General features: G+C 68.5%; 63 protein-coding genes and 1 pseudogene (1 of these 64 running past the window's edge). 47 read left to right on the top strand and 17 right to left on the bottom strand.

Going from position 1 to position 54,256, the window contains the following annotated elements; all coding sequences use genetic code 11:
- Positions 1–346 precede the first annotated feature (346 nt).
- Genes rpsJ through rpsQ form a run of 11 tightly spaced genes read left to right on the top strand, consistent with a single transcriptional unit; the run spans position 347 to position 5,968 of the window.
- Positions 347–655 carry a 30S ribosomal protein S10 gene (gene rpsJ / locus FHX50_RS06115; protein WP_183375641.1) on the top strand — a complete coding sequence of 103 codons (309 nt, stop codon included), beginning with the start codon at positions 347–349 and terminating at the stop codon, positions 653–655.
- A gap of 11 nt (positions 656–666) precedes the next feature.
- Positions 667–1,350, top strand: a complete 684-nt coding sequence (rplC, locus tag FHX50_RS06110; RefSeq protein WP_183375639.1) for a 50S ribosomal protein L3 — start codon at positions 667–669, stop codon at positions 1,348–1,350.
- A 5-nt stretch (positions 1,351–1,355) separates the two neighbouring features.
- Positions 1,356–2,282 carry a 50S ribosomal protein L4, sunset domain variant gene (gene rplD, locus FHX50_RS06105; protein ID WP_183375637.1) on the top strand — a complete coding sequence of 309 codons (927 nt, stop codon included), beginning with the start codon at positions 1,356–1,358 and terminating at the stop codon, positions 2,280–2,282.
- The gene (rplW, locus tag FHX50_RS06100) at positions 2,279–2,581 is read left to right on the top strand and encodes a 50S ribosomal protein L23 (protein ID WP_183375635.1); all 303 of its coding nucleotides are present in this window, start codon (positions 2,279–2,281) and stop codon (positions 2,579–2,581) included. Before rplD ends, rplW begins: the two co-directional genes overlap by 4 nt.
- Before the next feature lie 49 nt (positions 2,582–2,630).
- Positions 2,631–3,467, top strand: coding sequence for a 50S ribosomal protein L2 (rplB, locus tag FHX50_RS06095; protein WP_183375633.1), 837 nt, complete (start codon positions 2,631–2,633; stop codon positions 3,465–3,467).
- 15 nt (positions 3,468–3,482) lie between these two features.
- Positions 3,483–3,761, top strand: a complete 279-nt coding sequence (gene rpsS, locus FHX50_RS06090; RefSeq protein ID WP_183375631.1) for a 30S ribosomal protein S19 — start codon at positions 3,483–3,485, stop codon at positions 3,759–3,761.
- Positions 3,762–3,821: 60 nt separating this feature from the next.
- Positions 3,822–4,187, top strand: a complete 366-nt coding sequence (rplV, locus tag FHX50_RS06085; RefSeq protein ID WP_183375629.1) for a 50S ribosomal protein L22 — start codon at positions 3,822–3,824, stop codon at positions 4,185–4,187.
- Positions 4,187–5,011: a 30S ribosomal protein S3 gene (gene rpsC, locus FHX50_RS06080; protein WP_183375626.1), complete on the top strand. Its 825-nt coding sequence runs from the start codon at positions 4,187–4,189 to the stop codon at positions 5,009–5,011. Before rplV ends, rpsC begins: the two co-directional genes overlap by 1 nt.
- A gap of 5 nt (positions 5,012–5,016) precedes the next feature.
- Positions 5,017–5,436, top strand: a complete 420-nt coding sequence (gene rplP / locus FHX50_RS06075) for a 50S ribosomal protein L16 (RefSeq protein WP_183375625.1) — start codon at positions 5,017–5,019, stop codon at positions 5,434–5,436.
- On the top strand, positions 5,436–5,669 hold the full coding sequence (rpmC, locus tag FHX50_RS06070) for a 50S ribosomal protein L29 (protein ID WP_183375623.1): 234 nt from the start codon (positions 5,436–5,438) through the stop codon (positions 5,667–5,669). The genes rplP and rpmC overlap by 1 nt, the downstream gene beginning before the upstream one ends.
- A 20-nt stretch (positions 5,670–5,689) precedes the next feature.
- The gene (rpsQ, locus tag FHX50_RS06065) at positions 5,690–5,968 is read left to right on the top strand and encodes a 30S ribosomal protein S17 (RefSeq protein WP_183375621.1); all 279 of its coding nucleotides are present in this window, start codon (positions 5,690–5,692) and stop codon (positions 5,966–5,968) included.
- A 105-nt stretch (positions 5,969–6,073) separates the two neighbouring features.
- Here rpsQ and FHX50_RS06060 read toward each other — a convergent pair whose 3' ends face one another.
- Positions 6,074–6,361 carry an antibiotic biosynthesis monooxygenase family protein gene (locus tag FHX50_RS06060; RefSeq protein ID WP_183375619.1) on the bottom strand — a complete coding sequence of 96 codons (288 nt, stop codon included), beginning with the start codon at positions 6,359–6,361 and terminating at the stop codon, positions 6,074–6,076.
- 429 nt (positions 6,362–6,790) lie between these two features.
- Between FHX50_RS06060 and rplN the strand changes: the two genes are divergently transcribed.
- The 19 genes from rplN to rplQ all read left to right on the top strand — a co-directional run bounded on the left by rplN (position 6,791) and on the right by rplQ (position 17,137).
- Complete coding sequence (gene rplN, locus FHX50_RS06055; RefSeq protein WP_183375617.1) at positions 6,791–7,159, top strand: 50S ribosomal protein L14; 369 nt, start codon at positions 6,791–6,793, stop codon at positions 7,157–7,159.
- Between the two features lies 1 nt (position 7,160).
- Positions 7,161–7,577, top strand: a complete 417-nt coding sequence (rplX, locus tag FHX50_RS06050; protein ID WP_183375615.1) for a 50S ribosomal protein L24 — start codon at positions 7,161–7,163, stop codon at positions 7,575–7,577.
- The gene (rplE, locus tag FHX50_RS06045) at positions 7,577–8,146 is read left to right on the top strand and encodes a 50S ribosomal protein L5 (protein ID WP_183375613.1); all 570 of its coding nucleotides are present in this window, start codon (positions 7,577–7,579) and stop codon (positions 8,144–8,146) included. Before rplX ends, rplE begins: the two co-directional genes overlap by 1 nt.
- A gap of 1 nt (position 8,147) precedes the next feature.
- The gene (locus tag FHX50_RS06040) at positions 8,148–8,333 is read left to right on the top strand and encodes a type Z 30S ribosomal protein S14 (RefSeq protein ID WP_183375611.1); all 186 of its coding nucleotides are present in this window, start codon (positions 8,148–8,150) and stop codon (positions 8,331–8,333) included.
- Positions 8,334–8,390: 57 nt separating this feature from the next.
- Positions 8,391–8,792: a 30S ribosomal protein S8 gene (rpsH, locus tag FHX50_RS06035; RefSeq protein ID WP_183375602.1), complete on the top strand. Its 402-nt coding sequence runs from the start codon at positions 8,391–8,393 to the stop codon at positions 8,790–8,792.
- A 19-nt stretch (positions 8,793–8,811) separates the two neighbouring features.
- The gene (gene rplF, locus FHX50_RS06030) at positions 8,812–9,357 is read left to right on the top strand and encodes a 50S ribosomal protein L6 (RefSeq protein ID WP_183375600.1); all 546 of its coding nucleotides are present in this window, start codon (positions 8,812–8,814) and stop codon (positions 9,355–9,357) included.
- Between the two features lie 2 nt (positions 9,358–9,359).
- Positions 9,360–9,746 carry a 50S ribosomal protein L18 gene (gene rplR, locus FHX50_RS06025; protein WP_183375598.1) on the top strand — a complete coding sequence of 129 codons (387 nt, stop codon included), beginning with the start codon at positions 9,360–9,362 and terminating at the stop codon, positions 9,744–9,746.
- Positions 9,747–9,781: 35 nt separating this feature from the next.
- On the top strand, positions 9,782–10,456 hold the full coding sequence (gene rpsE / locus FHX50_RS06020) for a 30S ribosomal protein S5 (protein WP_183375596.1): 675 nt from the start codon (positions 9,782–9,784) through the stop codon (positions 10,454–10,456).
- Entirely contained in the window at positions 10,453–10,635 is a 183-nt protein-coding gene (gene rpmD / locus FHX50_RS06015; protein ID WP_183375929.1) for a 50S ribosomal protein L30, read from the top strand. The genes rpsE and rpmD overlap by 4 nt, the downstream gene beginning before the upstream one ends.
- Before the next feature lie 3 nt (positions 10,636–10,638).
- Entirely contained in the window at positions 10,639–11,091 is a 453-nt protein-coding gene (rplO, locus tag FHX50_RS06010; RefSeq protein ID WP_183375594.1) for a 50S ribosomal protein L15, read from the top strand.
- Positions 11,092–11,213: 122 nt separating this feature from the next.
- Complete coding sequence (gene secY, locus FHX50_RS06005; RefSeq protein WP_183375926.1) at positions 11,214–12,491, top strand: preprotein translocase subunit SecY; 1,278 nt, start codon at positions 11,214–11,216, stop codon at positions 12,489–12,491.
- Between the two features lies 1 nt (position 12,492).
- Positions 12,493–13,083, top strand: a complete 591-nt coding sequence (locus FHX50_RS06000) for an adenylate kinase (protein WP_183375592.1) — start codon at positions 12,493–12,495, stop codon at positions 13,081–13,083.
- A gap of 5 nt (positions 13,084–13,088) precedes the next feature.
- Complete coding sequence (map, locus tag FHX50_RS05995; RefSeq protein WP_183375590.1) at positions 13,089–13,919, top strand: type I methionyl aminopeptidase; 831 nt, start codon at positions 13,089–13,091, stop codon at positions 13,917–13,919.
- Between the two features lie 233 nt (positions 13,920–14,152).
- Positions 14,153–14,374 (top strand): translation initiation factor IF-1, encoded by a 222-nt coding sequence (infA, locus tag FHX50_RS05990; protein ID WP_183375588.1) that lies wholly within the window; start codon positions 14,153–14,155, stop codon positions 14,372–14,374.
- A 15-nt stretch (positions 14,375–14,389) separates the two neighbouring features.
- On the top strand, positions 14,390–14,503 hold the full coding sequence (gene rpmJ / locus FHX50_RS05985) for a 50S ribosomal protein L36 (RefSeq protein ID WP_183375586.1): 114 nt from the start codon (positions 14,390–14,392) through the stop codon (positions 14,501–14,503).
- A 172-nt stretch (positions 14,504–14,675) separates the two neighbouring features.
- Positions 14,676–15,050: a 30S ribosomal protein S13 gene (rpsM, locus tag FHX50_RS05980; RefSeq protein WP_183375584.1), complete on the top strand. Its 375-nt coding sequence runs from the start codon at positions 14,676–14,678 to the stop codon at positions 15,048–15,050.
- An 83-nt stretch (positions 15,051–15,133) separates the two neighbouring features.
- Positions 15,134–15,541 (top strand): 30S ribosomal protein S11, encoded by a 408-nt coding sequence (gene rpsK, locus FHX50_RS05975; protein WP_183375582.1) that lies wholly within the window; start codon positions 15,134–15,136, stop codon positions 15,539–15,541.
- A 75-nt stretch (positions 15,542–15,616) separates the two neighbouring features.
- Positions 15,617–16,618, top strand: a complete 1,002-nt coding sequence (locus FHX50_RS05970) for a DNA-directed RNA polymerase subunit alpha (protein ID WP_183375580.1) — start codon at positions 15,617–15,619, stop codon at positions 16,616–16,618.
- Positions 16,619–16,645: 27 nt separating this feature from the next.
- Positions 16,646–17,137, top strand: a complete 492-nt coding sequence (gene rplQ / locus FHX50_RS05965) for a 50S ribosomal protein L17 (RefSeq protein ID WP_183375578.1) — start codon at positions 16,646–16,648, stop codon at positions 17,135–17,137.
- A 171-nt stretch (positions 17,138–17,308) separates the two neighbouring features.
- Here rplQ and FHX50_RS05960 read toward each other — a convergent pair whose 3' ends face one another.
- The 5 genes from FHX50_RS05960 to FHX50_RS05940 form a co-directional block, all read right to left on the bottom strand.
- Entirely contained in the window at positions 17,309–19,726 is a 2,418-nt protein-coding gene (locus FHX50_RS05960; RefSeq protein WP_183375576.1) for a polysaccharide pyruvyl transferase family protein, read from the bottom strand.
- 67 nt (positions 19,727–19,793) lie between these two features.
- Positions 19,794–21,791, bottom strand: a complete 1,998-nt coding sequence (locus tag FHX50_RS05955; RefSeq protein WP_183375574.1) for an S-layer homology domain-containing protein — start codon at positions 21,789–21,791, stop codon at positions 19,794–19,796.
- A 194-nt stretch (positions 21,792–21,985) separates the two neighbouring features.
- On the bottom strand, positions 21,986–24,274 hold the full coding sequence (gene purL, locus FHX50_RS05950) for a phosphoribosylformylglycinamidine synthase subunit PurL (RefSeq protein ID WP_239373942.1): 2,289 nt from the start codon (positions 24,272–24,274) through the stop codon (positions 21,986–21,988).
- Positions 24,275–24,393: 119 nt separating this feature from the next.
- Positions 24,394–26,487: an acyl-CoA dehydrogenase family protein gene (locus FHX50_RS05945; RefSeq protein WP_183375570.1), complete on the bottom strand. Its 2,094-nt coding sequence runs from the start codon at positions 26,485–26,487 to the stop codon at positions 24,394–24,396.
- Positions 26,488–26,511: 24 nt separating this feature from the next.
- Positions 26,512–27,129, bottom strand: a complete 618-nt coding sequence (locus tag FHX50_RS05940) for a TetR family transcriptional regulator (RefSeq protein WP_183375568.1) — start codon at positions 27,127–27,129, stop codon at positions 26,512–26,514.
- Between the two features lie 47 nt (positions 27,130–27,176).
- On the opposite strand from FHX50_RS05940, the gene FHX50_RS05935 reads away from it, so the two are divergent.
- The 9 genes from FHX50_RS05935 to FHX50_RS05895 all read left to right on the top strand — a co-directional run bounded on the left by FHX50_RS05935 (position 27,177) and on the right by FHX50_RS05895 (position 36,919).
- A complete protein-coding gene (locus FHX50_RS05935) occupies positions 27,177–28,502 on the top strand; it encodes an acetyl-CoA C-acetyltransferase (RefSeq protein WP_183375566.1) in 1,326 nt (441 codons plus the stop codon).
- Positions 28,502–29,839 carry a 3-oxoacyl-ACP reductase gene (locus tag FHX50_RS05930; RefSeq protein ID WP_183375564.1) on the top strand — a complete coding sequence of 446 codons (1,338 nt, stop codon included), beginning with the start codon at positions 28,502–28,504 and terminating at the stop codon, positions 29,837–29,839. The genes FHX50_RS05935 and FHX50_RS05930 overlap by 1 nt, the downstream gene beginning before the upstream one ends.
- Positions 29,840–29,843: 4 nt before the next feature.
- Positions 29,844–30,854: a MaoC/PaaZ C-terminal domain-containing protein gene (locus tag FHX50_RS05925; protein ID WP_183375562.1), complete on the top strand. Its 1,011-nt coding sequence runs from the start codon at positions 29,844–29,846 to the stop codon at positions 30,852–30,854.
- A gap of 270 nt (positions 30,855–31,124) precedes the next feature.
- Positions 31,125–31,412 carry an FmdB family zinc ribbon protein gene (locus tag FHX50_RS05920; protein WP_183375560.1) on the top strand — a complete coding sequence of 96 codons (288 nt, stop codon included), beginning with the start codon at positions 31,125–31,127 and terminating at the stop codon, positions 31,410–31,412.
- A 67-nt stretch (positions 31,413–31,479) separates the two neighbouring features.
- Positions 31,480–32,733, top strand: a complete 1,254-nt coding sequence (fmdA, locus tag FHX50_RS05915; RefSeq protein ID WP_183375558.1) for a formamidase — start codon at positions 31,480–31,482, stop codon at positions 32,731–32,733.
- Positions 32,734–33,041: 308 nt separating this feature from the next.
- Positions 33,042–34,139: a YeeE/YedE family protein gene (locus FHX50_RS05910; RefSeq protein ID WP_183375556.1), complete on the top strand. Its 1,098-nt coding sequence runs from the start codon at positions 33,042–33,044 to the stop codon at positions 34,137–34,139.
- Between the two features lie 160 nt (positions 34,140–34,299).
- On the top strand, positions 34,300–34,503 hold the full coding sequence (locus FHX50_RS12440) for a sulfurtransferase TusA family protein (RefSeq protein ID WP_239374072.1): 204 nt from the start codon (positions 34,300–34,302) through the stop codon (positions 34,501–34,503).
- A gap of 28 nt (positions 34,504–34,531) precedes the next feature.
- Complete coding sequence (locus FHX50_RS05900) at positions 34,532–35,593, top strand: pirin family protein (protein ID WP_183375552.1); 1,062 nt, start codon at positions 34,532–34,534, stop codon at positions 35,591–35,593.
- Between the two features lie 9 nt (positions 35,594–35,602).
- A complete protein-coding gene (locus FHX50_RS05895) occupies positions 35,603–36,919 on the top strand; it encodes a class I SAM-dependent methyltransferase (protein ID WP_183375550.1) in 1,317 nt (438 codons plus the stop codon).
- Positions 36,920–37,108: 189 nt separating this feature from the next.
- Here FHX50_RS05895 and FHX50_RS05890 read toward each other — a convergent pair whose 3' ends face one another.
- The 3 genes from FHX50_RS05890 to purS form a co-directional block, all read right to left on the bottom strand.
- Positions 37,109–37,513, bottom strand: coding sequence for a DoxX family protein (locus FHX50_RS05890; RefSeq protein WP_183375548.1), 405 nt, complete (start codon positions 37,511–37,513; stop codon positions 37,109–37,111).
- Between the two features lie 205 nt (positions 37,514–37,718).
- Positions 37,719–38,453, bottom strand: coding sequence for a phosphoribosylformylglycinamidine synthase subunit PurQ (gene purQ, locus FHX50_RS05885; protein WP_183375546.1), 735 nt, complete (start codon positions 38,451–38,453; stop codon positions 37,719–37,721).
- Positions 38,453–38,710 (bottom strand): phosphoribosylformylglycinamidine synthase subunit PurS, encoded by a 258-nt coding sequence (gene purS, locus FHX50_RS05880; protein WP_183375544.1) that lies wholly within the window; start codon positions 38,708–38,710, stop codon positions 38,453–38,455. The genes purQ and purS overlap by 1 nt, the downstream gene beginning before the upstream one ends.
- Before the next feature lie 96 nt (positions 38,711–38,806).
- Here purS and FHX50_RS05875 point away from each other — a divergent pair, with 96 nt between their 5' ends.
- Both FHX50_RS05875 and FHX50_RS05870 read left to right on the top strand, forming a co-directional pair.
- Positions 38,807–39,565, top strand: a complete 759-nt coding sequence (locus FHX50_RS05875) for an MBL fold metallo-hydrolase (protein WP_183375542.1) — start codon at positions 38,807–38,809, stop codon at positions 39,563–39,565.
- Positions 39,566–39,679: 114 nt separating this feature from the next.
- Positions 39,680–41,386: a metallophosphoesterase gene (locus FHX50_RS05870; protein ID WP_183375540.1), complete on the top strand. Its 1,707-nt coding sequence runs from the start codon at positions 39,680–39,682 to the stop codon at positions 41,384–41,386.
- Positions 41,387–41,470: 84 nt separating this feature from the next.
- On the opposite strand, the gene pflA is transcribed toward FHX50_RS05870, so the two are convergent.
- The 7 genes and pseudogenes from pflA to purD all read right to left on the bottom strand — a co-directional run bounded on the left by pflA (position 41,471) and on the right by purD (position 48,220).
- Positions 41,471–42,319, bottom strand: a complete 849-nt coding sequence (pflA, locus tag FHX50_RS05865) for a pyruvate formate-lyase-activating protein (RefSeq protein ID WP_183375538.1) — start codon at positions 42,317–42,319, stop codon at positions 41,471–41,473.
- A 10-nt stretch (positions 42,320–42,329) separates the two neighbouring features.
- Positions 42,330–42,518 (bottom strand): annotated as a pseudogene (locus tag FHX50_RS12250) (glycine radical domain-containing protein); the annotation flags it as partial.
- A 115-nt stretch (positions 42,519–42,633) separates the two neighbouring features.
- Positions 42,634–44,760: a pyruvate formate lyase family protein gene (locus tag FHX50_RS05855; RefSeq protein ID WP_183375536.1), complete on the bottom strand. Its 2,127-nt coding sequence runs from the start codon at positions 44,758–44,760 to the stop codon at positions 42,634–42,636.
- A 125-nt stretch (positions 44,761–44,885) separates the two neighbouring features.
- Entirely contained in the window at positions 44,886–45,482 is a 597-nt protein-coding gene (locus FHX50_RS05850) for an HhH-GPD-type base excision DNA repair protein (protein WP_183375534.1), read from the bottom strand.
- 135 nt (positions 45,483–45,617) lie between these two features.
- Positions 45,618–45,950, bottom strand: coding sequence for a hypothetical protein (locus FHX50_RS05845; protein ID WP_183375532.1), 333 nt, complete (start codon positions 45,948–45,950; stop codon positions 45,618–45,620).
- An 81-nt stretch (positions 45,951–46,031) separates the two neighbouring features.
- On the bottom strand, positions 46,032–46,937 hold the full coding sequence (locus FHX50_RS05840) for a phosphoribosylaminoimidazolesuccinocarboxamide synthase (RefSeq protein WP_183375530.1): 906 nt from the start codon (positions 46,935–46,937) through the stop codon (positions 46,032–46,034).
- A complete protein-coding gene (gene purD, locus FHX50_RS05835; RefSeq protein WP_183375528.1) occupies positions 46,934–48,220 on the bottom strand; it encodes a phosphoribosylamine--glycine ligase in 1,287 nt (428 codons plus the stop codon). Before purD ends, FHX50_RS05840 begins: the two co-directional genes overlap by 4 nt.
- A 127-nt stretch (positions 48,221–48,347) precedes the next feature.
- Between purD and truA the strand changes: the two genes are divergently transcribed.
- The 6 genes from truA (at position 48,348) to FHX50_RS05805 (ending at position 53,974) form a co-directional block, all read left to right on the top strand.
- Complete coding sequence (truA, locus tag FHX50_RS05830; RefSeq protein WP_183375526.1) at positions 48,348–49,226, top strand: tRNA pseudouridine(38-40) synthase TruA; 879 nt, start codon at positions 48,348–48,350, stop codon at positions 49,224–49,226.
- The gene (locus tag FHX50_RS05825; RefSeq protein ID WP_183375524.1) at positions 49,223–50,779 is read left to right on the top strand and encodes an FGGY family carbohydrate kinase; all 1,557 of its coding nucleotides are present in this window, start codon (positions 49,223–49,225) and stop codon (positions 50,777–50,779) included. The genes truA and FHX50_RS05825 overlap by 4 nt, the downstream gene beginning before the upstream one ends.
- A 280-nt stretch (positions 50,780–51,059) precedes the next feature.
- Positions 51,060–51,506, top strand: a complete 447-nt coding sequence (rplM, locus tag FHX50_RS05820; protein WP_183375522.1) for a 50S ribosomal protein L13 — start codon at positions 51,060–51,062, stop codon at positions 51,504–51,506.
- 40 nt (positions 51,507–51,546) lie between these two features.
- Positions 51,547–52,038 (top strand): 30S ribosomal protein S9, encoded by a 492-nt coding sequence (gene rpsI / locus FHX50_RS05815; protein WP_183375520.1) that lies wholly within the window; start codon positions 51,547–51,549, stop codon positions 52,036–52,038.
- Positions 52,039–52,329: 291 nt separating this feature from the next.
- On the top strand, positions 52,330–53,682 hold the full coding sequence (gene glmM, locus FHX50_RS05810; protein WP_183375518.1) for a phosphoglucosamine mutase: 1,353 nt from the start codon (positions 52,330–52,332) through the stop codon (positions 53,680–53,682).
- 112 nt (positions 53,683–53,794) lie between these two features.
- On the top strand, positions 53,795–53,974 hold the full coding sequence (locus FHX50_RS05805; RefSeq protein ID WP_183375516.1) for a hypothetical protein: 180 nt from the start codon (positions 53,795–53,797) through the stop codon (positions 53,972–53,974).
- A gap of 59 nt (positions 53,975–54,033) precedes the next feature.
- Here the strand turns inward: FHX50_RS05805 and coaA are convergent, their stop codons facing one another.
- Positions 54,034–54,256 carry the 3' end of a type I pantothenate kinase gene (coaA, locus tag FHX50_RS05800; protein WP_183375514.1) on the bottom strand. 746 nt of this gene lie beyond the right edge of the window, so 223 of the gene's 969 nt are visible here — the last part of the coding sequence; its start codon lies off the right edge, out of view; its stop codon occupies positions 54,034–54,036.

Below are 54,256 nucleotides of genomic sequence, written 5' to 3'. Positions count from 1 at the left end.
GCGAGCCGACGGCGCCCGCGGTGTGATGTGACCTGCTCCTTAGGGTGAACCCCTTGGCGGGCCGTCCGCATGATGGTTGAATGGATGAGTTGCCTGCGCGAGTCGACATGCCCGGTTCCATTCCCGTCTCTGGGGAATGATCACCGGATGAGGCTCAGCCCGAGGATGCGAACAGTGCGGTCTTGACCCTGAGTGCGCATCGGTCGAGGGACCAGTCGTAGGTGCAATGGGATCTGCCCACGGCGTTTCGATGCCCGCGGCACACTCGACACACCCGACCGCGGGTGTCGGGTGGGTCCCTGACCATGTCAACGCGGTTATGAAGAGAGAGAGTCAGACCAAAGCTATGGCGGGACAGAAGATCCGCATCCGGCTCAAGTCGTATGACCACGAGGTGATTGACAGCTCGGCACGCAAGATTGTCGATACTGTCACCCGCGCTGGTGCAACGGTTGTGGGCCCGGTGCCGCTGCCGACCGAGAAGAACGTCTTTGTTGTTGTTCGGTCGCCGCACAAGTACAAGGACTCCCGTGAGCAGTTCGAGATGCGCACGCACAAGCGCCTCATCGACATCGTCGATCCCACGCCGAAGGCTGTGGACTCGCTGATGCGCCTCGACCTGCCGGCGGACGTCAACATCGAGATCAAGCTCTGAGGTATCGGAACATGAGTAACGAACTGACAGGGCAGCGCGCAGCCAACGTCTCCGGCGTGCTCGGCACCAAGCTCGGCATGACCCAGGTCTGGGATGAGAACGGCGTTCTCGTTCCCGTGACCGTCGTGCAGGCTGGTCCGTGCGTTGTCACGCAGGTGCGCTCCGTCGAGACCGACGGCTACGACGCTGTTCAGATCGCCTACGGCGCGATCGACCCCCGCAAGGTCACCAAGCCACTGAAGGGCCACTTCGAGAAGGCCGGCGTCACCCCGCGCCGTCACCTCGTCGAGCTGCGCACTTCCGACGCCGCTGACTTCTCGCTCGGCCAGGAGATCGACGCCTCGGTCTTCGAAGCCGGCCAGAAGGTCGACGTCGTCGGCACCTCCAAGGGCAAGGGCACCGCTGGCGTCATGAAGCGCCACGGCTTCGCAGGCGTGTCGGCCACCCACGGCCAGCACCGCAACCACCGCAAGCCGGGCTCCATCGGCGGCGCATCGACCCCGGGTCGTGTTTTCAAGGGCCAGAAGATGGCCGGACGCATGGGCGGCGACCGCACCAGCGTGCAGAACCTCACCGTTCACGCGGTGGATGCAGAGAAGGGCCTCGTGCTCGTCAAGGGCGCCATCCCCGGCCCCAAGGGCGGCATCGTCCTGGTCCGCTCCGCATCGAAGACTTCGGCGAAGAAGGAGGCCTGAGAACCATGGCGAACCTGACTGTCGATGTTCTCGACCCCGCAGGCAAGAAGGCTGGCACCGCTGAGCTGCCCGCCGCGATCTTCGACGTTCAGACGAACGTCGCACTGATCCACCAGGTCGTCACGGCGCAGCGCAACGCTGCACGCCAGGGCACCCACAAGGCCAAGACCCGCGGCGAGGTCGCCGGCGGCGGCCGCAAGCCGTGGAAGCAGAAGGGCACCGGTCGCGCTCGTCAGGGCTCGATCCGCGCTCCTCAGTGGACCGGCGGTGGCATCGTCCACGGCCCGACCCCGCGCGACTACAGCCAGCGCACCCCGAAGAAGATGAAGGCCGCCGCACTGCGCGGTGCCCTCTCGGATCGCGCACGCTGCGGCCGCGTCCACGTGGTCACCGCACTGCTCGAGGGCGACACCCCGTCGACCAAGGCAGTTGTGAAGACCCTGTCCGCCATCTCCGACCGCAAGCACCTCCTGCTGGTGGTGCGCCGCGGCGACACGATCGGCGCTCTGAGCAGCCGCAACCTGAAGGACTCCCACGTCCTGTTCGCGGACCAGCTCAACACCTACGATGTCATGCTCTCCGACGACGTCGTCTTCACCTCCGGTGCTCTCGAGGACTTCGTGGCCGCTGCCATGCTGACCGCCTCGAAGTCCAAGGCCGCCGCGTCGGTCTCCGCTCAGGCTGCGCCTGCTGCTGAGTCCGCCGAGGTTGCTGAGGCGCCGTTCGGTGAGGGCTCCGCTGCTGCGCTGGCCGACGGCTCCGCACCCGAGGGCTACACCATCAAGGGCAACAAGGACTCGATGAAGTACCACACCGAGAAGTCGCCGTGGTACGGCCGCACCAAGGCCGAAGTGTGGTTCGCAAGCGAGGAAGCCGCTCAGGCTGCCGGCTTCGTGAACGCCGTTCGGTCCGCTGAGGAGGACGCGAAGTGACCGCGATCAACAAGGACCCGCGCGACATTCTGCTCGCGCCCGTCGTCTCCGAGAAGAGCTACGGTCAGATGGCCGAAGGCAAGTACACCTTCCTCGTCGACCGCAACGCCAACAAGACCGAGATCAAGATCGCCGTCGAGGAGATCTTCGACGTCAAGGTCGCCTCGGTCAACACCATCAACCGTGAAGGCAAGGCGCGTCGCACGCGCTACGGCATGGGCAAGCGCAACGACACCAAGCGCGCCATCGTCACGCTGAAGGACGGATCCATCGACATCTTCGGAGGCTCGGTCGCCTGAGGCGATCGAGACGACGAAGATTCACGAGAGAATCTGAGGAAACCCCATCATGGGAATTCGTAAGCACAAGCCGACCACGCCGGGCCGTCGCGGCTCGAGCGTCGCCGACTTCGTCGAGATCACTCGTAGTGTCCCGGAGAAGTCGCTGGTTCGTCCGCTGCACAAGACCGGTGGTCGCAACAGCAACGGTCGCATCACGTCGCGCTTCCGCGGCGGCGGCCACAAGCGTGCGTACCGTGTGATCGACTTCCGTCGCGCCGACAAGGACGGCGTGAACGCGAAGGTCGCGCACATCGAGTACGACCCGAACCGCACCGCCCGCATCGCCCTGCTGCACTACGCAGACGGCGAGAAGCGCTACATCCTCGCTCCGGCGAAGCTGCGCCAGGGCGACTGGGTGGAGAACGGCCCGAAGGCCGACATCAAGCCCGGCAACAACCTCCCGCTGCGCAACATCCCCGTGGGCACCGTTGTGCACGCCATCGAACTGCGCCCCGGCGGCGGTGCGAAGATCGCCCGCTCCGCCGGCTCGTCCGTGCAGCTCGTGGCGAAGGAGGGCCGCTTCGCTCAGCTGCGCATGCCGTCCGGCGAGATCCGCAACGTTCTCGCTGACTGCCGCGCCACCATCGGCGAGGTCGGCAACGCCGAGCAGGTCAACATCAACTGGGGCAAGGCAGGCCGTATGCGCTGGAAGGGACGTCGTCCCCACGTGCGCGGTGTCGTCATGAACCCGGTGGATCACCCCCACGGCGGCGGTGAGGGCAAGACCTCCGGTGGTCGTCACCCGGTCTCGCCCTGGGGCAAGCCCGAGGGCCGCACCCGCCGTCCGAACAAGCCGAGCGACAAGCTCATCGTGCGCCGCCGCCGCACCGGCAAGAAGCGCTGATAGGGAGATCCAGATATGCCACGCAGTATCGCCAAGGGTCCTTTCATCGACGACCACCTTCAGAAGAAGGTGGACGCTCAGAACGAGAAGGGCACCAAGAACGTCATCAAGACCTGGTCGCGTCGTTCGGTCATCACGCCGGACTTCCTCGGCCACACCTTCGCTGTGCACGACGGTCGCAAGCACGTGACGGTCTTCGTCACGGAGTCGATGGTCGGCCACAAGCTCGGAGAGTTCGCTCCCACGCGCACGTTCCGCAGCCACGACAAGGATGACAGGAAGGGTCGTCGCTGAGCTCCTCAGTGATGTTCAGAATCGATGACACCCACAGTTTCGAAAGAAAGCAGGACAGCAATGGAAGCCAAGGCGCAGGTGCGGTTCATCCGTATTTCGCCCATGAAGGCCCGGCGCGTCGTTGACCTCATCCGTGGCAAGAGCACCGTCGAGGCACTGGAGATCCTGCGGTTCGCGCCGCAGGCAGCATCCAAGCCCGTACTGAAGCTCCTGCAGTCCGCGATTGCCAACGCCCGCGTGAAGGCCGACCAGGCAGGGGAGCGCTTCGATGAGCGCGAGCTCGTCGTCTCCGCTGCATACGTCGACGAAGGCCCGACCATGAAGCGGTTCCAGCCCCGCGCTCAGGGTCGTGCATTCCAGATCAAGAAGCGCACCAGCCACATCACCGTGGCGGTCGCTCCCGCGAAGAAGAAGGAGACCCGCTAGTGGGCCAGAAGGTCAATCCGAACGGGTTCCGCCTCGGCATCACGACCGATCACACCAGCCGCTGGTTCGCTGACTCCACCAAGGAAGGTCAGCGCTACAGCGACTACGTGATGGAGGACGTCCGTATTCGCGAGATGCTCACCGAGGATCTCGAGCGAGCAGGCGTCTCCAAGGTCGAGATCGAGCGCACCCGAGATCGTGTCCGCATCGACCTCCACACCGCACGTCCCGGCATCGTCATCGGTCGCCGTGGTGCAGAGGCCGAGCGTCTGCGCGGAAAGCTCGAGAAGCTGACCGGCAAGCAGATCCAGCTCAACATCCTCGAGGTCAAGAACCCCGAGGCCGACGCACAGCTCGTCGCTCAGAACATCGCTGAGCAGCTCGCGAGCCGCGTGTCCTTCCGCCGCGCAATGCGCAAGGGCATCCAGTCCGCGCAGCGCGCCGGCGCCAAGGGCATCCGCGTCGCCGTCTCCGGCCGCCTCGGCGGCGCCGAGATGAGCCGCAGCGAGTTCTACCGCGAAGGCCGTGTGCCCCTGCACACCCTCCGTGCGAACATCGACTACGGCTTCTTCGAGGCGCGCACCGCCTTCGGCCGCATCGGCGTGAAGGTCTGGATCTACAAGGGCGACCTCACCGACAAGGAGCTCGCGCAGCAGGCCGCTCAGGCGCCTCGTGCGGGTCGCGGCGGCCGTGCCGACCGTTCGCGTGGTCGTCGCAACGAGCGCAACGCCGCTCGCCGTGAGCGCGGTCAGCAGCAGGATCGGGCCCCCCAGGCCGAGAACGCTGCAGCGAGCGCTCCCAGTGACAATGGAACGGAGGCCTGAGTCCAATGCTGATTCCGCGTAGGACCAAGCACCGCAAGCAGCATCACCCGAGCCGTCGTGGTCTCGCCAAGGGCGGCTACGACCTCGCGTTCGGTGATTACGGCCTTCAGGCTCTCGAGCCGGCCTACATCACCAACCGTCAGATCGAGGCTGCTCGTATCGCAATGACCCGCTACATGAAGCGTGGCGGCAAGGTGTACATCACCATCTTCCCGGACCGTCCGCTGACCAAGAAGCCTGCCGAAGTCCGCATGGGCTCCGGTAAGGGTTCGGTGGAGTTCTGGGTCGCCAACGTCAAGCCCGGCCGCATCATGTTCGAGGTCGCCGGCGTCTCCGACGAGGTTGCTCGTGAGGCACTGCGCCTGGCGATGCACAAGCTCCCCATGAAGTGCCGAGTTCTCAGTCGAGAGGGTGACGACATCTGATGGCTGCCGCAAAGCTCACTGCCGACGAACTGAACAAGATGGACGATGCGAAGCTCCTGGAGGAGCTCGCGAAGGCCAAGGATGAACTGTTCAAGCTTCGGTTCCAGTCCGTCACGCAGCAGCTGGAGTCCCACTCCCGCCTGCGTTCGGTCAAGAAAGACATCGCACGGATCTACACGATCCTGCGCGAGCGCGAGCTTGGCATCCGCCAGGCTCCGGGCTCGGCCGAGTGATCGAAGAACGAGGAAAGACGATGAACGAAAACGCACAGGCTGCTGACGAGCGGAACGACCGCAAGCAGCTCCGTGGCCTCGTTGTCTCCGACAAGATGGACAAGACCATCGTTGTCGAGGTGGAGGAGCGCGTGAAGCACTCCCTCTACGGCAAGGTCATGAAGAAGCACAAGAAGTTCAAGGCCCACGATGAGGAGAACACCGCCGGCATCGGCGACCGTGTCCGCATCATGGAGACCCGCCCGCTGAGCGCCTCCAAGCGCTGGCGTCTGGTGGAGATCATCGAGCGCGCCAAGTGATGCGCTGATCTCTCACGGAAACGGCCGGCATTCCCTTCGGGGGATGCCGGCCGTTTCGTCGTTCGGTGGGGGAGAGGCGGCGCCGTGCGGTCGAGCTCGGCAGCGTCAGCCGTCGAGGTCGACCACTTCGAAGCTGAGGAGACCCTCCGCCTTCGACATCGTCGTGCCCTCCGCGCGCGGCTGCCTCTTCGCGGCCCACGCGTCGAAGGAGGCGTCGTCGGCCCAGCGGGTGACGACGAAGTACGGCTGGCCCTCCTCAGCGGGCCGTAGCAGCTCAAAGCCTTCGAAGCCGGGCTCGGAGTCCACGGACTTCCGGCGTGCGGCGAACTTCGCTTCGAGGTCGGCGCCGCGGTCGGCGGGAACGGACAGCTGATTGATCTTGACGACGGTCATCGGGTGAGCCTCCTGGCAGGTGGGGATCCGTCGGCCGACGGGTGCTGACGGCCGGATGAGCCCAGCGTAGGCGCCCGCCCGAAGAGGACCGTCCAGCCGACGGGGGAGCGTCCACTCGAGGCCCCCTGGAAAAGTGCTGCGCGTAACCAACCACACACGCTCAGGCGAGCCCGAGCTGTTCCCATCCGCGGCGGGTCCGCGTAGACTAGAGCAGTTGCTGTGGGCCTCGGCCCACGCTCCGCTCGCGGTACGCGAACCTCGTCGGAGACCTTGGGTTCCCCTCATTGGGAGAGCCCCTGAGTCCGACAGAGGGGTTTTTTATGCCCGCGCGGAGGCAATTGTCCGATATCCGTTCCGCAAGGCTCGACAGCTGCCGGCCCCCACGGGGGCAGACGGCAAGAGAACCGGCGAGACGCAAGGAGAACGTTAGTGATTCAGCAGGAGTCGCGACTGAAGATCGCCGACAACACTGGTGCGAAGGAGATCCTCTGCATCCGTGTTCTCGGTGGCTCCGGTCGCCGTTACGCCGGCATTGGCGACAAGATCGTGGCGACCGTCAAGGACGCCATCCCGGGCGGCAACGTCAAGAAGGGCGATGTTGTGAAGGCCGTCGTGGTTCGCACCACGAAGGAGACCCGCCGTGCCGACGGTTCGTACATCCGCTTCGACGAGAATGCAGCCGTCATCCTCAAGACCGACGGCGAGCCGCGCGGCACCCGCATCTTCGGCCCCGTGGGCCGCGAGCTGCGTGACAAGCGGTTCATGAAGATCATCTCGCTGGCACCGGAGGTGCTGTGACATGGCAAGTATGAAGATCAAGAAGGGTGACCTCGTGCAGGTCATCTCCGGGCGCACCAGCGACGCAGACCGCATCGCAGCCCGCAACAAGACCCGCGCCGACAAGGGCAAGTCCGAACTCACCCCGGGTGACAAGGGCAAGCAGGGCCGCGTCCTCGAAGTCTTCCCCGACACGCAGCGCGTGATCGTGGAGGGCGTCAACCGCATCACCCGCCACAACAAGCCCGGCATGAACGGCCAGGCCGGTGGCATCGAGCAGGTCGAGGCCCCGATCCACGTGTCCAACGTGGCCATCGTGGATCCCGAGGACAACAAGCCGACTCGCGTGGGCTTCCGCGAAGAGACGGTTGAGCTCGAGAACGGCCGCACCAAGACGATGCGCGTCCGCATCTCGAAGCGCACCGGGAAGGACATCTGATGACTGAGACGACCCAGACCGTCCCCAGCCCGCGCCTGAAGGACCAGTACCGCAACGAGGTCAAGTCCTCGATGCAGGAGCAGTTCGAGTACGCCAACCCCATGCTCATCCCCGGCCTGACCAAGGTCGTCGTGAACATGGGCGTGGGCGACGCCGCTCGTGACTCCAAGGTCATCGACGGCGCCATCAAGGACCTCACCCTCATCACCGGCCAGAAGCCGCAGGTCACCCGCGCACGCAAGTCCATCGCACAGTTCAAGCTGCGCGAGGGCATGCCGATCGGCGCTCATGTGACTCTGCGCGGCAACCGCATGTGGGAGTTCCTCGACCGCCTCATCTCCACTGCCCTGCCCCGCATCCGCGACTTCCGTGGCATGTCGCCGAAGCAGTTCGACGGTGCCGGCAACTACACCTTCGGTCTCTCGGAGCAGGTCATGTTCCACGAGATCGATCAGGACCAGATCGACCGCGTTCGCGGCATGGACATCACGATTGTGACCACCGCGAAGACCGACGAAGAGGGACGCGCGCTGCTCAAGGCGCTCGGCTTCCCGTTCAAGGAGAAGTGAGATGGCGAAGACAGCGCTCAAGAACAAGCAGCAGCGCAAGCCGAAGTTCCAGGTTCGCGCTTACACCCGGTGCCGTCGCTGCGGACGTCCGCGCTCCGTGTACCGCAAGTTCGGAATCTGCCGAGTCTGCCTGCGCGAGCTCGCCCACCGCGGTGAGCTCCCCGGCGTGACGAAGAGCAGCTGGTAAGGACTATCGCCACAGGTCCCTGAAGAGGGAAACCACGGTGAGAAAGAAGCATTCGACATGACAATGACTGATCCCATTGCGGACATGCTGACTCGTGTGCGGAACGCCTCCGGCGCGTTCCACGACGACGTCACCATGCCGTACTCGAACTTGAAGGCCCGCATCGCGGAGATCCTCAAGACCGAGGGCTACATCAACGACTGGCGCGAGGAGGAGGCGAAGGTCGGCAAGAACCTCGTCATCACCCTCAAGTACAACCACGTCGCACGCGAGCGTGCGATCTCCGGTGTGCGCCGCATCTCCAAGCCGGGCCTGCGGGTCTACGCGAAGTCCACCAACCTGCCCAAGGTCCTCGGCGGCCTGGGCGTGGCCATCCTGTCCACGTCCTCCGGCCTCCTCACCGACAAGCAGGCAGCACAGAAGGGCGTGGGTGGGGAAGTCCTCGCCTACGTCTGGTAATCGGAAAGGAGACCGGAACATGTCCCGTATTGGACTTCGTCCCATTCCCGTGCCCGCTGCTGTCACCGGTGTGACCATCGACGGCCAGCGCGTTCAGATCGCCGGCCCGAAGGGCGAGCTCGAGTACACGGTTCCCGCACCGCTGACCGTTGAGCGTCGCGACGAGGACGGCGCCATCATGGTGAGCCGTCCCGATGAGGAGCGCGAGACCCGCGCTCTGCACGGCCTGGCACGCACGCTCATCAACAACATGGTGGTCGGTGTGACCGACGGCTACGAGAAGAAGCTCGAGATCGTCGGCACCGGTTACCGCGTCATCGCCAAGGGCTCCGACCTCGAGTTCAGCCTCGGCTACTCCCACACGATCCTGGTGAAGCCGCCCAAGGGCATCACCTTCGCTGTGGAGAGCCCGAACAAGTTCTCCGTGTCGGGCTACGACAAGCAGATGGTCGGCGAGCAGGCGGCTAAGATCCGCAAGCTCCGGGCCCCCGAGCCGTACAAGGGCAAGGGCATCCGCTACGCGGATGAGACCGTCATCCGCAAGGCCGGAAAGGCTGGTAAGTGATTATGGGTTTCGCTGAGAAGCACACTCGTGGTGACCGCAAGAGCCGGGTCCGCGCACGCGGCCGCCGTCACCTGCGCCTGCGCCGCCGCATCATCGGCAGCGCCGAGCGTCCCCGCCTCGTCGTGACCCGCTCCGCGCGTCACGTGTTCGTTCAGGTCATCGACGACGCCAAGGGCCACACTCTCGCGTCCGCCTCCACCATGGAAGCTGACCTGCGCGGCGACTCCGTCACCAAGACGGAGAAGGCGAAGAAGGTCGGCCTGCTGGTCGGCGAGCGCGCCAAGGCAGCCGGCGTTGAGTCCGTGGTCTTCGACCGCGGCGGCAACAAGTACCACGGCCGAGTGGCCGCCGTCGCCGACGGCGCCCGCGAAGCCGGACTGACTCTGTGACCAACCCCCGGAACCAGGACGAGAAGAGGATTCACATGACTGCTGAGCAGCAGAACAACGGTCCCGCCGCCTCCGGCCGGAGGGACGACAAGCAGAAGGGCGGTCGCAACGACCGTCAGGGCGGGCGTCGCGACAACCGCGGCGGCCGCCAGGAGGAGAAGTCCGCATTCCTCGAGCGCGTGGTGAGCATCAACCGCGTCTCGAAGGTCGTCAAGGGCGGCCGCCGCTTCGCCTTCACCGCACTCGTTGTGGTGGGCGATGGCGACGGCACCGTCGGCGTCGGCTACGGTAAGGCCAAGGAAGTTCCCGCGGCCATCTCCAAGGGCGTTGAGGAGGCGAAGAAGAACTTCTTCCGCGTCCCGCGCATCAAGGGCACCATCGTTCACCCCGTGCAGGGTGAGGACGCGGCCGGCGTGGTCTTCCTGCGCCCGGCAGCCCCGGGTACCGGTGTGATCGCCGGCGGTCCGGTGCGTGCAGTCCTCGAGTGCGCTGGCGTGCACGACGTGCTGAGCAAGTCGCTCGGTTCCGCGAACGCCCTGAACATCGTTCGCGCCACCATCGCGGCTCTCCAGCAGCTCGAGGAGCCCGAGGCAGTGGCAGCACGCCGCGGCCTGCCCCTCGAGGACGTCGCTCCCGGCTACCTGCTCCGCGCACAGGCCGAAGGCCGTGCCGAGGCTCGTGCCGCACGTGAAGAGAAGGTCGGTGCCTGATGCAGCTCAAAGTGACTCAGATCAAGTCGACAATCGGCGGCAACCGCGCTCAGCGTGAAACCGTGCGCGGCCTCGGCCTCAAGCGCATCGGCGACGTTGTGGTGAAGGAAGACCGCCCCGAGATCCGCGGCATGGTCAATGCCGTCCGTCACCTCGTGACGGTTGAAGAGGTGGACTGATTTATGCCTGACAACAACCCGCTCAAGCTGCACGACCTTCGCCCGGCACCCGGGTCGAAGACCGCAAAGACCCGTGTGGGTCGCGGTGAGGCATCCAAGGGCAAGACCGCCGGCCGCGGCACCAAGGGCACCAAGGCCCGCTACCAGGTGCCCGCAGGCTTCGAGGGCGGTCAGACCCCGATGCACCGTCGTCTGCCGAAGCTTCGCGGCTTCAAGAACCCGTTCAAGGTGACCTACCAGGTCGTGAACCTGGACACCCTCCAGGCTCTGTTCCCTGAGGGCGGCACCGTGACGGTCGATGACCTCGTGGCGAAGAAGGCTGTTCGCAAGAACCAGCCCGTCAAGGTCCTCGGCACCGGCGACATCAGCGTCAAGCTGGACGTCACCGCGCAGAAGTTCTCGGCATCCGCCGAGGAGAAGCTCGTCGCCGCCGGCGGCAGCGCGACCGTTGCCTGATCCCGGCATCGCCGGTCAAGCATTTTGACGAGGCATCGCGGCTCACCTATTCTGAGCCGCGATGCCTCTTTTCATCTGGCACCAGAAGGAGGAACCGGGTGTCCAACCCCGTCATTCGTGCCATGCGCACGCCTGAGCTGCGCAACAAGATCCTTTTCGTCCTCGCACTGATCGCGATCTACCGGCTCGGCGTCTTCATCCCGACCCCCGGTTTCGACTACCGCAACGTGAACGCCTGCATCGACCAGTCGATGGCCGGCGGCGGGGGCGTGCTCGGCATCGTCAACATGTTCTCCGGCGGCGCACTGCTGCAGATGTCGATCTTCGCGCTCGGCGTCATGCCCTACATCACCGCCTCGATCATCGTGCAGCTGCTGCGCGTGGTGATCCCCCGGTTCGAGGAGCTGCACAAAGAGGGCCAGTCCGGTCAGGCGCAGCTGACGCAGTACACCCGCTACCTCACCGTGGGCCTCGCCGTGCTGCAGTCCACCACCATCATCACGCTCGTGCGCTCCGGCCAGTTCTTCCAGGGCTGCACCCTGCCGCTCGTGCCGGACCAGTCCGCCCTGATGCTGTCGCTGATGATCCTCACCATGACCGCCGGCACCATCGTCATCATGTGGTTCGGTGAGCTGATGACGGAGAAGGGCGTCGGCAACGGCATGTCCCTGCTCATCTTCACCTCCATCGCCGCCGGCTTCCCCGGCTCGCTGGGCCAGATCCTCAAGCTCCAGGGCTGGCTGATCTTCGGTCTCGTGTTCCTGGTGGGCCTGGTGCTGTGCGTTCTGATCATCTATGTGGAGCAGTCCCAGCGCCGCATCCCCGTGCAGTACGCGAAGCGCCAGGTGGGTCGTCGTCTCATCGGCGGCAGCTCCACCTACATTCCGATCAAGGTGAACCAGGCCGGCGTGATCCCCGTGATCTTCGCGTCGTCGCTGCTGGCGCTGCCGCAGCTGGCCACCACGTTCGGCAACCCCAACGACGGCTGGGTGCAGTGGATTCAGACGAACCTCACCCAGGGCAACGGCTTCAGCTGGGTGTACTCCGTGACGTTCTTCCTGATGGTGGTGTTCTTCGCGTTCTTCTACGTGTCCATCACCTTCAACCCGGAGGAGATCGCCGACAACATGAAGAAGTACGGCGGCTTCATTCCCGGCATCCGCGCCGGCAAGCCGACCGAACGCTACCTGCAGTACGTCATCAACCGCGTGCTCTCCGTGGGTGCCGTCTACCTGGGCGTGCTCGCGCTCATCCCGATCCTCGCCCTCGCGTTCCTCGGCGCGGATCAGAACTTCCCGTTCGGCGGCGTCTCCCTGCTGATCATCATCGGCGTCGGCCTCGACACGGTGAAGCAGATCTCCGCCAAGCTCCATCAGCACCATTACGAAGGGATCCTCTGACATGACTCAGACCCCCACCGCCACCCGCCTGCTCATCATCGGCGCCCCCGGCGCCGGCAAGGGCACGCAGGCCGCCCGCATCGCCGAGGCGCTGAACATCCCGGCGATCTCCACCGGTGACATCTTCCGCGCCAACGTCTCGCAGGAGACCGAGCTCGGCGTCCTCGCCAAGTCCTACATGGACAAGGGCGAATACGTGCCCGACGAGGTCACCAACAGCATGGTCAAGGACCGCCTCGCCCAGGACGACACCGCCACTGGCTTCCTGCTCGACGGTTACCCCCGCACCGCCGACCAGGTCACCGCCCTGGACGGCATGCTGAAGGACTCCGGTCGGGAGCTCGACGCCGTCATCCTGCTCGAGGTCGACACCGACGCCGTCGTGGACCGCCTGGTGCAGCGCGGCAAGGAGCAGGGCCGCTCCGACGACAACGAGGAGACCATCCGCCGCCGCATCGACGTGTACGGCGAGCAGACCGCCCCGCTGATCTCCGTGTACGACGAGCGCGGCCTCGTGCGCCGCATCGACGGCATGCAGCAGATCGACGAGGTCTCGGCGGACATCCTCCGGACCCTCGGTGTGAACCGCTGACGGGTATGGCCCGCAGCCGCATCGAATACAAGACGCCCGAGCAGTTCGCGCACATGCGAGCTGCCGGGCTTCTTGTCGACCGCCTCCATGACGAGATCCAGCGGTCGCTGCAGCCCGGGATGACCACCGGCGACCTCGACCGCATCGCCGCCGAGGTCATCGCCGACGGCGGCGGGACCCCCAACTTCCTCGGCTACCAGGGCTTCCCCGCCACCATCTGCGTCAGCGTCAACGAGGAGATCGTGCACGGCATCCCCGGTGACCGCGTCATCAACGACGGCGACCTCGTGTCCGTGGACGCCGGCTGCATCATCAACGGCTGGCACTCCGATGCCGCCCGCACCCACATCGCGGGTACCGCGAAGGACCCGGAGCACCGCCGGCTGATCGACGTCGCCGAAGCGGCCATGTGGGACGGCATCGCCGCCGCCGCCACTGGCCGCACGGTCGACGACATCGGCGCAGCCGTGGAGGACTCCGTGCTCGCCGCAGTGGGGGAGAGGTTCCAGCACCTGGAGGACTTCGGCGGGCACGGCATCGGGTCCGCGATGCACCAGCCGCCGGACGTCATGAACTTCCGCACCCGCGGCCGCCACCCGAAGCTGAAGCCAGGCATGGCGATGTGCGTGGAGCCGATGCTCACCATCGGCAGCGCTGACTGCGAGATCCTCGACGACGACTGGACCGTGGTCACCCTCTCCGGCGCGGTCGCCGCGCACGTGGAGCACGCGTTCGCCATCCTCGAGGACGGCATCTTCGTACTCACCGCCGCCGACGGGGGCCGCGAGCAGCTCGGCGCCCGCGGCGTGGAGATCGCCGCCGAACCCGTTCTCTGACGCCCGCCCCGCCGATGCGCCGGGACCGGCGGGGGAGGGGCCGGCATCCAGGGCGGCGGAACCCGTCGGCCGACGGGTGCGTGAGGTGAGCGACCACACGCGATCCCGCTCTTATCAGCCTTCTCCAGCCCGTGTAAGGTAGACGATTGGGTGTGTTCTGCACCCTTGAACAACCGGCGTAGACGACGCGCCTGCAATCGATGCCCGTGAACGGGTAGAGAGTACGTGAGGTTATGGCGAAGAAAGACGGAGTGATCGAGGTCGAAGGTGTTGTCACGGAGGCACTCGCGAACGCGCGTTTCCGTGTCGAGCTGGACAACGGCCACAAGGTCCTCGCCCACATCTCCGGCAAGATGCGCCAGCACTACATCCGCATCCTTCCCGAGGATCGGGTCGTGGTGGAGCTGAGCCCGTACGACCTTGAGAAGGGTCGCATCGTCTACCGCTACAAGTAAGCCAGTGAGGACAGCATGAAGGTTCACCCGAGTGTCAAGCCGATCTGTGACGACTGCAAGGTGATTCGTCGCCACTCCGTCGTCATGGTGATCTGCAAGAACCCCCGTCACAAGCAGCGCCAGGGCTGATCCGGCCCGCGGCCTGCCGCGACACCCCGCGGGATCATCCCCGCACCAACAATTGAAGAGGCATCATCGACCGCCGATCAGGCGGTGACCCGCGGTGCGGAGGCTGCGGCGCTCGAACGAGTATGGGCGAGATGATGACTCAGGCCTCCGAGAAAAATAGGAGAACTGCACAATGGCACGTCTCGTTGGCGTTGACCTCCCGCGCGAAAAGCGCCTGGAAGTCGCCTTGACGTACATTTTCGGCGTGGGTCGTTCCCGTGCCGTCGAAGCCCTCGCCGCCACCGGTGTGGACGGCGACCAGCGCGTGCGCGAGGTGTCCGATGAGGACCTCGTGAAGCTGCGCGACTACATCGAAGAGAACTTCCAGATCGAAGGTGACCTCCGCCGTGAGGTCGCAGCGGACATCCGCCGCAAGGTGGAGATCGGCTCCTACCAGGGCCTTCGTCACCGTCGTGGCCTGCCCGTCCACGGCCAGAAGACCAAGACGAACGCTCGCACCCGCAAGGGCCCGAAGCGCACCGTCGCCGGCAAGAAGAAGGCGCGCTGAGGCACTAGCCGAAGCTGCGCCGCGATCGACCGTCAGGTCCGGTCGCTCCGATCACCTTCACGAATCCCAAGGAGTTCAGCCACATGGCTACCAAGTCCCGCGCCACTGCCGCGGCCCGCAAGCCGCGTCGCAAGGCGAACAAGAACGTCGTCGCCGGCCAGGCGCACATCAAGAGCACCTTCAACAACACCATCGTGTCGATCACGGACCCCGCCGGCTCCGTGATCTCGTGGGCCTCCGCCGGCCAGGTCGGCTTCAAGGGCTCGCGCAAGTCCACCCCGTACGCCGCGCAGATGGCTGCTGAGGCCGCTGCCCGCCGCGCCCAGGAGCACGGCCTGAAGAAGGTCGACGTCTTCGTCAAGGGCCCCGGCTCCGGTCGTGAGACCGCGATCCGCTCCCTGACCGCTGTCGGCCTCGAGGTCGGCTCGATCCAGGACGTCACCCCGCAGGCGCACAACGGCGTTCGTCCGCCGAAGCGTCGCCGCAACTGATCTGTCCCCCGTCCATCTCCGTGTCATACCGCCACCTGAACGTCATATAGCGGACGTTCGCAGAAAGGACACAACGTGCTCATTGCACAGCGCCCCACGCTGACCGAGGAGACAGTCTCGGACAATCGCTCCCGGTTCGTCATCGAGCCGCTGGAGCCGGGTTTCGGCTACACCCTCGGCAACTCGCTGCGTCGCACGCTGCTGTCGTCCATCCCGGGCGCAGCGGTGACGTCGATCCGCATCGACGGCGTTCTCCACGAGTTCTCCACGGTTCCGGGTGTGAAGGAGGATGTCACCGAGCTCATCCTCAACATCAAGAACCTGGTCGTCTCCTCCGAGAACGACGAGCCTGTTGTGATGTACCTGCGCAAGGAGGGCGAGGGCACCGTCACCGCTGGTGACATCACCCCGCCGGCCGGCGTGGAGATCCACAACCCGGATCTGCACATCGCAACTCTCAACGACAAGGGTCGTCTCGAGATCGAACTGATCGTCGAGCGCGGGCGCGGCTACGTGTCCGCCCAGCAGAACAAGGGCGTCGAGGGCGAGATCGGCCGCATCCCGGTCGACTCGATCTACTCGCCGGTCCTCAAGGTGACCTACAAGGTCGAGGCGACCCGTGTCGAGCAGCGCACGGACTTCGACCGTCTGATCATCGATGTCGAGACGAAGCCGGCCATCGCCCCGCGCGATGCCATCGCTTCGGCCGGCAAGACCCTCGTGGAGCTCTTCGGCCTCGCCCAGGAGCTGAACGAGGAGGCTGAGGGCATCGAGATCGGTCCGTCCCCGACCGACCAGGCGATGGAAGCTGATCTGGCTCTGCCGATCAACGACCTCAACCTCACGGTCCGCTCCTACAACTGCCTTATGCGCGAGGGCGTGCACACCGTCGGTGAGCTCACCTCCCGCAGCGAGGCGGACCTGCTGGACATCCGCAACTTCGGTCAGAAGTCCATCGACGAGGTGAAGGCGAAGCTCGCTGAGCTCGGCCTGAGCCTGAAGGATTCGCCGGCGGGCTTCGACCCGTCGACTGTGCTCGAGTCCTACGGCGACGGCGACTTCGGCGACCAGTTCTGACACTTCACACTTCCAAGGAGAACAACAATGCCTGCACCCACGAAGGGAGCTCGTCTCGGCGGTTCCGCCGCTCACGAGAAGGCGATGCTGGCCGGCCTGGCCACCGCTCTGTTCGAGCACGGCGCCATCAAGACCACCGAGACCAAGGCGAAGCGCCTGCAGCCGGTGGCCGAGCGCCTCATCACCATCGCGAAGAAGGATGACCTTGCTGCACGCCGCCGCGTCATGCGCTCCGTGCTCGACAAGTCGGTCGTCCACGAGCTCTTCACCGAGATCGCCCCGAAGTTCGCTGAGCGTCCGGGCGGCTACACCCGCATCACCAAGATCGGTCCGCGCAAGGGCGACAACGCCCCGATGGCGCTGATCGAGCTGGTCGACGAGCCGTACTCCGCCAAGGAGTCCGTGGTGAAGGAGGCTGAGGGCGCTGCCAAGCAGTCCGCGAAGGCTGACGACGCTGCGAAGGCCGACGAGGCCCCGGAGACCACCGAGGCAGCCGCCGAGGAGAAGACCGAGGACTGATCCTCTGGATCGCGACTGAGGTCTGATCCGCTTCGGATCACGAAGGAAAGGGCCGCTGGGTTGATTCCCAGCGGCCCTTCGTCATGCCCGCACGCAGGGGCGGCGGCAGCGTTCACGGCGCGGCCCGCGCCCGCCACAGCGACAGCGGCGGCCGTGGCGGTTGCGGTTGCGTCAGCGCCCCCGGCCGGGCAGGCGCCGCAGAACACGCCGGCCGGTGCGCTTCACGAAGTTGATGGTGCCGCCGTTGAGCACCCCGTGCTCGATGACCTCGAGCTGGTGGGCCATCGCATCGACCTGGTGGCGCATGTCGGCCAGCTCACGGCGGGTGTCGGCGAGTTCGCGGTGGAGCCCGTCGGCCTCCTCCCGCAGCGCCGCGGTGATGAACATCGGCAGTCCGAGCCCGTTCTTCTCCACCCAGGTGGTGAAGTACTGGTCTCGCAGCAGTGCGTCGAAGCGGTGGTGGTCGCGCAGGCCCGCCACCATAGAGTTGCTGGAGGCGCCGGTGGAGCCGGGCCGCTGATGCCAGAACGCGAGCGGTTCGTCCAGGAATCCGACCGTCATCGACTGCAGGAGCCGCAGATGGAACTCGTAGTCGCCGATCACCGGGAGCGATTCGTTGAACAGCCCGATGGTGTCGTGGACGCTGCGGCGGTACAGCAGGGAGATCGGTACCATCCGATTGATGCGGATGAAGTGCGCGAGGGTGATGCTGTGCATCTCCGGCCAGACCGGGAACGTCTCGTAGGGGACGTACACGCCGGGCTCCTCACCGGCGAGGCGCTCCAGCACGATGTGCGTGCGCACGGAGACAGCGGCGGCGTCGGTGTCGGCGAGGAAGCGTGTGGTGCGGGCGAGGAAGCGCGGGTGCCAGACGTCGTCATCGTCGTGGACGGCGACGAATTCGCTGCGGGTGGCGGCCAGGCCCTGGTTCGTGGCGGCTTCCATGCCGCGCGACTGCTCATTGTGGAGAACGGTGATGCGCTCGCCCAGTTCGTCCCGGTAGCGGTCGACCACGGCGGTCAGGTCGTCGGTGTCGCCGCCGTCGTTGACGATGACGAGGTGCCAGTCGGTGACGGTCTGCCCGAGGATGTCCTGGATGCCGCGGTCCAGGAGCAGGGGCCGGTCCTTGGTGCGCAGAATGATCGCGGTCTGTGCCGGTTCGCCGGTGGTCCCAGCTGATTCACCGGACGCGGCGGTGGCAGGGGAGTGGGCGCGGGTACCGGCTGCGGCCGCGGTGGCGGAACGGTCGCCGGTGTCTGTTGCTGCAGGGGCGTCGCCGCTGGGGGAGGGGGCCGACGGGTCCCGGCCCTGCAGGGCGTCCGCGATGGCGTCCCAGGTGCCGGTGATCGCCTCAAGCGCGGCTGCGCCGTGCGACGGGCCGCTGGCGTCGGGCGCGTCGGCGCAGTGGGCGAGATCGGCGATCGCGGCGTCGACAGCCGCCGGATCGGCGAGCAGGTGCTCCAGGCTCAGGCTGCGCTGGTCGGCCCCGGCATTGGCGAGGGCGCCGTCCATGCGGACGCGGCCGTACCGGTCCAGGTGGATCGGCAGCACGGGTGTGGCCGAGGCCAGCGCGAAGACCAGGGGATGGAACCGGGTGGTGAGGACTGCGTCGGCCGCGCAGGTGCGGGCAGCGGACGCCGCCGCCAGTTCGATCGGGGCGAGCCGGTGCGGGGCATCCAAACGCGCCGCAACCAGCGCATTGAGTCGGCAGTCGCCGGAATCGGGGTCGTCCTGATCCGCCATGTGCGGCACGAATTCGACTGTCGCGTCCAGTGCCGTCGCGGCCCGGTCGATGATGCCGGCGAGGGCGGTGACGTACTCGTCCTCATCGAACGGAGCCGCCGACCCGAGGGTCACCGAGAGGGTGCGGCCGCGGACAGCGCCCGCCCGGCCGTCAGTGTCTGCCCGGTCGTCAGTGCCCGCCCGGGCCTCGGTGCCGGCCCCGTGCGCGTCGTCAGCGGGGCCGGTGATGCGCTGGTCGAGGATCGGCGCGGCCGCATCGTCGCTGCTGCACAGCACTGCTGACGCGGCGGAACCCGTCGGCCCCACGCAGCGGGCGAGCGCGGCGCTCGCCTCATCGCGGACCGCCACCACTCGCGCGATGGCGAAGAGATCGCGCAGGCGGGCACGGTCGGCCGCCGTGAGGTCAGGGCCGAGGGTCTGGCCCGCGACCACGACCGGCAGGCCGAGGCTGTGCGCCAGCAGACCCATCGCCCACCGCTCCAGCAGCAGCCACCCGAATCGGGAGTTCAGGTTTCCTCCGCCGCCGATGACGAGGGCGTCCACGCCGCGCAGCTGCTCGCGGATGCGGAACAGCTTGTCCTCGGCGGGCAGGGCGGCATCGCTGCCGCCGAGGACCTGCTGGATCTCCTCGGCGTACCGTTCACGGTCCTGCGGATCGTGCGGGAAGGTGAGTGCGTCGATCGCGTCCGCGGGGGCGGTGCCGCCGGGGCCGTACTTCTCGTGCCGCGACACCGGGACCACAGTGAAGCCTCGGCGCTCCAGCTGCTCCCGTTCAGCGGACGCGATCGCTTCATCGCCCACGTGGTAGACGGTCTGGTCCACATCGCACAGCAGGGCGACTCTCATGCTTCACACTCTCTTCAGCGTCGACGGCGTCGGCAGGGCACCGTCCTGACCGCGGCGGTCGACGGGATCAGAGCTTGCCCTGCCTCTTCATCAGACGATAGATGAACGCGGCCATGTCTGCTCGGTTCGTCGCGACGAGCGGGCGGAACGTACCGTCCGGCCAGCCGGTGGAGATGCCCGCGCTCTTCATCCACGTGATCTCACGGGCGAACTGCGAGGTGCGGGGCACGTCCCGGAACGGGGCGGTCTTCGCCACGGGCAGCGGATCGCCGCTGGAACGGAACAGGAACGCGGCGATCGCATCGCGGTTCACCGGCTGCAGGGGACGGAACTCGCGGCCCCGGCGGGTGGTCCAGCCGGTGGAGAGGCCTGTCGCGTACGCCCAGGAGATCTCACGGTAGAACTGCGAGTTCGTCGGGACGTCCACGAACGGGGAGCGGGCCGGCGGGGTGTAGGCGGGGGAGCCGGCGACGCGGTACATGAACGCGATGATGGCGTCGCGGTTGACCGCGACGGACGGGCGGTACGTGCCGTCCGGCCAGCCCCGCAGAATGCCCTTGTTCGCCAGCGCTTCGATCTCGGTGGAGAACATGTGCGAGCGCGGCACGTCCTTGAAGGTCTGCCCGGGGCCGCCGGCGGTGAACACGACCTTGCCGTTCACCTTGTCGGCGATACCGTTCGCGAAGCGCTGCGGCCCGCTGGTCGTCGACTCCAGCGGTTGGCCCCACGCGGAGGTCCAGGAAGCGGCGTACGGGCTCTGGTGCGCCACGGTGGACTGTCCGGCGGTGACCACGAGGCCGCGAGTGGCGCGGGTGACGTGGTAGGAGCCCTCCAGCCGCTGGGCGTGGGTGACGGTTCCGAAGCGCGTGAAGCCTCCGTTCCGGTGGAACGCGAGGTAGTGCCCGGTCGGGTGGGCGTCGCGGTAGCGCTGGGCGAGGGTGCGCAGGTTCTCGAACTTCGAGTACACGTTCTTGCCGGGGCAGGAGGTGTAGTTGACGTCGCGGTGGCCGAAGATGCGCGGCAGCGACACGGGGCTCTTGTACCGCACGGCAGACGAATCGGTGTTGCGGGGCTGGTGCACCGAGGTGCCGCGCACGTCGGCGATGAACGCGGAGCCGAGCTTCCAGCCCGCCACCCGCGCGAGGGCGTCGATGCCGGCCGACGGAGCCGACGCGACCTCGTAGTCGCCCATGATCGAGATGCCGAACGTGCTGTGGTTGAAACCGAGCGCGTGGGCGCCGCGGATGTTGCGGTGGATCCCGCCGCGGCGGCCCTCGAAGATCTGGCCGTACTTGTCGACCAGCACGTTGTAGCCGACGTCCGCCCAACCGAGCGTGCGCGTGTGGTAGCTGTAGATGCCGCGCATGATCTGCATCGAATCAGCGCGCGAATAGCTGTTGGAGCCGGCGGTGTGGTGCACCACCACGGACTTCAGTTCGCTGTCGGCGCTCGAGTTGCGCGCCCAGGACTCGTTCGCGCCCCATTCGGCGCGGGTGAACATCGCGGGCGCCGCGGTGGCGAGCACCTTGGTTGCCGGGACGGTGCCGGTGAGGCCGGTGCCGCCGCCGCTGGGCCCATTGCCCACGCGTTCGTGGTCCGACGGGTCCTCCGAGGTCTCGATCAGGTGCGCCGTCAGCTCAGCGGTGACGTCCTGACCGTCGCGCGCGGCGCGGAAGCGCACCGCTGTGGAGGGACCGAACCAGGACGGGTCGGTGGCCTTCGCCCCCATGTCGGTGAGCAGTTCGAGGCGGCGCCACGGGCACCAGGTGCCGTCGGCGGCCCGAGCGGACACCTCCACCGTGTCCGGGTCCTCCCCGGTCCAGGTGGCGGCGGCCATCGTCGCGGTGCCGGCGACGGAGCGTCCGGGAGCGTCGTCGTCAGCGGCGGAGGACGCGTTCTTCGCGGACTCCGGTGTCGCCAGGTCCTCATCGGTGATGGTGGTGCCCGAGTCGCCCTGGGTGCCATCGGCTGCGGGGAGGGCGGCGGACGCAGCGGGGACGGCGGCTGCTCCGAAGGGGAGAGCGGCACCGGTGCGGATCAGGGAGCGGCGGGGAAGGAGAGACATGATGGTCCTCGGGTGGGAAACGCGAACATTACGAACGTATATCGGATCCATCGAAAGTGCTAGGCCGGTAACTTGGGGTTCCACGCGGTGTGAGAGAAAGCCCGTACTGCACATCAGGGGCGGCAGACCGGTCGCCCGGCTGCCGCCCCTGCGGTAGTTGATCGTCGAACCCCTCGGGGTGGTGGCCGATGGGATCAGCCGAAGTGCTTCGGCAGCACCGCCTCACGCTTCTCGCGCAGCTCAGCGATCGGGAAGGACCCCACACCCTGGATGTCGAGGGCATCGCCATCGGTCACACCGATGCGCACGGCCGGGAACTTCCGCGCCGTCACCATGTCGGTGAAGCGGACCTCTTCGCTGCGCGGCAGCGCCACGATCGCGCGGGCCTGCGACTCCGACAGCAGCGCGGTCAGATCGTCGAGGCCGTAGCGCTCCTTCAGCTCGTCCAGCACGATGCGGGCACCGGTGCCGAAGCGGGAGCAGGACTCCACCAGCGCCTGGAACAGGCCGCCCTGGGAGAGGTCGTGCGCGGCGTCGATGAGGCCGTCGCGGGAGCAGGACACGAGGATCTCGGCGAGCTCGCGCTCCGCGTCGAAGTCGACCTTCGGCGGCTGGCCGCCCAGGTGGTCGTGCACGGCGCCGGCCCAGGCCGACCCGGACAGCTCCTCAGCGGTGGAGCCGAGCAGGTAGATCGCCAGGCCCTCGTCCTTCCAGCCCGACGGCGTGCGGCGCGCAACATCATCGAACACGCCGAGGATGCCGACCACCGGGGTCGGGTGGATCGCGGAGTCGATGGTGCCGGGCTCACCGGTGGAGTTGTAGAGGGACACGTTGCCGCCGGTGACGGGGACCTCCAGGGTCCGGCACCCGTCGGCCAGGCCCGTGATGGCCTCCACCAGCTGCCACATGCGGTCCGGGTCCTCCGGGGAGCCGAAGTTCAGGCAGTCCGTGACCGCCATCGGCTGCGCACCGGTGGTGGCGACGTTGCGGTACGCCTCCACCAGCGACAGCTGCGCACCGGTGTACGGGTTCAGCATGGCGTAGCGGCCGTTCGCGTCGGTCGAGAGCGCGATGCCGCGGCCCGTCTCCTCATCCACGCGCAGCACGCCGGCGTCGTCCGGCATCGCCAGGGCGGTGTTGCCGCCCACGTAGCGGTCGTACTGATCGGTGACCCAGTGGGTCGAGGCCAGATTCGGGGACGTGGTCACGGTCCACAGCTGCTCCACCAGAGCGGCGGCATCCGCCGGACGCGGCAGCTTCTCAGCGGCGTCGGCCTCCAGCGCGTCCTGCCAGGAGGGACGGGCGTACGGGCGGTCGTAGACGGGGGAGTCGTGCGCGACCGTCTTCGGGTCCACATCGACGATGCGCTGGCCGCCGTGGTCGATGGTGAGGCGGCCATCGCCGGTGACCTCACCGATGACAGCGGACTCCACACCCCACTTGTCGGCGATCTCCAGGAAGCGGTCGAGCTTCTCGGGGGAGACCACCGCCATCATCCGCTCCTGCGATTCGCTCATGAGGATCTCGCCGGCGGTGAGGGACGGATCGCGCAGCAGGACCGTGTCGAGGTCCACGTGCATGCCGGAGTCGCCGTTGGAGGCGAGTTCGCTGGTGGCGCAGGAGATGCCGGCGGCGCCGAGGTCCTGGATGCCCTCCACGACCTCCTCGCGGTACATCTCCAGGCATGCTTCGATCAGCAGCTTCTCCATGAAGGGGTCGCCCACCTGCACAGAGGGGCGCTTCGCGGGACCCTCGTCATCGAAGGACTCGGAGGCGAGGATGGAGGCGCCGCCGATGCCGTCACCGCCGGTGCGGGCACCGAACAGGACCACCTTGTTGCCCACGCCCTCTGCGTTGGCGAGGTGGATGTCCTCGTGGCGCATCACGCCGATCGCGAGCGCATTGACGAGCGGATTGTCCTGGTAGCAGGGATCGAACACGGTCTCGCCGCCGATGTTCGGCAGGCCGAGGGAGTTGCCGTAGCCGCCCACACCGGCCACCACGCCCTCCACCACGCGGGCGGTGTCCGGGTGGTCGATGGCGCCGAAGCGCAGCTGGTCCATCACCGCGACGGGGCGCGCACCCATGGAGATGATGTCGCGGACGATGCCGCCCACACCCGTTGCGGCGCCCTGGTACGGCTCCACGAAGCTCGGGTGGTTGTGGGACTCGACCTTGAAGGTGACGGCCCAGCCGTCGCCGATGTCGACCACGCCGGCGTTCTGACCGATCCCGACCAGGAGGTTCTTCTTCATCGCCTCCGTGGACTTCTCGCCGAACTGGGAGAGGTGTCTGCGGGAGGACTTGTACGAGCAGTGCTCCGACCACATGACCGAGTACATGGCGAGCTCGGCGTTCGTGGGGCGGCGGCCCAGGATCTCGCGGATCTTCTGGTACTCATCCCCCTTCAGACCGAGGTCGGCCCAGGGCTGCTGCTCATCAGGGGTGGCGGCAGCGTTCTCGACGGTGTCGATGTCAGGCATTGACGGAAGTGTCCTTTGGCTCGAGCGCATAGAAAACGGGGCTGGGTGCGGCCCGCAGCCGACCCAGCCCCATCCTACCCATGGGCGCAGCCCCGCCGAGCCCTCGGGTGCGGGGCGCTTCAGCGCGCCTGGTGCAGGGACTTCTCGCTCACCGGTGCGTTCCGGCTGGCGCGCTGCTGTCGGTAGTGCTCCTCCGCCTCATCCTGGCGCTCCCGCTCCGCGCCGAGCGCGATCGGGGCGCGCACATGCTCGGGCGCCAGATCGAACGCCGCCACGAGGTCCAGCGCCACCGGGCGCAGCTTCCACAGCAGGCGGTTGATGTACCCGCGCAGGGTGCGGCCGCGCTGCAGGGAGATATGCCCGTTCAGCAGGTACCACGACAGGTTCGCTTCGATGCGGGTGAGGGCGAACAAGTCCCGCAGGCGGAACATGACGTGCTGGGTCTGCTGGTCCTCGATGTCGTTGATGGCGGTGGTGAACGCGGTCCAGCGCACCAGGTCCGCGTGCGCCTTCGCCGCCTCCAGCATCTCCACCTGGTGGCGGTTCACCAGGGCGGCCGCCTCCTGCGGGCTCATCTTCGCGGCGGGACGCAGCGCCAGCGCCACCTCCTCCACGGTGGACTTCGCGCGGGCCGCCAGCATCGACTCCTGGAACTGGGGGTCGCGCATCGACAGGGCGGCGCGCTTCGCACTGCCGGCGTCCAGCGCGGTCTGCACCAGGCGGTTCCACGGGGTGTGGCGCTTGGAGAGGGCTTCGGCGCGACCGGCGATGAACCGGCCGATGCCGGCGCGGTCGATGCTCTTCATCTCCGAGGAGTAGTCAGCGAGCAGACGCTTCGCGACCAGCTGCAGCAGCACCGTGTTGTCGCCTTCGAAGGTGGCGTAGACGTCGAGGTCGGCGTGCAGGCCGACGAGGCGGTTCTCCGCCAGGAACCCCTGACCGCCGCACGCTTCGCGGCATTCCTGGATGGTGTCCAGAGCGAGCCGGGTCGACGTCGGCTTCAGCGTGGCGGCGAGGGTCTCGAGGTCCTCGCGGGCCTCGGGAGTGTCTCCCTCGCCGGAGAACACGTCGTCGTAGGCGCGCAGCAGCTCGTCGTGCGCGAACTGCCCGGCGTAGGTCTCCGCCAGCGCCGGCAGCAGTCGGTTGAGGTGGGACTGGTAGTCCATCAGCACCGTCTCGCGGTTGGGGTCCGCGGAGGTGAACTGGCGGCGCTGCGAGGCGTAGGTGATGGCGATGGCCAGCGCCAGCTGGGTGGCGCGCAGAGCGGAGCCGTCCAGTGACACGCGGCCCTGCACGAGGGTGCCGAGCATGGTGAAGAATCGGCGTCCGGGGGATTCGATGGGGGAGGTGTAGACCCCGTCGGCGTCCACATCGCCGTAGCGGTTCAGCAGGTTGGTGCGGGGGATGCGGACGTTCTCGAACGCAAATCGGCCGTTGTCGATGCCGTTGAGGCCGCCCTTCGGGCCATCGTCCTCGGACCGGATGCCGGGCAGCAGCTCGCCGTTCTCGTCCCGCACGGGCACGAAGAAGCAGTGCACCCCGTGGTCCACGCCGCGGGTGATGAGGCGGGCGAACACGGTGGCGGCGCGGGCGTGGCAGGCGGCGTTGCCGAGGTAGTCCTTCCACGCGGCCCGGAACGGGGTGTTGATGACGAACTCGTCGGTCTCGGGATCGAACGTGGCGGTGGTGGCGAGGGCCTGGACGTTGGAGCCGTGGCCGATCTCGGTCATGGCGAACGCGCCGGGCAGGCGCATCGCCATGGCGTCCGGCACCCAGCGGCGATGGTGCTCTTCGCTGCCGAGCTGAACGATGGCGGAGGTGAACAGGCCGAACTGCACACCGGACTTGATCTGCAGGGACGGGGAGGCGACCACGATCTCCTCGAACTGGGCGACGTTGTCCCCCTGCTTGTTGGGGCCGCCGAGGGTGGTGGGGACCATGTTGTCTGCGACCCCCATCTCCGCCATGAGGTGCAGCTGCTCAAGGACGCGCTCGCGGTGCTGGGCGACGGTCTGGTCGAGGTGGTCGTGGAGGCGCTCGTCCTTCATGCGCTCGCGGGCGAGGCGGCGCGAGTCGGCGTAGGTGCCGAGCAGGAGGTCGGTGAGCAGGGGGACGTCCACCTGCAGCGGTTCGTCGCTGTAGGGAGGGGCGACGGGGGCGGTGGTCTCGGGTTGCTCAGCGGTGAGCGCCCTGATGCTGTCGGTGATCGGCATGGCGGTCCTTTCAGTGCGTGTGTGTCACTCGGTGGGCGGGCCGGCGAGCAGCCACGTCACGAGGTGGTCGGCGATGTCATCGGGGGTCTTCTCGAACAGGGCATCGCCCTCGCGGGCGCGGATCCACTGGCTGGTGACGCCCTGGACGAAGCTGACGGCGCCGCTGGCCCACAGGGTGCGGGCCTGGGCGTCGATCGACTGGGGAAGGGAGGCGGCTACGAGGCGGCCCACAGAGGTGAGGAAGTGGTTGAGCCCGGCACTGGGCTGCACCACGAACTCGTAGAGGTTGCGGGAGGTGGCGGCGGTGTGCACGAACGAGGTGGTCATGGCGCGGATGGAGGTCTCGGCCGACGGGTGCTCATCGTTCGTGGCGCGCAGGACGCGGGTGAGCTGCTGGACCATCTCGTTGAGGATCTGCACGCCGAGGGCGCGCTGCAGTTCGGCCTTGTCCTTGAAGTAGCGGTAGACGATGGACTTCGAGGTTCCAGAGGCGACGGCGATGTCCTCCATGGTGAGGGAGGGGCCCTGGCGATGGATCTCGGTGCGGGCGACTGCCAGCAGCTCGGAGCGGCGCTGTTCGCGGTGGCGGGCCCACCGGGTGGAGCGGCCGTCGGGCTGAGGGGCTTGCGCGTTCGTGTTCACGAAACCTAGAGTATCAAGTACTGGCAGTACTATGTAAAGAGGTCATTGTGACAGCTCCTCAGAACGCCCCGCGCCGCGTGCACGTCCTCGGCGGCAACCGCATCCCCTTCGGCAAGATCGGTGGCGCCTACCGCGGCGTCTCCAACCGCGACATGATGACCGCCGCCCTCGACGGCCTCATCGCCCGGTACTCCCTCCAGAACGAACGCATCGGCGAAGTCGCCGGCGGCGCCGTCCTCAAACGAGCAGCGGACTTCAACCTCACCCGCGAAAGCGTCCTCGGCACCGCACTGGACCCCCACACCCCGGCGATCGACATGCAGAAGGCCTGCGCCACGGGCCTCGAGACCCTCAACTTCGTCACCGCGAAGATCCGTCTCGGCCAGATCGACTCCGGCATCGCCGGCGGCGTCGACTCCGCCTCCGATGCCCCCATCGAAGTGTCCGACTCCCTGCGCCGCAAGCTCCACACCCTCTCCCGCGCGAAGACGGCAGGCCAGCGCCTCAGCCTCGTGGGCTCCCTGCGCCCGTCAGACTTCGCCCCCCTCGCCCCGCGCAATAGTGAGCCGCGCACGGGCCTGTCCATGGGTGAGCACCAGGCGATCACCACCCGCGAATGGGGCATCACCCGCGAGGAGCAGGATGAGCTCGCCGCGGCCAGCCACAGGAACCTCGCCGCCGCTTACGAGGAGGGCTTCTTCGACACCCTCATGACCGGCTACCGCGGCTGCGGCCGGGACGAATTCCTCCGCCCCGACACCACCGTGGAGAAGCTCGCCGGGCTGAAGACCGTCTTCGGCAAGGAGCAGGCCACCATGACGGCCGGCAACTCCACGGGCCTGTCCGACGGCGCCTCCGCGGTCCTCGTCGGCACCGAGGAATGGGCCGCCGCCAGGGGCCTGACCCCGCTCGCGGAGGTCGTCGACTTCCGCGCCGCCGCCACCGACTACGTCCACGGCGACGAGGGCCTCCTCATGGCCCCGGTGGAGGCGATGCCGCGACTGCTCGCCGACAACGGCCTCACCATCGACGACATCGACTTCTTCGAGATCCACGAGGCGTTCGCCGGCACCGTCCTGTCCACCCTGAAGGCATGGGAGTCGCGCGAGTACATGGTGGACCGCCTCGGCTTCGACGACGTGCTCGGCACGGTCCCGCGCGAGAAGCTCAACGTGAAGGGCTCGTCGCTGGCCGCCGGGCACCCTTTCGCCGCCACAGGCGGCCGCATCGTCGCGTCGCTGGCCACCATGCTCCGCACCGCAGCGGACGACACCGGCCGCACCCAGCGCGGCGTCATCAGCGTGTGCGCCGCCTCCGGGCAGGGCGTGGTGTGCCTGCTGCAGGCCGAGCCCGTCGGACAGGAGGACAAGTGATGGCCGCCCCCAACCTGTACGGCTCGTTCGTGAAGAGCCCCGTCGGCGGTCTGCTGGCGAAGCAGCTCGGCCTGCCCAGGCCCGCCCACCTGCCCCGCCGCGCAGACCGCGACGAGCTCGTCCTCAGCCCCGCCGTCGTCCTCGGCGACTCGACCGGCGCTGACGACATCGCCGCCCGCCTGCTCGACTGGGGCGCGGATGTGCGCCGCCGCGCCGACGACACCGGCAGCGTCGGCTCCCTCCTGCTCGTCCTCGACGACCTGCGCCGCCCCGAGGACATCGCGGGCCTCATCCAGCAGGCCCGCGCCGCCGTGAAGAAGCTGCAGCCCGGCGGCCGCATCATCACCGTCTCCCGCACCCCCGACGGCGCCGATCCCGTGGTCGACTCCGCCCGGGGCGCCGTCGAGGGCCTGCTGCGCTCGCTCGGTCACGAGGTGCGCCGCGGCGCCACCGCCAACGGCATCCAGGTCGCGCCCGAGTTCCCGCTCAGCGCCGTCAGCGTGGAGCACGCCCTGCGGTTCTTCCTCTCGGCCCGCTCCGCTTTCGTGGACGGGCAGCTGCTGCGGATCGATGCCGACACCGGCACCGCCCCCGCCGACTGGAATCAGCCGCTGGCCGGCCGCACCATCGTGGTCACCGGCGCCGCCCGCGGCATCGGCGAAGCGATCGCCCGCACCCTCGCCGCCGACGGCGCCGACCTCATCCTGGTCGACATGATGAACGCCGGCACCGAGCTCTCCCGCCTCGCCACCGAACTCGGTGGTCGCCCCGTCCTCGCGGACGTCACTCAGGAGCGCACGACCGCCGCCCTCATCGCCGCGGCCGACGGGAGCCCGATCGACGGAGTGGTCCACAACGCCGGCATCACCCGCGACAAACTGTTCGCGAACATGACGCAGGACCGCTGGGAGGCCGTCATCGCCGTGAACCTCCGCTCGCAGCTGGCGATCACCCGCGCCCTGCGGGATGAGGATGCGCTCGGCGCCGACTACCGCCACGTGGGCATCGCCTCCACCTCCGGCATCGCCGGCAACCGCGGCCAGACCAACTACGCCGCCTCCAAGGCCGGTGTGATGGCGTACGTGGACGCGCTCGCCGGCGACCTCGCCGAATCCGGCGGCACGGCGAACGCGGTCGCGCCCGGGTTCATCGAAACGGAGATGACCGCGACGATGCCCGTGGTGACGCGCGAGGTGGCGCGCCTGCTGAACTCCCTCCACCAGGGCGGCCTGCCGCAGGACGTGGCCGAGGCGGTCGCGTTCCTGCTCTCGCCCGCCGCCGGTGGCATCCGCGGGGAGACGCTGCGGGTGTGCGGCCAGAACCTTGTGGGACGGTGATCCCATGAGCGTCCGTGAACTCTCCAGCGTCCCCAGCTTCCCCGCGATCTGGGCGGCCGCGCTCGGCCGCCCACCGCTGGTGCCCCGCGCCACCAGTCTGCCGAAGCGCCGCTACCGGGTCCGGGGAGTGAAAGTCGGGGCGGAGCAGTCCGCCCGGTTCGACCACCTGGTGGGCGCCGCGGCGTCCGACTACGTCCACCCGGGCCTTCTGCATGTGCTCGCGTTCCCGGTGTCGCTGTCGCTGATGGCACATCCGCGGTTCCCGTTCCCGCTGCTGGGGCTCGTGCACGTGAAGAACTCGATCCTGCAGCATCGCCCGGTGCGCGTAGGGGAGACGGTGGATGTGGAGTGCAGCGTGCGGAACATCCAGCCGCACCGCCGCGGCGCCACGTTCGAAGCGGTCTCGACCCTGTCCGCTGACGGGCAGATCGTCGCCACGGACGTCTCCACCTATCTGGCCCGCGGGGAGACCGCCCGAAAGATCGCCGCGCTGCAGGAGGAGGAGGGCGCGTCGGCCGACGGGTCCCGTTCCGAGGACCGTGCTGCGAAGCGTGAGGAGTTCCAGCCGCCGAAGCCGTCGGCCCGCTGGAAGCTCAATGGGGACACCGGCCGCCGGTACGCCGCGGTCGCCGGTGACGCCAACCCGATCCACATGTCCGCGCTGAGCGCGAAGGCGTTCGGGTTCCCGAAGGCGATCGCGCACGGAATGTACACGGCCTCGCGTGCGTTCGCGGAGGCCCGGCCGGACCTGTCGGTGCCGCTGAAGTGGGACGTGGAGTTCGCCGCTCCGGTGCTCATCCCCGGCACCGTGTGGCTCAGCTTCGAGAACGACGACAGCAGCCGAGTGTACGGCGCTCGCGGTCACGCTGGTGGGGCCGAGAGCGGGAGCGCCGCCGGGGCCGGGAGCGCTTCCGGGGGCGGCCGACGGGTCACCCGATTCACCGGGTTCAGCGCACCGAAGCCGGACCGCCCCTCGAAGCTGCACTTCACCGGAACCGTGGAGCTGTTCGGCTGAGCCCGTCGGCCAGGTCCCCGGCCCACCCCGCCACAGAATTCGACGGATGTTCCGTATTCGCCGCGAATAGCGAACATCCGTCGAATTCTGTCTGCCCGCCCCCGCGACCAGGCCAGGCAGCCGGCCCCGAGCCCCATTTCCAGCGCTGAATCTGCTCCCCCGGACACGCCCCGGGCGGGGCGACGGCCGAGTGCTGCAAACCGGCAGGAAGGGCCCAGACATCTTCGAGATAGTGGCGACACCAGTAAGGCGCGTCACAAAGGAGTATCGATGCCCCTGTACGAGTTCAGCTGCGACGGCGGCCACCTCACCGAGAAGCTGCTGCCGATCAGCTCGGAGACTCGATCGATTGCGTGTCCGGCCTGCGATGGGGAGGCGACTCGGCGCATCAGCGCCCCCGCGGTCTCCACCGCGGACCCCACCCGCATGAAGCTGATGGACTCCACGCAGGCCACCGCGCATCAGCCGCAGGTGGTCTCGAGCGTCCCCAGCGGACCGTCTCAGCGCTCCACCCCGGTCACTCGGAACCCGCAGCACCAGAAGCTGCCCCGGCCGTGACCTGGGCCGTGCCCCAGCACTGAGGCCCACCCTCCGGATTCCAACCCCTCCCCAAAGGAAGGCCACCATGCCGAAGAATCTGTTCCCCCTCGATTCGTCCAAGAAGTTCACCGAGCAGGAGAAGATCGGCCACAACCGCTGGCACCCCGACATCCCCGCGCAGGTCACCGTCAAGCCCGGCGACACCTTCCGCGTGGACTGCCGCGAGTGGTTCGACGGCCACATCAAGAACGACGACTCCGCTGAGGACATCGCCACCGCGCCGCTGCACACTGTGCACACCCTGTCCGGCCCATTCCGGATCGAGGGTGCGAAGCCGGGTGACCTCCTCATCGTCGATATCGTCGACGTGGGCCCGATCCCGCAGGAGGAGGGTCCGCTCGCCGGCCAGGGCTGGGGCTACACCGGCATCTTCGCGAAGAAGAACGGCGGCTCCTTCCTCACCGACCAGTTCCCCGACGCGTACAAGGCCGTGTGGGACTTCCAGGGCGGCACCTGCACCTCCCGCCACGTGCCGGGCGTGAAGTTCACCGGCATTGTGCACCCGGGTCTGATGGGCACCGCGCCCTCGGCCGAGCTGCTGAAGAAGTGGAACAAGCGCGAGGGCGACCTCATCGCGACCGACCCGAACCGCGTTCCGGCCCTGGCGCTCCCGCCGGAGCCGAACGGTGCCGTCCTCGGCAGCCTCGGGGGCGAGGAGTTCGACCGTGTCGCCTCCGAGGGTGCGCGCACCGCACCGCCGCGTGAGAACGGCGGCAACCAGGACATCAAGAACCTGACCAAGGGCACTCGCGTGTTCTACCCCGTGTTCGTGGACGGCGCGAACTTCTCCGTGGGCGACCTGCACTTCTCGCAGGGCGACGGTGAGATCACCTTCTGCGGCGGCATCGAGATGGGCGGCTTCATCGACCTGCACGTGGATGTGATCCCGGGCGGTATGGAGAAGTACGGCGTGAAGGAGAACGCGATCTTCATGCCGGGCAACACTCCGCCTCAGCACAGCCAGTGGCTGAGCTTCTCCGGCACGTCCGTCACCCTTGACGGCGAGCAGCGCTACCTCGACTCGCACCTGGCATACCAGCGGGCGTGCCTGCATGCGATCGAGTACCTGTCCACGTTCGGCTGGTCGAAGGAGCAGGCGTACCTGCTGCTGGGCGCGGCACCGATCGAGGGCCGCTTCTCCGGCGTGGTGGACATCCCGAACGCCTGCGCGACCGTGTACCTGCCGCTGGACATCTTCGACATCGACATCCGCCCGACCGCGGGCGACGTCCCGACGATCGATCCGGGCATCGGCGCGCCGAAGTTCGAGGTGAAGTGATCCGGTGAAGCGACCAGTCCGCGGCGTCTGAAGCGCCGGGGCTGATCGCGTGAGCTCCCCCGAGGGCGGGGTCGGCGGCGAAGGCCGCCGGCCCCGCCCTGTTCTGTGCGCCGGGAGGAGCCGGGCAGGGGAGAGCCCGTCCGCGGGGTCCCGGGATGTGACGTCGCGCTTGCTGAGTCGTCATCGGGAGCCATCTGCCGACATCTGCTTATGGGGGGCATAAGCAATCTGTGTAGTGTGTCGGCGTCCGGCCCGCGGCGGCGACCCGCCGCGGGCATCCTCATCACCGACCCCAAGGAGCCCTCCTCATGCTTCTCACCGGACTCGCCGTCGGCGTCGTCCTCGGCTTCGTCTTCCAACGCGGCCGGTTCTGCGTCACCGGCGCATTCCGCGACGTGTGGCTCAGCCGCTCGCTGCGCTGGCTCACCGCCTTCCTCGTCGCCGTCACCATCCAGGCGGTCATCGTCAACGTCCTCATCGGCGCGGACATCATCCACCCGGAGATCCCGAAGCTCGCGCTGCTCGGCGTCGCCGCCGGGTCCTTCCTCTTCGGCATCGGCATCGTCCTCGCCGGCGGGTGCGCCACCGGCACCTACTACCGCTCCGGTGAGGGCCTCATCGGCTCCTGGATCGCGCTCGGCCTCTACGCCTTCACCGCGTCCGTGATGAAGTTCGGCGCGGGTCAGCAGATCACCGACTCCCTGCGCGACACCTCCACCCAGGCCACCACCATCCACGGCACCCTCGGTGTGCCGGTGTGGGTGCCGCTGGGCCTGCTCAGCATCGTCACGATCGCGCTCGTGGCGCGTCAGCTGTCCCGCCCGGCCCCGAGCTTCGTGGGGCTGCCCGCGAAGCGGACCGGGCTTGCGCACCTGCTTCTGGAGAAGCCGTGGGCGCCGCTGGCGACCGCTGTTGTGGTGGGCCTCATCGCCGCCGCCGCGTTCCCGCTGTCGGAGGCGGCTGGCCGTCCCGGCGGCCTGGGGATCACGACCCCGTCGGCGAAGATCGTCCAGATGCTCACCGCCGGTGACGTCTCGACGCTCGACTGGGGCGTGCTGTTCGTCCTCGGGCTCATCCCCGGGTCCTACATCGCCGCGAAGGCGTCCGGTGAGTTCCGCCTGCGCGCCCCGGACGCGCGCACCGCTGTGCGCGCGGTCATCGGCGGTGTGCTGATGGGTGCAGGCGCGGCCATCGCCGGTGGCTGCACCATCGGCAACTCCCTGGTGGAGACCGCGCTGTTCTCCTGGCAGGGCTGGATCGCATTCATGTTCACCTTCCTCGGCGTCGGCGCAGCCTCCCGCCTGTTCATCGTCACGCACCGCCGCGTCGGGGCCGAGCCCGTCCGCCTGCAGGCCGACGGGGCCGCATCGGACAAGCCCGCTGTGACGCTCGAACGCATCAGCTGACCCAACGACAGAAAGGACCGAGACCATGGGTTTCATTACGCTTCCCAAGCGCCGCCCCACCGTGGAGCGGCAGGTTCCGCAGAACCCGTCGGCCGCCCACGCGGACGCCGAAGCGCAGGCGCCGCAGACCGACTCGGGCGCCACCTACCGCCTCGACACCATCGGCCAGGTGTGCCCGTTCCCGCTGGTGGAGGCCAAGCGCGCCATCGAACAGATCGACCGCGGTGACCGTCTGCAGATCGACTTCGACTGCACCCAGGCCACCGACTCCATCCCCGCCTGGGCCGCATCCGCCGGCCACGACGTCACCGAGTTCCGTCAGCTGGATGCCGCCACCTGGTCGATCACCGTCCAGAAGGGATGAATCCAGTCGGGTGGGTCACACTGTCGGCATGGACGACCTCACCTCCCGCCTGCACGTGCTGCGCGGCCGCGAGGTCCCCCTCGGAGGGCCCCGCGGCATGACCGTCATGCGCACCCTGCCCCACCGCGACTGTTCGCTGGTGGGGCCGTGGTGCTTCGTGGACCAGTTCGGCCCAGATGACGTCTCCGCAACGGGCGGCATGCAGGTGGCGCGCCATCCCCACACGGGATTGGCGACGGTCTCCTGGCTGTTCGAAGGGGCGATCACGCACCGCGACTCGATCGGCTCGCATGTTCTGGTCACCCCAGGCGCGGTCGATGTCATGACCGCCGGTCGCGGCATCACGCACTCCGAATTCACCACGAACGACACCACCACCCTGCACGGAGTGCAGCTGTGGTTCGCGCAGCCCGATGCCCAGCGCTTCGGCGACCCGGCGTTCGCGCTCGCCTCCACCGAACGGATCGAAGCCGACGCCTTCGCGCTGCGCGCCGGGTTCGGCGAGCATTCGGTGACCGGCCCGGGTGACCAGGTTGTCACGGCCCGCGGCGACCTGCAGATGGGCGTCCCGCTCGACTTCCTCGAGATCACGCTCGACCCCGACATCGAGGTCACCGCTCACCTGGATGCGGGGCACGAGTACGCGGTCGTGGTGGACCGAGGGCCCGTCACGGTCGGGGCGGGGGAGCGTCCCGTGGTGGAGGCCGACGGGTACGACCTCGTCCTGGTCCCCGAACGCTCCGAGTCGGTGCGGCTCACGGCAGGGGAGGCCGGGGCGCGCGTGCTGCTGATCGGCGGGGAACCGCTCGGTGAGGACATCGTGATGTGGTGGAACTTCGTGGGCCGCTCCCACGAGGAGATCGCCGAGTTCCGTGCCCGCTACCAGCAGGAGATGGGCTTCGAAGGCGCCGACGGCGAGGCACTCGACCCCGACTCGGACGCAGCGCGGCCGGCGACTGAGGGGGACCTGCTGTTCGGGACGTTCCCTCCGAACACGCCGCGGCCGCTGCCGGCACCGCGCCTGCCCGGTGGGCGTCTGCGGTTACGCGGGCGCCGCCCCCAGGAGCGTCGCGAGGGCCGAGGCACGTAGTCTCGGGGCATGACCGACGCTTCCCGCTCCGCCGCGCACTCGTTCATCGCCGACTCCGCTGACGCCCCGGCCTTGGCCGCCACCGCTCCTGACGCGCTCGAGCGCCTCATCCTGCACGACGCCTTCGGCGACGCCGCTGACTCCGCGGATGGCGATGCCGCCCCGGCAAGCAGCGGCGATGCCTCAGCGGGGGATGTGCTCGTGCTCGGTGACGACACCGGCGCTCTCACCCTCGGCACTCTCCAGCACGCGGCCGCGGCGCGGGTGATCGTCCGCTGCGGCGCCGTCGACGCGGCGCAGCGTGTGCGCGTCGCAGCCGACCAGGCGGGGCCGGAGGTCGCGGGCCGCGTGGTCGTGGTCGGCCTCGACACCGACCTCCCGGGTGGGGCCGAGCTGGTGCCGGCATCCGTCGGCCCCCGCATCACCACCGCCCTCGGGCGGCTCCCGAAATCGCTCGCCGAGCTCGACCTGCTCGCCCGCGGCACCGCAGCGATCGCGGCCGACGGGGCCCGGCTTGTTCTCGGCGGCAACCAGAAGCACATGGCCCGCTCCATGAACGACGTCCTCGCCGGCGCGTTCGAGAACGTCCGCGGAGGCTTCGGCAAGGGCAAGCACCGCTGCCTCATCGCGACCGGCCCCATCGCCGGTGCGGCGGCGCATGAGGCGCAGCGGCAGGAGGTGCTCGGCGTCGGCATGCTGACCGGTTTCGGCGGTGTGTTCTCCGGTGCGAAGCCCGACCGCGGCGGCTCCGCTCTCGCTGACCAGGCGATCCGCTGGCTCACGGCCCGGAGCGAGCGTGCGGCCGGCGCGGAGAACGGGGGAGGGGCCGACGGGGCCGCCCCCGCGCGGGTGCTGGACCTCGGCTGCGGCAACGGCCTGGTGTCACTGCGCCTGTTGCACGCCGCTGCGACGAAGCACGGCCCTGGTGCAGCGAAGCGCGGCGACAAGGCGAGAGATGGGGGAGCGGCTGCTCTTGACGTCACCGCTACTGATCACCAGATCGACGCGGTCCGCTCCGCTGAGTCCACGCTCGCCCGCTACCGTGACCGCGCCCGCGTCACTTGGGATGATGCCGCCTCGCAGGTCGAGGACGCCTCGATGGACCTGGTGCTGCTCAACCCGCCGTTCCATGAGGGCGCCCGCATCGATATGACGCTCGTGCAGGGCCTGCTGGATGCTGCGCAGCGTGTGCTGGTGGACAGTGGTGAACTGCTGTTCGTGCACAACTCCCACCTGCGGTATCGGCCGGCGCTGGAGGCGCGGTTCGCGTCGGTGAACGAACTGCATCGCGACCGCATGTTCACGGTGCTGCGCGCCGTGAAGTGACCGCGCTCGCGGTGCTGCGCGCGCAGAAGTGAGCCCATCGGGCGGGCTGACCCCGTCGAGCCGCCAACACAGAAGCGCCGGCCTGTTCCCCGTTGAGTGGGGAGCGGGCCGGCGCTTCGTCACGTGCGCCGCGCGGTTGCGCGAGCGCTGAGGCCAGACGGGCCTCGAGTGTCGGCGGTGCCTGGTGTATCAGCGGTGCTTCTTGCCGGTGGCGGCAACGAACAGCAGGCCGCCGGCCATCGCGAGGTTCTTCTGGAACTGCAGTCGCTGCTGGGTCTTCTCGTCCTTGTCCGTGGACTCCCAGAAGGCGTGGCCCGCGAGAGTGGTCGGGACGAGGGCGCCGAGAACAGCGAGCGACGCGAGGCGCGGGACGATGCCGAGAGCGAGGGCGGTGCCGCCCGCAACCATGGTGCCGGAGCTGGCGCGGACCATGGTGGCGGCGCCGTACTGCTGGGTCTGCTCCGGCATCCACGCCTTGAGCTTGTCCTCGACCATGGGGGCCATGGCGTCGGCGTTCTTGAACGTGTTGTAGCCGTTGTTGATGAACATGGAGGCGAGGCCGGCCCTGCCGATGGCGCGAAGGAGCTTGCTCATGGTCACGTCCTTTCAGACGGATCGTCGAAGTGTTGGACGATACCGAATCGTAATCAGGCGGTCTCCACTGTCGCTGGGTGGTAGGGGCGGAGCGGACTCCCGTTGAATGCGTTTCAGCGCCCATTCCGACGAGAATGAGCGCTGAAACGCATGGAACCGGGCTCTGCCGGTCGGGCTGGCCAGCGGGGGCCGGGCCGGGCCGTCGTCAGTTCGCGGCGACGAGCGAGGTCAGCACGGAGCTGAAGAAGCGGGCGCCGTCGGTGCCGGAGCGGGTGCCCTCACCGGGCATATCCGGGCCGAAGCCCGCCTCCACCGCGTGCTCCGGATGCGGCATGAGGCCCACCACGTTGCCCCATTCGTTGGTGATGCCCGCGATCGCGTTCACCGAGCCGTTCGGATTCTCCTCGAACCCGGCGGGGCCGTGGGTCGCGCCCTCCACGTAGCGGAACACCACGCGGTTCTCCGCCTCGAGCATGTCCAGGGTCCGCTGGTCGGCCACGTACTGGCCGTCCTGGTTCTTCAGGGGGATGCGGATGACCTCACCGTCCGTGTAGTCCGTGGTCCAGGCGGTGCGGGAGGTCTCCACGCGCAGCGGCTGGTCACGGCAGATGAAGGTACGGTGCGCGTTCTTGATCATCGAACCGGGCAGCAGGTGCGTCTCGGTGAGGATCTGGAAGCCGTTGCAGATGCCGAGGACCGGCATCCCGCCCTTCGCGGCATCGACCACGCGCTCCATCACGGGAGCGAAGCGGGAGATGGCGCCGGCGCGCAGGTAGTCGCCGTAGGAGAAGCCGCCGGGGAGGATGATCGCGTCCACGCCGTGGAGGTCGTCCTCGTTGTGCCACAGGGCCACCGGCTCAGCGCCTGCGAGCTTCACGGCGCGCAGGGCGTCGCGGTCGTCGAGCGTGCCCGGGAAGGTGACAACACCGATCTTCGGCATCAGGCGGTCTCCTCAGCCACGCGCACGGACACGACGTCCTCGATCACCGGGTTCGACAGCAGCGTCTCGGCTGCGCTGCGGACCTCGGCGAGCTTCGCCTCATCGACGGTGCCGTCGACCTCGAGCTCGAAGCGCTTGCCCTGGCGGACGGAGGAGATGCCGTCGAAGCCCAGGCGGGGCAGCGCACCGGCGACAGCCTTCCCCTGGGGGTCGAGGATCTCCGGCTTGAGCATCACGTCAACAATCACGCGTGGCATTCAGTTCTCCCTGCTCTGCGCGGCTCACAGGCGTTTCCGCGCATCATTCTCTGCGGTCTCTCCTAGTCTATTGCCAGGAAGGGAGTTGTTCGACTCATGCGTGTCACACATTTCAAGCACTCCGCGCTGCTGCTGGACTACCCCGGGACCCGCATCATCGTGGACCCCGGCAATCTCGCCGACCCAGCACTCCTGCAGACCACCGGGATCACCGCTGTGCTCGTCTCCCACCAGCACCCGGACCATGTGACCCTCGACAACCTGCAGGTGCTGGTCGACCAGAACCCGTCGGCCGATCTCTTCCTCGAAGCCGGCGCGTACGAGGAGATGCGCCAGCAGGCCGGCCCCGGCAGCCTCGGCGATTCGATGCGGCGCGTGGAACCCGGCAAGCAGTTCCAGGTCGGCACCAGCTTCGGCGGCCAGGTGACGGTCACGATCCGCGCCGTGGGCGGCGAGCACGCCACCATCCACCCCGATATCCCCAGCGTGGGCAACGTCGGGTACGTGTTCGAGGCCGACGGGTTCCCCACCGTGGGACACACCGGGGACAGCCTGGAGCCGCTGGATGACTGGCGCGGCATCGACGCCCTCAGCTTCCCGGTCTGCGCGCCGTGGTCGAAGATGCAGGAGACCATCGACTTCCTGCGCGAGGTGAAGCCCGCCATCGGCATGCCGGTCCATGACGCGATCGCCTCCCCGGCGGGGCGTGAGATCTTCATGCGGCAGGCCACGAACCTCGCACCCGAGGGCACGGAGGTGCGGGACTGGCCGGTGGACGGAGTGATCGTGCTGGGCCGCAAGGTGAGCGAGACCAGCCACAAGTGGCGCCCGTGGACGGGGGACCCGGACGACTGAGCCCGACCCCCAGTCCGGAGGTTACCTGAGGGAAACCTTCTGGTTCGGTTCTTGTCAACGCCCTTCTGTAGCGTCACGCAGGCGTTCCTGACCCCGCACAGAAGGCATCCCTCCATGCTCTCCCGTCGCACCCGCATCAGCGCGGCAGCACTGACCCTGTCAGCGGCCGCCGCCGTCGGCCTCGTCCCCGCCAGCACCGCTGCCGTGCCCTCTGCGGCCAGCTCCGTCGGCGCCGCCCCGACCGCGCCCACGCTCGGCGCCGCCGCCTCGAAGAAGACCAAGCCCGTCACCAACGCCGTCACCGGCACCATCCCCGCCGACGCGTTCGACGAGGAGAGCGGCCTGCCCGCCGACGTGCAGATCGCAGGCCGCACCGCGGTCAAGGACCCCCTCACCCCGGGCGATCACCGCAGCGCCGACACCCCCGCCGCCGCGCCCGGCGACCTGCCGGTGATCCGCGCCGACCTCGCCGCAGCCGACGGGAACGCCCTCACCTGGAGCGGCACCGTTGACCCCGCCCGCAGCGTCACCCTGCTCGCCCTCAACCACGACACCGGCCGCTACGAGGTCCTCGACACCGCTCGCGGCAGCGCCGACGGCGACACCGAACTGGCCGCCTCAGCCCCCGCGGGCACCATCTCGAACGGCCGCGCCACCGTGATGGTCGTCGGCACTGACCCGTTCGCCGACGACCTCGACGAGCCGGTCGACGACGCGTTCGAGAACACCGAGGGCTTCGACTTCTCGATCATGCACCTCACCGACACGCAGTACATCACCGAAGGCGCGACCAGCCGCCCCAGCCCGAAGGAGCGCCGCGTCTGGGAGAACGGCTACAAGGACACCTACCGCTGGCTCGCGAAGAACAAGGACAAGCACAAGATCGCCTTCGCCGCCCACACCGGTGACGTCATCGAGAACTGGCACCCCACCGACCCGTCCGGCCCGTACGGCACCCGCCGCGCCGAAGGCGAGTACCGCTTCGCCTCCGAAGCCGAGCGCATCGCCGACGACTCCGGCGTTCCCCACTCCGTCATCCCCGGCAACCACGACAACCGCGGCGGCAAGGACACCGGCCCGGACTCCATGTTCAACGAGCACTTCGGCCCGGACCGCTACAGGGCCCTCGAGCAGACCGACGGCTGGCGCGAACGCAGCGCCGAATACCACCCATGGAAGGAGGGCGACAACCAGAACAGCTACAACCTGTTCACCGCCTCCGGCCGCGACTTCATCGTCATCAACCTCGGCTACGACGTCACCGACGAAGAAGCCGACTGGGCGCACAGTGTCCTCCAGCAGTACCCCACCCGCAACGCCATCATCACCACGCACGCCAACGACAAGCCGTCGAAGCAGGCCGACGGGCGCGGCGACCACGACTCGCACGACGGTGAAGTCATCCGCAGCCGCATCGTGGAGAAGAACCCCAACGTGGCACTGGTCCTCTCCGGCCACGAGCACGGCGTGAACATCGCGGTGAACCGGAACGTGGGCCAGCCGGGCAACCACGTGGTGGAGCTGCTCGCCGACTACCAGTTCTACACGGTCGGCTCTGATGAGCTCGGCATCACCGATGTGGGCGGCTACCTGATCAACCGCCAGCTGCGCTTCGGTGCGAGCTACTTCCGCCTCCTCCAGTTCGATCTCGACCGCGGCGAGATGAGCGTGGACACCTACTCGCCGCTGCTGGACGACTTCGGCGCGAGTGAGCACGACAGCGCCAAGCGGTACAACGGCAAGGAGGACGACTTCCGCGTCCCGATCCAGTTCCAGGACCGCACCACCGCGTTCTCAGCCGACGGGTTCACCGCCGCCTGAGGCGGCGCCCCGCGCTGCCGCTCACAGAACAGCGGCCCACTGAGCATCTGCTCGGTGGGCCGCTGCGGTTCAGCGGTGCTGATATCAGTAGGTGGTGATGCCGCGGGCGCGGAAGACCTCCCGGGCGGCCTCCACCTGCTCGTTGGTGGGTGGGGGAGTGTCCTTCAGCTGGTAGGCGAGCCCCAGGTTCTCCCACTTGTCCTGCCCCATCTGGTGGAACGGCAGCACCTCCACCCGGGACACCGTGGACCAGCGGGACGCGATGTCCGCGACCTTCTCGATGTTCGCGGGATCATCGGTCAGGCCGGGTACGAGCACGAACCGCACCCAGATCTCGGTGCCGGCCTCTGCGAGGCGGTCACCGAACTCGATGGTGGGCTGCAGGTCGCGGCCCGTCACCGTCTTGTAGGTGTCCTCGTCGCCGCTCTTCACATCCAGCAGGACGAGGTCGATGCCCTCGAGCATCTGGTCACTGACATGCCGGCCGAGGAACCCGGAGGTGTCGATCGCGGTGTGCACGCCCATCTCGTGGGCAGCGTGCAGCAGGTTCGCGGCGAACGCCGGCTGCATCAGCACCTCTCCGCCGGACAGGGTGATGCCGCCGCCGGAGGCGCGGAACACCGAGCGGTACCGGCGGATCCGCTTCACCAGTTCGTCCAGGGAGATGTCCTGTCCGTCCCGCATCACCATCGTGTCCGGGTTGTGGCAGTACAGGCAGCGCAGCGGGCAGCCGGAGAAGAAGACGGTCAAGCGGGTGCCGGGGCCGTCCACCGCGGTGACCAGCTCCCACGAGTGGATGCTTGCGAGCTCACCGGCACGGATCGAGGCGAGGCGGTCAGGGCGGTCCAGGACCGTCTCCTCGAGTCCTTCGATGCCGGCGCCGAGGCGACGCTCGGCGCCGGTGAGCAGATCCACTGCGTGGGGCTGGTTCATCGGTTCCGCCTCAGGCGTTCTGGTGGAACGTGCGGTTGAGGACGTCCAGCTGCTGCTCGCGCGTGAGCTTCACGAAGTTCACGGCGTAGCCGGACACGCGAACCGTGAGGTTCGGGTAGTTCTCCGGGTTCTCCATCGCGTCCTCCAGGGTGTCCTTGTTCAGGACGTTGATGTTCGCGTGGTACAGGCCGGAATCCATGTTGTTCTCCGCGCGGTTGGCCTTCATCGAAGCCAGACGCTCCTCGAACGTGGGGACCATGTCGGTGTCTCCTGTCGTGGATGCTGCTGCTCGGTTGTTCTCGGTGGTGGTCATGTCAGTCCTCCTCCATGATGAAGCCGGCGTCCAGGATGCCGACCAGGTTTGTGATCCGCTCCTCCTCGGTGCGTCCGAGGCCCTGCGGGGTGATCGTGTTGGTCAGCGAAATGCCGTCCAGCGCGTCGTTGTAGTCGAGCTTGCCCACGCTCAGCATGGAGGCGACCATGCCGTGCGTGTCCATGCCGTTCGCGGGGTTCGCGCCCGGGGAGAACGGGGTGCCGGCGCGGTGGCCCGACGGGAAGTTGCCCGTCGCCTTGCCGTACACCACGTTGGACGTGATCGTCAGGACCGACTGGGTCGGGATCGCGTCGCGGTACATCGGAATCGCGTTGATCTTCTGCATCACGGTGTGCACGATCGTCGCCGCGATGTCGTCAGCGCGGTCATCGTCGTTGCCGTACGCGGGGAAGTCGCCCTCCGTGCGGTAGTCGACGATCAGACCGGTCTCGTCACGGATCGGGGTGACCTTCGCGTACTTGATCGCGGACAGGGAGTCCGCCACGATCGACAGGCCGGCGATACCGCAGCCCATCGTGCGGATGATCTCCGAATCGTGCAGCGCCATCTCGATCGCTTCGTACGCGTACTTGTCGTGCGCGTAGTGGATGATGTTCAGCGCCTCCACGTAGGTGCCGACCACCCAGTCGAGCATGAGCTCGTACTTCTGCCACACCTCGTCGAAGTCCAGCGGTCCGTCGCCCTCGATCGGGGTGTGCAGGCCCGGTTCGGTGACCTGCTTGCCGGTGACCTCGTCGCGGCCGCCGTTGATGGCGTACAGCAGCGCCTTGCCGGCGTTGACGCGGGCGCCGAAGAACTGCATCTGCTTGCCGACCTTCATCGGGGACACGCAGCACGCGATCGCGGCGTCATCGCCCCAGCGGCCCCGGATCTGCTGATCCGACTCGTACTGGATCGAGGACGTCTCGATCGAGATCGCCGAGCAGAACTCCTTGTAGCCGGCCGGCAGCTCCGGGTCCCAGAAGATCGTGATGTTCGGCTCCGGGGCCGGGCCGAGGTTCCTCAGCGTCTGCAGCAGGCGGAATGAGGTCTTCGTGACCTGGGCGCGCCCGTCGGAGGAGAAGCCGCCGTCGGACCAGGTCGCCCAGTAGGGGTCACCGGAGAAGATCTGGTCGTAGTCGATGGTGCGCAGGAACCGCACGATGCGCAGCTTGATCACGAACTGGTCGATGATCTCCTGCGCCTGCTCCTCGGTGAGGGTGCCGGCGGCGAGGTCGCGCTCGAAGTAGATGTCGAAGAACGGGGAGAGGCGGCCGATGGACATGGCGGCGCCGTCCTGGCTCTTCACCGCGCCGAGGTACGCCATGTACGTCCACTGCACGGCCTCGTGGGCGTTCTCCGCAGGGCGGCGCACATCGATGCCGTACAGGTCGCCGAGGGTGATCAGCTTCTTCAGCGCCTTGATCTGCTCGGAGTGCTCCTCACGGTAGCGGGCCCAGTGCTCGGAGAAGCCGAGGTCCGCCACGGCGTCCTTCGCGCGCATCTTGTCCTCGATGAGGCGGTCCACGCCGTAGAGGGCGACCCGGCGGTAGTCGCCAATGATGCGGCCGCGGCCGTAGGCGTCGGGCAGGCCGGTGATGATGTGGCTGGAGCGGGCAGCGCGGATGCGCGGGGTGTAGATGTCGAAGACGCCGTCGTTGTGGGTCTTGCGGTACTTCGTGAAGACCTTCTTGACGTCCTCGTCCACCTCCTTGCCGGCCTCCTTGATGGCGGTCTCCACCATGCGCCAACCGCCGTTGGGCATCATGGCGCGCTTGAGGGGCACATCGGTCTGCAGGCCGACCACCACGTCGTCGTCCTCGCTGATGTAGCCGGCGGGGAAGGCATCGATGTCGGCGGGGGTGTGGGTGTCGACGTCGTAGACGCGGCGCTTGCGCTCCTCGGAGAGGTACTCCTTCTCCAGGGTGTCCCACACGCGCAGGGTCTTGTCGGTCGGGCCGGAGAGGAACGAGGCGTCGCCCTCGTAGGTGCGGTAGTTGCGCTGGATGAAGTCGCGCACATCGATCTGCTCGGTCCAGTCACCGGTGGTGAAGCCGTCCCATGCCCTCGCGGTGCCCTCCGGCGCAGCCGTGCCGGGCGTGGGGGCCTTGTTGTCAGTGGCAGTCATCGCAGTCGGTTCCCTTCCTCTGCTCTCTGGTGCACCACCAGGCTATGGGGCCGGATCGAGAGGATGGTGGGACCAACGGCATGCAGGGCGGCCCCCGTCACGTGATGTGACGAGGGCCTGCGGATTCACTTCTTCTTCGCTGCCCTCTTCATCGCCTGCTTCGTCTCCCGCACGGCGATGAGCGACTCCGGCGAGGTGATGTCGGCGACGCTGAGGGTGGTGCCGTCGGCGCCGTAGTCACCGGCTGCCTCCCGCCACCCCTCACCGGTGTAGCCGTACTGCTTGCCGAGCAGGGCGAGGAAGATGCGGGACTTCTGGTCACCGAAGCCGGGCAGGGCCTTCAACCGTTTGAGGACCTCGCGGCCGTCCGGGTCGCCGTCGGTCCACAGCGCGGCGGCGTCACCGTCGTAGTCCTCGATGATCTGACGGCACAGCTTCTGCACACGCTCCGCCATCGACTTCGGGAATCGGTGCACCGCGGGGGTTTCGCGGAACGCTGCGAGGAACTGCTCGGGGTCCTGGTCGGCGATGGTGGCGGCGTCGAGGGCACCGACGCGCTGCTGCAGTTTGAGCGGGCCGGCGAACGCGGTCTCCATCGGGACCTGCTGGTCGAGCAGCATGCCGATGAGCAGGGCGAGCGGGTTCTCGGTGAGGAGGGAATCGGCGTCGCGGTCGTCTGTGATGCGCAGCGGCGCCGGGGCGGAGGAGGCCGAAGTGGTCATGCCTCCAGTGTGCACCACCGCGCGACCGCGGAGCGCTGAGGGTCTCTCGCCGGGCGGGGGGCGCCGGGGACCGGGCAGAGCGAAGGCCCCGCGGCGGATGCCAGCGGGGCCTTCAGCGTCAGTGTGCGACGGCGCTCAGTACGGGTACACGGCCTTCTCGGCGCGGCCGCGGGCGAGCCAGGCGAAGAGCAGCGGCACCAGGTACGGCGCGAACAAGGTGGCCAGCACGGCACCGGCCATCGACGGGAACTGGTGCGGCCAGTGGATGAACACGGCGAGGAACAGGAAGGTCAGCCCCATCAGCAGGGTGATGACACCGCCCACCACCAGCATCGGCGACAGAGCCAGGTTCTGCTCGCGGCGGTGCTCGGCGTGGGAATCAGCAGAGCGGCGCAGCATGATGCCTGCAGCGGCCATAATGATGCCGATCAGGGACAGGCCGAGCGTGTTGACAATCAGCGCCATCATCATTGGGGTGAGTCCTCCTCGTAACGATCTGCGGACATTGTGCCATGAACCAGCGGCCCGGGCCGCATCAGTGTGGGACGGTCAGAACCGCTCGCCCGTGAGCCGCTCCAGCGCGTCGATGTACTTCGCGCGCGTGGCCTCCACGATCCTCTCCGGCAGCACCGGCGGCTCCTCACCCGAGGCGCGGTCCCAGCCGGACTCGGCGCTCGTCAGGAAGTCGCGCACGAACTGCTTGTCGAAGCTCGGCTGCGCCTGGCCGACCCGGTACCCGTCAGCGTCCCAGAAGCGGGAGGAGTCCGGGGTGAGGACCTCATCGCCGAGGACGAGCGAGCCGTCGGCCCGCGAGGTGCCGAACTCCAGCTTCGTATCCGCGAGGATGATGCCGCGCTCGCGGGCGAAGTCAGCGGCCCGGCGGTACACCTCCAGCGACGCCTCCTCCGCCTGCGCCCCGAGGTCCTCGCCCACCAGCTCGCGTGCTTGCGCGACCGTGATGTTCTCGTCGTGTCCGCCGACCTCCGCCTTCGTGGACGGGGTGTAGATCGGCTCCGGCAGGCGGGAGCCGTCCTCGAGCCCCGCCGGGAGCGCATGCCCGCCGACGGATCCCGACGCGCGGTAGTCCGCGAGCCCCGACCCGGTCAGGTAGCCGCGCACGATGCACTCCAGCGGGAGCATATCGAGCCCCTGGCAGCGCAGGGCCCGGCCGCGCACCGGCTCCGGGACGTCCTCGGCGCTGATGACATGGTTCGGGACCACGTCCTTCAGCAGGTCGAACCACAGCACGGACATGCGGGTGAGAATGCGGCCCTTGTCGGGGATGCCGGGCTGCAGGGAGAAGTCGAATGCGCTGATGCGGTCCGTTGCCAGCACCAGCACCTCCCGCGCGGTGCTGAGCGACTCGCCGGCGGGGACGTACAGTTCGCGGACCTTGCCGCTGACCGCGTGGTCCCAGCCGTCGAGGCGCGGGGCGTCCAGCAGCGCCTCGCTCATGCCTCCACCTCACCGGCGGCTGCGCGCTGGGCGATGTCGGTGCGGAAGTGCGACCCCGGCAGGGTGATGTGGCTGATCGCCATCTGCGCGCGGGAGCGGGCGTCTTCGAGCGACTCGCCGACCGCCACGACGGACAGGACGCGGCCGCCGTCGGACACGAGCTCGCCGCGGGAGTTCCGGGCGGTGCCGGCGTGGATGATGTGGGCGCCGAACTCCTCCGCCTTCTCGATCCCGCCGATCACATCGCCCTTGCGGGCGGACTTCGGGTATCCCTCGGAGGCGAGGACCACGGTGACGGCGGCGTGGTCGTGCCAGCGCAGCGGCTCCGCCTGATCCAGTTCGCCCTTCGCGGCGGCCAGCAGCAGCGGCGCGAACGGAGAGGCGAGGCGCTCCAGCACCACCTGGGTCTCCGGGTCGCCGAAGCGCGCGTTGAACTCGATGACGCGCAGGCCCTGCTTCGTGCGGGACAGCCCGCAGTACAGGATGCCGACGAACGGCGTGCCGTCCTCCCGCATCGCATCGACCGTGGGCTGGGCGACGGTGCGGACCACCTCGTCCAGCACGGACTCGGTCTCGATCCACGGCAGCGGGGAGTAGGCGCCCATACCGCCGGTGTTGGGCCCCTGGTCGAAGTTGAAGGCGCGCTTGAAGTCCTGCGCGGGGGCGAGGGCGCGCACGGTGGTGCCGTCGGAGATGCAGAACACCGACAGTTCGGGGCCGTCGAGGAACTCCTCGATCACCACGCGGCCGCCCGGTGCGGACAGGGCCGCCTCGGCATGGTCGAGGGCGTCCTCCTTGAAGATGGAGACCACCACGCCCTTGCCGGCGGCGAGGCCGTCGTCCTTCACCACGTAGGGGACGCGGCCCGACGGGTTCATCGCATCCAGCGCCGCCTCCACATCCTGCAGCTTCGTGACGGTGACGGAGCGGGAGGTCGGGACGCCGGCGCGGTGCATGACGGACTTCGCGAAGTCCTTGGAGCCCTCCAGCTGCGCGGCGGCCTGCGACGGGCCGAACACGGTGATGCCGGCGGCGGTGAGGTCATCGGCGAGGCCGTTGACCAGGGGCGCTTCGGGGCCGATGACCACGAGGTCGATCGCGAGGTCGCGGGCAAGGGCGATGATGCCCTGATGGTCCGTGACGGCGATGTCATGGACGGTGGCGAGCTCGGCGATGCCGGGGTTGCCCGGCGCGGCGTGGATCTCAGGGGCAGGGGAATCGAGGGAGAGACGGCGAACGATCGCGTGTTCGCGGCCTCCGTGACCAACAACCAGAATCTTCACAGGCGCCAGCCTATCGCGCTGGAGCACCCGTCGGGCCACCGGGCAGGCGGGGCCTGTGACCGGTCTCCGGTAGTCTCAGTCGCGCCCCATCCCGCCCGCTGCTCCGCCCGGAAGGACCGCCCCGCTGATGCGCATTCGCCTGGACCTCGCCTACGACGGCACGGACTTCAGCGGCTGGAGCATCCAACCGGCCCTGCGCACCGTCCAGGGTGAGGTGGAGAAGGGACTGTTCCGGATCCTCCGCCACGAGGTGCGGGTGCATGTCGCCGGCCGCACCGACGCCGGCGTCCACGCCACCGGCCAGGTGCTGCACGTCGACGTCCCCGAGGAGGCGTGGGCGCGGATGCCGGGCCGCAGCGACCGCACCCCCGGCCGCGCCATGTGCGAACGCCTCGCCGCTGTGCTGCCCCGCGACATCGTGGTGACGGACGCCCGCGCCGTCTCCGATGACTTCGACGCCCGCTTCTCCGCGCTGTCCCGCCGCTACCGGTACCGCATCGCCGATTCGATCGCGACCCGCTCGCCGCTGCGGCGCGACGTCATGAACCACAAGCGCCCCCTGGACGCGGAGGCGATGGACGCTGCCGCGCGCGCCCTCATCGGTGAACACGACTTCCTCTCCTTCTGCCGCCCCCGCGAGGACGCCACCACCATCCGCACCCTCCTGTCGATCTCGTGGGAGCGCGTCCCCCTGACCGACGGCGCCGGCCACCCTCTCGCGGATGCGGGACTGGTGGTCGCGGTGGTGGAGGCCGACGCGTTCTGTCATCACATGGTCCGCTCCATCGTGGGTGCGAGCGTCGCCGTGGGGGAGGGGCGGGCCGACGCCGCCTGGATGGCGGCCCTCGTCGCGACGCCCCGCCGCGACGCCGCCGGCAGCGCCCCCATGTTCGCGCCGCACGGACTGACGCTGGAGTCAGTCGGCTACCCGGAGGATGACCAGCTCGCCGCGCGGGCCCAGCAGACCCGCGGCAAGCGCGGCGACACGTGGGTGAGGCCGGCATGATCCTCGCCGTCGACGTCGGCACCACGGCGCTGAAGGCCGCCCTCGTGGATCGTGGCCGAGTCCTCGCAGCAGCGAGCCGCGCCTATCCGACCCACGCGCCTGAGACGGGCGCCGCCGAACAGGACCCGGACGACTGGTGCGCCGCCCTCACCGCGGTGGTGGCGGACCTGCTGGCGCACCCGGCGTGGTCCGATGTCGAAGCGATCGCGCTGACGGGGCAGATGCAGACCCTGGTGCTCGCGGAGGAGACCGATGCAGGCTCCGGCCCGGCCGGCGCGGATCCGGCCAGAGCCGGTCATCGAGCCCCGTGCACGGGGCGCGCCGTTCTCTACAGCGACACCCGCGCCGCCGCGGAAGCCGACGAGATCCGCCGCGCCGTGCCCGACTGGGACGAGATCACCGGGAACCTGCAGGGCCCGACCGCGAACCCGGCGCAGTGGCTGCGCCTGGAGAGCACCCGTGAGCCCGCCACCGACACGGGCGCGGTGCGGCGGGTGTTCTTCTCCCCGGCGGGTCTGCTCGCCTGGATGCTCGGCGGCGACGCCCACTGCGATGTCACCACCGCCAGCGCCACCGGTCTGCTCGATGCCCGCACCCGCACGTGGAGCGAGGCCATCGCCCGCGCCGCGCACCTGCCGATGGGTGTGCTGCCCGCCGTGGGCGGCGGCGACATCGGGACCGTCACGACCGAGGGGGAGTCGCGCTTCGGCGTCCCGGCCGGTCTGCGGATCCACCTCGCGCCCGGTGACGCAGCCGCCGCCACGCTCGGCATCGTCGGCGGCTCCGACGGGCCCACCGAGTACATCTCGCTCGGCACGTCCGGCTGGGTCGCCAGCATACAGCCGCTCGGCGCCGCACCGGCACGGCCGGAGGCCGAACACGCCCTGCTCCTCGACCCGCCGCTGGATCAGCATGTCCTCCGCATCGGCGCGCTCCTGTCCGCAGGCGACACCGCCGCCTGGGCTCGCCGCACCCTCCTCGGCGGCTCCTCCCCGCAGGAGGCCGACGCGCTCCTGGATGCCCGGCTCGATGCCACCGGCTGCACGCCGTCGGGTCTGCTCGCCCTGCCGTCCCTGCGCGGTGAGCGGTTCCCCGTGCGCGCCGACCGCATCGGCGCCGCCATCATCGGCATGCGCCCGGACACCGACCAGGTGACTATGTACCAGGCGGTGCTGGAATCAGTCGGCCTCGCCCTCGCGAACGCGCTCCCGCCGAGCGGCGCCGCAGACGAGCAGTCGCCCGAAGCGGCCCTGCTGCCCGTCGTCGGCGGGGGAGCGGCCTCCCGGCCCTGGATGCGCCTCATCGCCGCGATCACCGGCCGGGACGCCCTGCCCGCCACCGCTGCCGACGCCGCCCTCCTCGGCGCAGCCCTCGCCGCCGGAGACGCCCGCCGCGAGGATCCGGTCCGCGACGCCGCTGCGGGGGAGCGGGCCGACGGGGCGAGCGCCGACGTGATCCCGGCACCCGTCGGCCGCGATCACCGGTGGGACGTGCTCCGGGCGCGGCAGCTCGAGCTGTTCCGCGCAGCCGCCGCCCTCAGCGACGAGATGTGAGCCATATCCTGTCGTGGAAGTGAACGGGTCTCATTGACCGCCTGAACGGCGCGCCGGTAGAGTGGACTGCTGTTGTGCCATGAATGCGCGCCCAACGCTGCCGATGATCTCACGCTTGGCGCGAAAGGCTCCTCACACGCATTCCGGCCCCCGCTCGCGAGGGCCAAGCACTGCAATCTATGGCCATGCTTTGAACCAAAGGAAGCGTGTCCACGGTCCATTCGAACCGTGTCAGCGGCGCTCCGCGTCGCGGCACAACCAACGAGAGAAGAAGGCACGAGTGCGTACGTTCACCCCGAAGCCCGGCGATGTCGAGCGTTCCTGGTACGTCATCGACGCAACTGATGTCGTCCTCGGCCGGCTCGCTTCCCAGGCTGCCCAGCTGCTCCGCGGCAAGCACAAGCCGGTCTTCGCACCCCACGTGGATGCAGGCGACTTCGTCATCATCATCAATGCGGACAAGGTTACCCTGACCGGCAACAAGCGCGAGGACAAGCTCGCGTACCGCCACACCGGTTACCCGGGTGGCCTCCGCTCCGTGAAGTACAGCGAGCTGCTGGAGAAGAACCCCGAGCGCGCCATCCAGAAGGCGATCAAGGGCATGCTCCCGAGCAACAAGCTCGCTGCTCAGCAGATCAAGAAGCTGAAGGTCTACGCAGGTGCCGAGCACCCGCACGAGGCCCAGAAGCCGGTTCAGTTCAACGTCGCCGACCAGGTCGCGCAGTAACGGCCCTGGCCCGCGCGCTGAAAGAAATCTGAGGTTTACAGTGGCAGAAGAAACCACCCCAGTTGAGGAGTTCGAGGGCGAGACCTCGAACTACACCACCGAGTCGAGCTCCAACGCCGCCGTCGGCGAGGGCAAGTCCGCTGTCGGTCCGGGCTACGGCACCGGCCGCCGCAAGCGCGCCATCGCGCGCGTCCACGTCAAGCCGGGCTCCGGCGAGTGGGTCGTCAACGGTCGCAGCCTCGAGGAGTTCTTCCCGAACAAGCTGCACCAGCAGGAAGTGAACGACCCGTTCACCCTGCTCGACCTGCAGGGCCGCTTCGACGTCTTCGTCCGCGTCATCGGCGGTGGCCCCTCCGGCCAGGCCGGTGCCGTGCGCCTCGGCGTGGCACGCGCCCTCAACGAGGTCGACTCCGAGTCCAACCGCCCGGCCCTCAAGAAGGCCGGCTTCCTGACCCGTGACGCCCGCGTCCCGGAGCGCAAGAAGGCCGGTCTCAAGAAGGCCCGCAAGGCTCCGCAGTTCTCGAAGCGCTGATCCAGCCCTTCCGCTGGTGCCGGTCCGCCGGCACCTGACTGCAGCACGAACACCGTCCGCATTCAGCGGGCGGTGTTCCGCGTTTCAATCGCCCCGGCGAGCGCATAATCGCCCCGGCGAGCGCGCCATATCCCACATCGACCCGTCGATCGCGGCGGCGGCCCCAGGGCGGACCCGGCCCGTCCCATTACGATGAGTGCGTCCGAGTCCGCACCCCGGACCGGACCTGACGCGACACCCCCACCGGGGCGCCGCGACGGCACACGACTGCCCCACCAGATGGAGGAGACAATGGCGCGACTGTTCGGCACCGACGGTGTGCGAGGACTGGCCAACAAGGACATCACCGCGGAGCTCGCGGTTGAGCTCGCTGTCGCCGCAGCGCACGTGCTCGGCCAGCTCGGCGCATTCCATGAGGACGGCACGAAGCCCCGCGCGATCATCGCCCATGACCCGCGGCCGTCGGGCGACTTCATCTCCGCCGCCATCGCCGCCGGCCTTGCCTCCGCCGGCGTGGACGTGGAGGACGCCGGTGTGCTGCCCACCCCGGGCCTCGCGTACCTCGTGGAGTCCACCGGCGCCGACCTCGGCGTGATGGTCTCCGCCTCCCACAACCCGCATCCGGACAACGGCATCAAGTTCTTCGCCCGTGGCGGCACCAAGCTGCCCGACGAGGTCGAGGACGCCATCGAAGCGCGTATGGGGGAGGACTGGGAGCGTCCGCAGGGCACCGCGGTCGGCTCCATCACCCGCTTCGACGGCGCCGTGGACGCCTACGTCAACCATCTGCTGTCCACGCTGGACTCGCGCCTGGACGGCGTCACCGTGGTGGCGGACTGCGCCAACGGCGCCGCCTACGAGACCGGCCCGAAGGTGCTGGAAGCCGCCGGCGCCACCGTGCATGTCATCGGTGACCGCACCGACGGCAAGCAGATCAACGAGGACATCGGCTCCACCCACCTGGAGCAGCTGCAGGCCGCCGTGAAGGAGAAGGGCGCCGACCTCGGTGTCGCCTTCGACGGCGACGCCGACCGCTGCCTCGCCGTCGATGCTGACGGCACGGTCATCGACGGCGACCAGATCATGGCGATCCTCGCCGTCGACTTCCAGGAGCGCGGCAAGCTGCCGCAGAACACCCTCGTGGTCACCGTGATGAGCAACCTCGGCCTGAAGCTCGCCATGCAGGAGCACGGCATCCAGCTCGCCCAGACCGCAGTCGGCGACCGCTACGTGCTCGAAGAGATGAACTTCGCCGGCTACCGCCTCGGCGGCGAACAGTCCGGCCATGTGGTCATGACCGAGTACGCCACCACCGGTGACGGCGAGCTCACCGCCCTGCACCTGCTGCAGCGCCTCGTCACCTCCGGCAGGTCCGCGGCAGAGCTCGCCACGGTGATGACGCGGATGCCGCAGTCGCTGATCAACGTCAAGGGCGTGGACAAGACCCGCGCCAACATCGACGCCGGGGTCATGGACGCGATCAAGGACGCGGAGAAGCAGCTCGGCACCACCGGCCGTGTTCTGCTGCGCCCGTCCGGCACCGAACCGGTGGTGCGCGTCATGGTCGAGGCCCCGACCGATGAGCAGGCCAGCGAGGTGTGCGAGAAGCTCGCCGCCGTGGTCAAGGAGCGCCTGGCGCTCTGATCCGAACGGGCCTGCGCGCCCGATCATCCATGGGGCGGGCCCGGCTCGGGCCCGCCCACACATCTGTCCCCGCACCCTGCCCCTTCTGTTCGAGCACTCGGGAGTTCACCCCATGCAGCCGCTGCGCATCGCGTTCCTCGTCATCGCCGTCCTCGGCGTCCTCCTCAGTGCGGCTGCGCGGCTGCTGGGTCTGCCGCCGGAGGTGGTGCGCCGCCTGCGCATCATCGGGCTGTCCGCGGCACTGTTCGGCATCGCCGGGTTCTGGGTGCTGGCGCTGGCCAGCGACCACTGAGGCCGGGAGCCGTCGGCCCGCTTCGGACGGCGCCGCGCACGCCGAGGCGGCTGCGGTGATCAGATGCGGCGCAGCAGCACCGAGCGGACCTCGTGGTCCGAGCTCTTGCGCAGGATCAGGTCAGCGCGGCCGCGGGACGGCTGCACGTTCTCCCGCAGGTTCGGGCCGTTGATCGTGTCCCAGATGTGCGCGGCGGTTGCGCGCGCCTCATCGTCACCGAGGTCGGCGTAGCGGCGGAAGTAGCTGTCCTCCTTCGCGAACGCGGTCGCGCGCAGCGACAGG

This window comes from Helcobacillus massiliensis (assembly GCF_014191425.1).
GTDB lineage: Bacteria > Actinomycetota > Actinomycetes > Actinomycetales > Dermabacteraceae > Helcobacillus > Helcobacillus massiliensis.
Note: the sequence above shows the minus strand (reverse complement) of the source record. Positions and strands in the feature narration are given on the sequence as shown.

Excerpts from the sequence above, each read along its gene's own strand:
- rpsJ (WP_183375641.1), top strand. The coding sequence starts at position 347 with ATGGCGGGACAGAAGATCCGCATCCGGCTCAAGTCGTATGACCACGAG.
- rplC (WP_183375639.1), top strand. The coding sequence starts at position 667 with ATGAGTAACGAACTGACAGGGCAGCGCGCAGCCAACGTCTCCGGCGTG.
- rplD (WP_183375637.1), top strand. The coding sequence starts at position 1,356 with ATGGCGAACCTGACTGTCGATGTTCTCGACCCCGCAGGCAAGAAGGCT.
- rplB (WP_183375633.1), top strand. The coding sequence starts at position 2,631 with ATGGGAATTCGTAAGCACAAGCCGACCACGCCGGGCCGTCGCGGCTCG.
- rpsS (WP_183375631.1), top strand. The coding sequence starts at position 3,483 with ATGCCACGCAGTATCGCCAAGGGTCCTTTCATCGACGACCACCTTCAG.
- rplV (WP_183375629.1), top strand. The coding sequence starts at position 3,822 with ATGGAAGCCAAGGCGCAGGTGCGGTTCATCCGTATTTCGCCCATGAAG.
- rplP (WP_183375625.1), top strand. The coding sequence starts at position 5,017 with ATGCTGATTCCGCGTAGGACCAAGCACCGCAAGCAGCATCACCCGAGC.
- rpmC (WP_183375623.1), top strand. The coding sequence starts at position 5,436 with ATGGCTGCCGCAAAGCTCACTGCCGACGAACTGAACAAGATGGACGAT.
- rpsQ (WP_183375621.1), top strand. The coding sequence starts at position 5,690 with ATGAACGAAAACGCACAGGCTGCTGACGAGCGGAACGACCGCAAGCAG.
- FHX50_RS06060 (WP_183375619.1), bottom strand. The coding sequence starts at position 6,361 with ATGACCGTCGTCAAGATCAATCAGCTGTCCGTTCCCGCCGACCGCGGC.
- rplX (WP_183375615.1), top strand. The coding sequence starts at position 7,161 with ATGGCAAGTATGAAGATCAAGAAGGGTGACCTCGTGCAGGTCATCTCC.
- rplE (WP_183375613.1), top strand. The coding sequence starts at position 7,577 with ATGACTGAGACGACCCAGACCGTCCCCAGCCCGCGCCTGAAGGACCAG.
- FHX50_RS06040 (WP_183375611.1), top strand. The coding sequence starts at position 8,148 with ATGGCGAAGACAGCGCTCAAGAACAAGCAGCAGCGCAAGCCGAAGTTC.
- rpsH (WP_183375602.1), top strand. The coding sequence starts at position 8,391 with ATGACAATGACTGATCCCATTGCGGACATGCTGACTCGTGTGCGGAAC.
- rplF (WP_183375600.1), top strand. The coding sequence starts at position 8,812 with ATGTCCCGTATTGGACTTCGTCCCATTCCCGTGCCCGCTGCTGTCACC.
- rplR (WP_183375598.1), top strand. The coding sequence starts at position 9,360 with ATGGGTTTCGCTGAGAAGCACACTCGTGGTGACCGCAAGAGCCGGGTC.
- rpsE (WP_183375596.1), top strand. The coding sequence starts at position 9,782 with ATGACTGCTGAGCAGCAGAACAACGGTCCCGCCGCCTCCGGCCGGAGG.
- rplO (WP_183375594.1), top strand. The coding sequence starts at position 10,639 with ATGCCTGACAACAACCCGCTCAAGCTGCACGACCTTCGCCCGGCACCC.
- secY (WP_183375926.1), top strand. The coding sequence starts at position 11,214 with ATGCGCACGCCTGAGCTGCGCAACAAGATCCTTTTCGTCCTCGCACTG.
- FHX50_RS06000 (WP_183375592.1), top strand. The coding sequence starts at position 12,493 with ATGACTCAGACCCCCACCGCCACCCGCCTGCTCATCATCGGCGCCCCC.
- map (WP_183375590.1), top strand. The coding sequence starts at position 13,089 with ATGGCCCGCAGCCGCATCGAATACAAGACGCCCGAGCAGTTCGCGCAC.
- infA (WP_183375588.1), top strand. The coding sequence starts at position 14,153 with ATGGCGAAGAAAGACGGAGTGATCGAGGTCGAAGGTGTTGTCACGGAG.
- rpmJ (WP_183375586.1), top strand. The coding sequence starts at position 14,390 with ATGAAGGTTCACCCGAGTGTCAAGCCGATCTGTGACGACTGCAAGGTG.
- rpsM (WP_183375584.1), top strand. The coding sequence starts at position 14,676 with ATGGCACGTCTCGTTGGCGTTGACCTCCCGCGCGAAAAGCGCCTGGAA.
- rpsK (WP_183375582.1), top strand. The coding sequence starts at position 15,134 with ATGGCTACCAAGTCCCGCGCCACTGCCGCGGCCCGCAAGCCGCGTCGC.
- rplQ (WP_183375578.1), top strand. The coding sequence starts at position 16,646 with ATGCCTGCACCCACGAAGGGAGCTCGTCTCGGCGGTTCCGCCGCTCAC.
- FHX50_RS05960 (WP_183375576.1), bottom strand. The coding sequence starts at position 19,726 with ATGAGAGTCGCCCTGCTGTGCGATGTGGACCAGACCGTCTACCACGTG.
- FHX50_RS05955 (WP_183375574.1), bottom strand. The coding sequence starts at position 21,791 with ATGTCTCTCCTTCCCCGCCGCTCCCTGATCCGCACCGGTGCCGCTCTC.
- purL (WP_239373942.1), bottom strand. The coding sequence starts at position 24,274 with ATGCCTGACATCGACACCGTCGAGAACGCTGCCGCCACCCCTGATGAG.
- FHX50_RS05945 (WP_183375570.1), bottom strand. The coding sequence starts at position 26,487 with ATGCCGATCACCGACAGCATCAGGGCGCTCACCGCTGAGCAACCCGAG.
- FHX50_RS05930 (WP_183375564.1), top strand. The coding sequence starts at position 28,502 with ATGGCCGCCCCCAACCTGTACGGCTCGTTCGTGAAGAGCCCCGTCGGC.
- FHX50_RS05925 (WP_183375562.1), top strand. The coding sequence starts at position 29,844 with ATGAGCGTCCGTGAACTCTCCAGCGTCCCCAGCTTCCCCGCGATCTGG.
- FHX50_RS05920 (WP_183375560.1), top strand. The coding sequence starts at position 31,125 with ATGCCCCTGTACGAGTTCAGCTGCGACGGCGGCCACCTCACCGAGAAG.
- fmdA (WP_183375558.1), top strand. The coding sequence starts at position 31,480 with ATGCCGAAGAATCTGTTCCCCCTCGATTCGTCCAAGAAGTTCACCGAG.
- FHX50_RS05910 (WP_183375556.1), top strand. The coding sequence starts at position 33,042 with ATGCTTCTCACCGGACTCGCCGTCGGCGTCGTCCTCGGCTTCGTCTTC.
- FHX50_RS05900 (WP_183375552.1), top strand. The coding sequence starts at position 34,532 with ATGGACGACCTCACCTCCCGCCTGCACGTGCTGCGCGGCCGCGAGGTC.
- FHX50_RS05895 (WP_183375550.1), top strand. The coding sequence starts at position 35,603 with ATGACCGACGCTTCCCGCTCCGCCGCGCACTCGTTCATCGCCGACTCC.
- FHX50_RS05890 (WP_183375548.1), bottom strand. The coding sequence starts at position 37,513 with ATGAGCAAGCTCCTTCGCGCCATCGGCAGGGCCGGCCTCGCCTCCATG.
- purQ (WP_183375546.1), bottom strand. The coding sequence starts at position 38,453 with ATGCCGAAGATCGGTGTTGTCACCTTCCCGGGCACGCTCGACGACCGC.
- purS (WP_183375544.1), bottom strand. The coding sequence starts at position 38,710 with ATGCCACGCGTGATTGTTGACGTGATGCTCAAGCCGGAGATCCTCGAC.
- FHX50_RS05875 (WP_183375542.1), top strand. The coding sequence starts at position 38,807 with ATGCGTGTCACACATTTCAAGCACTCCGCGCTGCTGCTGGACTACCCC.
- FHX50_RS05870 (WP_183375540.1), top strand. The coding sequence starts at position 39,680 with ATGCTCTCCCGTCGCACCCGCATCAGCGCGGCAGCACTGACCCTGTCA.
- pflA (WP_183375538.1), bottom strand. The coding sequence starts at position 42,319 with ATGAACCAGCCCCACGCAGTGGATCTGCTCACCGGCGCCGAGCGTCGC.
- FHX50_RS05855 (WP_183375536.1), bottom strand. The coding sequence starts at position 44,760 with ATGACTGCCACTGACAACAAGGCCCCCACGCCCGGCACGGCTGCGCCG.
- FHX50_RS05850 (WP_183375534.1), bottom strand. The coding sequence starts at position 45,482 with ATGACCACTTCGGCCTCCTCCGCCCCGGCGCCGCTGCGCATCACAGAC.
- FHX50_RS05845 (WP_183375532.1), bottom strand. The coding sequence starts at position 45,950 with ATGATGGCGCTGATTGTCAACACGCTCGGCCTGTCCCTGATCGGCATC.
- FHX50_RS05840 (WP_183375530.1), bottom strand. The coding sequence starts at position 46,937 with ATGAGCGAGGCGCTGCTGGACGCCCCGCGCCTCGACGGCTGGGACCAC.
- truA (WP_183375526.1), top strand. The coding sequence starts at position 48,348 with ATGCGCATTCGCCTGGACCTCGCCTACGACGGCACGGACTTCAGCGGC.
- FHX50_RS05825 (WP_183375524.1), top strand. The coding sequence starts at position 49,223 with ATGATCCTCGCCGTCGACGTCGGCACCACGGCGCTGAAGGCCGCCCTC.
- glmM (WP_183375518.1), top strand. The coding sequence starts at position 52,330 with ATGGCGCGACTGTTCGGCACCGACGGTGTGCGAGGACTGGCCAACAAG.
- FHX50_RS05805 (WP_183375516.1), top strand. The coding sequence starts at position 53,795 with ATGCAGCCGCTGCGCATCGCGTTCCTCGTCATCGCCGTCCTCGGCGTC.